The organism is Aquitalea pelogenes (genome assembly GCF_001515305.1).
Lineage (GTDB): Bacteria > Pseudomonadota > Gammaproteobacteria > Burkholderiales > Chromobacteriaceae > Aquitalea > Aquitalea pelogenes.
On the sequence record NZ_LNQV01000025.1, the window covers coordinates 1 to 56,449 of the forward strand.

Here is a 56,449-nt window from a genome sequence, read left to right on the forward strand (position 1 = left end):
CCCGAACAGGACCGTGAAACGCCTTAGCGCCGATGATAGTGTGGCATTCGCCATGTGAAAGTAGGACACTGCCAGACTCCCCCTTCGAAGCCCAGCTCACACGAGCTGGGCTTTGTGCATTTGGGCACTGGCATGCGCCCGATTATCGTCAATCTGTCAGTGACTGCTGCTTTGATTTGTGAAGACAAGCCGCGCTGTTGGACAATGGCTTCATCTTCGTGTCTGGAGTATTCATGCTATTGCGCCATCTGTCTTTCAAGTCGCTGTTGGTTGCTAGCTTGTTCGTGGTGACGCTGATTCCCTCGTTGGCACTGGTGCAAACCTGGTGGCATCTGCAGCAGTTGGCGGAACAAGTGGACCAGAATCAGCGTCAGGCCCTGCTACTGTCCGAATCCATACGCATATTTTCCAGTCAGGGTGAGCTGTTTGAGCGCTCGACACGCCAGTGGAATGTTTTGCGTGAGGAGAGCTATTCCCAGGTTGGCAAAGAGGCCTTGAGCGCACTGATGCAGTTGGCGGCCAGGCTGGAGCGGCAGGATGATGCCGGTTTGCGCAGACTCGGACGGGCATTATCGGAGTGGGGGAAGCAATCGCTGGCCTTGCTGGACGGTGGTGAACATCCTGTTTCGGCGTGGTCCGCACAGTATGAGTCGCTGTCCGGTTTGGGAGCGGCGCTGGAGTCACGTATCCGGCAGTTGGGTGAGGTACAGCGCAAGCAGTGGGACAGCAATTTGCGGGAAAAGCGTCAACAGGCTGACCGGGTGGCCATCCTGTCATTATGCCTTGCCGTGTTTTCCGGATTACTACTGGCTTGGCTGCTGGTCAGGCCCCTGCAGCAGCTGCGCGGTAAAATTGCCGCCCTTTCTCAGGGCGTGCGTGGTCAGAGCTGGTTGATGTCGGCTCCGGCCGACATCGTGCAGCTGGCTTCTGCCCTTGGTGAGCTGGATCATCGACTGGCCCGGCTGGAAGAGGATAAGGCGGATTTTTTCCGTCATGTCTCGCATGAGCTGAAAACCCCCTTGGCGGCTATTCAGGAGGCATCGTCACTGCTGCAAGACCAGATTCCCGGCCCCTTGCTGCCCTCGCAACGGGAAATCGTGGCGATCACCTTGTCCAATACCCGTTTGTTACGTCAGCGGGTGGATGCCTTGTTGCGGCATGATGCCGCCAACTGGCTGGCACAGCCTCTGGATATGCGTGTGCATGAATTGCATGCCTTGATTGAGGATGCGGCGGCAAGCATGCGTCCCTTGTTGCAGCAAAAGCGCATCACGCTGGAAATGTCGCACGATAGTTTGCAGGTGCCGGTCGATAGTGAAAAATTCCGAACCATTATTGATAATCTTCTTTCTAACGCTATTCGGTTTTCTCCTGTTGGCGGTGTTATTTCCGTTGCGACCGGCAGGGAGGCTGATCGTACATGGGTAGCGGTCATTGATCAGGGGCCAGGAATTGCGCCTGAAAATCACACACTGGTTTTCCAGCCCTTCTATAGTGGGCCTGCTCCAGCCGGCGAGGCTCCGGGTAGTGGTATCGGGCTGACCATGGTGAAAACCTTTGCCCAACTGATGGGAGGCGATGTTGAATCCTTGCCTGCTGCTAAGGGGGCGCATTTCCGTGTCTGGTGGCCATGTACTTCCTGAATGAGCATTCGCATGACGCGTAACAATATTTTTGCCTTGCTGTTGTTAAGCCAGTTGTCGGCATGTGCTGGCTGGTCAGAACACTCCTCACGCGATGCCGGTGGGGTAGTTGCCTGGAAGAGTCAGTCACGCAACTGTCAGGATGCAGAGGCTGTCCTGGGCAGCCTGCGGCGTAGTCGTGATAGTGCCTTGCCCGGGAAAGATGCTTGCGCCGGTGAGCGCCTGCGCTATGTAGCACAACAATGGCTGAATGGTGAGTCCAGGATTGAGCCATTGCGCAGCCAGCTGGACAAGGCGAATGAGCAGTTGCGGCAAGAGCCGGCAGAAGGCTTGTCGGGCTTGTCCATCTTGCTGGGCAGTCTGCTCAATGAGCGCAAGCGACATGAGGATGCCATGCAAAGAAGCAATGCCCAGCTAGCCGAGCAGCAACATCGTGCCGATGAGCTGGCGGCCAAGCTGGAAGCCTTGCGTCTGATTGAACAATCCATGGTCAACAAGGCCAGCAAAAAGAAGATACAACCATGATGCATGCCGGGCGTGTTCTGTTGGTGGATGATGATGCGGACTTGCTGCACCTGCTTGGTTTGCGTCTGGAGGCAGCAGGTTATCTGGTGGACAAGGCAGCTTCGGCCGAGGCCGCACTGAGCGCCCTGGCTGTGCGCAGAGCGGATGTGTTACTGACCGATTGGCGCTTGCCGGGCATGGATGGCATGGCCTTGTTCGAGCAGGTGAAACGGAGTTATCCGTCCCTGCCGGTGATCATCCTGACTGCTCATGGCACAGTGCCTGATGCGGTGGAGGCGGTAAGTCGCGGCGTGTTCGGTTATCTGGTGAAGCCATTTGACAGTGCCGCCTTGCTGAGCAAGGTGTCACAGGCGTTGCAGTTGTCTGCGCCTGCCTTGTCGCATGATGAGCAGGATGCCTGGCGCGCAGAGGTGGTCAGTTGCAGTCCTTTGATGGATGAGCTGTTGGCCGAGGCGCGTCTGGTTGCTGTCACGGATGCCAGTGTATTGATTCGCGGTGAAAGTGGTACCGGCAAGGAAGTGCTGGCCCGGGCATTGCATCGCGCCAGTCCACGGGCAGACAAGCCGTTTATTGCAGTCAATTGCGCGGCCATTCCGGATAACTTGCTGGAGAGCGAGTTGTTCGGTCATGAGAAAGGCGCTTTTACCGGGGCGGCAGCGCGCCACCAGGGGCTGATTGCCCAGGCCGATGGCGGCACCTTGTTTCTGGATGAAATCGGGGATATGCCGCTTGCCCTGCAGGTCAAGCTATTACGCGTGCTGCAGGAGCGCGAAGTGCGCCCGCTGGGAGCCAGCAAGCCAATCGCCGTTGATGTAAGGCTGATCTCGGCAACGCACCGTGATCTGGAATTGCTGATCAGTGATGGCCTGTTTCGCGAAGACCTGTTTTACCGTCTGAATGTCCTTACCCTGCAATTGCCTGCCCTGAGTGAACGGCGGGAGGATATTCCGCTGTTGGCGCAGCATTTCCTGAGTCAGGTGTGTGAACGTTATGGCAAGGAGGTAGCCGGATTCGCTCCCGACGCCATGGAATATCTGTGCAGCTTGCGCTGGTCTGGCAATATCCGCCAGCTGGCCAATGCCGTCGAGCAGTGCTGCGTGTTGAGTACCGCAGGCCTGATTCCGTTAAGCCTGGTGCAAAAAGCCGTATCAGACGGCATGGCCAGTATTCCTACACTGGCAGAGGCGCGGCGCCAGTTCGAACGGGAATATCTGGAGAAGCTTCTGCGGGTGACTGCAGGCAATGCCAGTGTGGCTGCACGTATCGCCGACCGTAACCGAACCGAGTTCTACCGCTTGTTGCAAAAGCATGATCTGGTGGCTGCAGCGTTCAAGGACTTTTAAACCGGTATCAGGATCGAAAACCCCTGTCGCCAAATGGCGACAGGGGTTTTTTCATGTTAATCAATGACTTGAGCATTGTTGCCATCTCGCCTTGTCGCTGATGGGCGACAGTTTGAGACAAACAAGCAGCGGAGTATGTGGCGTTTTTTTACTAAACCATTGAATTTAAATGCTTATCTAAGGTTGGCACGGCTTTTGCTATAGCAGCTGGAGTGCTCTTGTACCGAGGTGTGCGATGAAAATGAAACGTTCCGCATGGATATTTTTATTATTGCTTCCGCTGCAGGCAGTGATGGCAACTGACAGCCTGCCGATGGACCCGATTGCCGAACATGTTGCTGTTTCTCATGTATCTGATGACGAGAAAATAGCCTGGGAGCTGAATGAAGTACTGAAGCCGCTAGCCGATGGCTCGGGTTCGGTCGTGCATCCTTCGGTCAAGGCCGGAATGGTGTGGTTGAAAGGCTCCAGCCCCAGTCGCGATACCGTACGGCACTTGCTTGAGGTTGCCGCCAATGTGCCCGGGGTGCGCGAGGTTCGTTCGGAAATGTTGATACGCCCCATTTGATTTCTTGCTGCTTGATGTGAACTGCCCTTTGGCCTGCCTTCCCCCCCGAGAGGCAGGCCTTTTTTTATTCAGAAACTGACGACTTTGTCGGCTTCCAGCGTCCAGTCGGCCAGTTCCGGCATGCTGCCTATCTTCACGCCAGGTAGCAGGCGGGTCTGATCCAGTCCGCGCGCCTCGGCACAGGTGCGGCAAACATGGACGGCGACACCATGTGTCATGGCTTCGGTCAGCATGTCTGCCAGGCTTGGCCCATTGGAATTGCCCTGACCGTTTTGCGCGGTGATGACCGCATCTGATAGCAAAAACAGCTTGATGCGACTGGGTTGCCCATGGCTCGCAAGGGCCAGTGTCAAGCGTAATGCACTCAGACAGCGTTCGTTGCCATAGGGGCTGGCATTCAGGATCAGCAAAATATTCTGCACGGCAAGTCCTGTCATTGACTACAAAGTGGATTGGCCTGCCTGCGAAGTCCGGGTAGCTACTGCTGTGGCCTGGCTCGCAAGCGGTAACGTTGTGGTAATGCAACAGCATAGGGTGGGGGTGATGCAGCAAATAATAGGACAAGTCGCTTGATTTGCCTTGATCTGTTGCCGTCCACGCGGTGTCTGATGGCAAGAATATTTTATATTGTCGAACAAAGAAAAATGCAATTGTATACAATAGGCAAATCTTAACCGGTATAAACCGGGCTGCGAACAAAATCGGGAGTTTTCCATGCAATTCGAGGTGTTTGCCCTAAACCAGAGCGCCTTGCGCGATGCCATTACATCCGCATACCGTCGCGATGAACAGGAATGTGTACAGGCCTTGTTGCCGCAGGCGGCTTTGCAGCCGGCACAGGTAACCGCTACCCAGGACCTGGCGCGTCGCCTGGTCAGCCAGGTGCGGCATGAGCGTACGCGCTCCAGCGGGGTAGATGCCCTGATGCATGAGTTTTCGCTGGATAGCGCGGAAGGCATTGCCCTGATGTGCCTGGCGGAAGCCTTGCTGCGTATTCCGGACAAGGAAACGGCCGACAAGCTGATCCGCGACAAGATTTCCCGTGGTGACTGGAAAGCCCACCTGGGCAACAGCTCTTCCTTGTTCGTCAATGCCGCAGCCTGGGGCCTGGTGGTGACCGGCAAGCTGGTTTCCTCGCACAGCGAGCAAGGCCTGTCTGCTGCCATGACCCGTCTGATCGCCAAGGGCGGTGAACCGCTGATCCGCAAAGGCGTGGACATGTCCATGCGCATGCTGGGCAAGCAGTTCGTTACTGGTGAAACCATCGAACAGGCGCTGGAGAATGGCCGTGAGCGCGAAGCACGTGGCTATCGTTTCTCCTACGACATGCTGGGTGAAGCCGCCATGACCGAGGACGATGCCCAGCGCTACATGAAAGACTATGTGATGGCAATCCACGCCATCGGCAAAGAGTCTGCCGGCCGTGGTATTTACGATGGTCCGGGCATTTCGGTAAAACTGTCCGCCATTCACCCGCGTTACAGCCGCGCCAAGCGTGAACGCGTGATGACCGAGCTGTATGCCCGCCTCAAGGAACTGCTGGTTCTGGCCAAGCAATACAATATCGGCCTGAATATCGATGCCGAAGAAGCCGACCGCATGGAGCTGTCGCTGGACCTGCTGGAACAGCTGGCTTTCGACAAGGACCTGGCAGGCTGGAATGGTATTGGTCTGGTGGTGCAGGCTTACCAGAAGCGCTGCCCCTTCATTATTGATTATCTGGTGGATCTGGCACGCCGTTCTGGTCACCGCTTCATGGTGCGTCTGGTGAAGGGTGCCTATTGGGATGCCGAAATCAAGCGCGCCCAGGTGGATGGCCTGCCGGGCTACCCGGTGTATACGCGCAAGGTGTATACCGATATTTCCTATCTGGCATGTGCCAAGCGCCTGCTGGCCGCACAGGATGCCATCTACCCGCAGTTTGCCACCCACAATGCCTACAGCCTGTCCGCCATTTATCAGCTGGGTCAGGGCCTGGATTACGAATTCCAGTGCCTGCACGGCATGGGTGAAACCCTGTACGACCAGGTGGTGGGCAAGGACAATCTGGGCAAGGCCTGCCGTATTTACGCGCCGGTGGGTTCGCACGAAACCCTGCTGGCTTATCTGGTACGCCGCCTGCTGGAAAACGGTGCCAACAGCTCTTTCGTCAACCGCATCGTGGACGAAAACGTATCCATCGACGAACTGGTGACCGACCAGGTAGCGGAAGCCGCCAGCCATGCCGGTCAGCCGCATCACAAGATTGCCCTCCCGGTTTCCCTCTATGGCAGCGAGCGTCAGAATTCCAAGGGCCTGGACCTGTCCAGCGAGCATGTACTTGCCGCCCTGCAAATCGGCCTGCAAGGTTCGGAACAGCAGCAGTGGCTGGCCAGCCCGCTGCTGGGCGATGCCGATATCAGCGAAGGCGACAAGCTGCCGGTACGTAACCCGGCGACCACGCCGACATCGTCGGTGAAGTGATTGAAGCCACGCCGGAACATGTGGAACGTGCCTTGCAACTGGCCGAAGCTGCCGCCGCACGCTGGGCCAATACCCCGGTGGCAGACCGCGCTGGCTGCCTGAACCGCATGGCCGACCTGATGGAAGACCACATGCCGGCACTGATGGGCCTGGCAGTGCGCGAAGCGGGCAAGACCCTGAGCAATGCCATTGCCGAAGTGCGTGAAGCGGTGGACTTCTGCCGTTACTATGCCGCCCAGATCGTCGCCAATTTCGACAATGCCACCCACCAGCCGCTGGGCCCGGTGGTGTGCATCAGCCCGTGGAACTTCCCGCTGGCCATCTTCATTGGTGAAGTGACCGCCTCGCTGGCCGCCGGTAACCCGGTGCTGGCCAAACCGGCCGAGCAAACCAACCTGATTGCCGCCTATGCCGTGCGTCTGCTGCACGAAGCCGGCGTGCCGCGTGATGTGCTGCAACTGCTGCCGGGCCGTGGCGAAATCGTCGGTGCTGCACTGACCAGCGATCCGCGTATCCAGGGCGTGATTTTCACCGGCTCCACCGAAGTGGCACAAATCATCAACCGCACCCTGGCCAAGCGTGGCGAGGACGTGGTGCTGGTGGCCGAAACCGGCGGCCAGAACGCCATGATCGTGGACAGCTCGGCCTTGCCGGAGCAGGTGGTGACCGATGTACTGAGCTCGGCCTTCGATTCGGCCGGTCAGCGTTGTTCCGCCTTGCGCGTGCTGTACCTGCAAAGCGATATCGCCGACAAGGTGATCGCCATGATCAAGGGAGCCATGGCCGAACTGACCGTGGGTAACCCGGCCAAGCTGAGTACTGATGTCGGCCCGGTAATCGATGCCGAAGCCCAGGCCGGCCTGCTGGCACACATCGACAAGATGAAGCAGCGTGCGCGCTGGTTCTACCAGACCCCGCTGTCGGAACAATGCCAGCAAGGGACGTTTGTACCGCCGACGCTGTTTGAAATCGACAACCTGTCCGATCTCACCCGTGAAGTGTTCGGCCCGGTACTGCATGTGCTGCGCTTTGAAGCCAGCCAGCTGGACAAGGTGGTGGCCGAAATCAACAGCACCGGTTACGGCCTGACCCACGGCATTCACAGTCGCATCGACGAAACCATCAACAATATTGTCGACAAGATCAAAGTGGGCAATGTCTACGTCAACCGCAATATCGTGGGTGCGGTGGTGGGCGTGCAGCCCTTCGGCGGTGAAGGCAAGTCCGGTACCGGCCCCAAAGCCGGTGGCCCGTTCTACCTGTACCGTCTGACCCGCGCTGCATGGGCGCCCAAACTGGCCTTGCAGCCGGTGGCCGCCAATCTGTCCGGTCTGTCCAAGCTGGCCGCCGTGGCGGGCAGCATGGGCGTGAGTGGTCTGAATGCACGCATTGATGCGGCAGGTCGTGCTTCGCCGCTGCCCATCAGGTAAGCCTGCCGGGACCCACCGGCGAAAAGAACACGCTCTGCTTTGCCCCGCGCGGCAAGGTAGGGTGCGTGGCCAGCAGTGGAGCAACGCTGGCCGAACAACTGGTGGCCGTACTGGCTACCGGCAACGTGGCAGTGCTGGCGGATTCGCCGGCCAATCGCCAGTTGGCCAGCACACTGGGCAGCCATGTCGAGCTGACGCAAGACGTGCTGACTGCCTCGCTGGATGCCGTGCTGTATGAAGGGGAAGACGCAGCCCGCGTGCGCCAGCAACTGGCGCAACGTGACGGTGCGCTGATTCCGCTGATTCTGGCCGGCAAAGATGGCTACAACCTGCATCGTCTGGTGGTGGAGCGCGCAGTCAGCGTCAACACCACGGCAGCAGGTGGTAACGCCAGCCTGATGAGTATCGGCGACTGATGTCAGTCAGCCCCGGCCCGGCCCAACCCGGCTGTTGGCGGGAATGGTCACAAACCGGGGCTGTGTGACGATATCTTTGTCACGCTACTTGTCATGTGCTGTCGGCATTGGAATAATGCCGCCAGCGTTTTCACTTACAACAAGCTCGCTGCATGAGATCTGTCCGCCACAAGCGGACAGGAGAGACCGAAAGATAGAGGATTCAAGATGCAATTCACCAAGCTGACTACCGTTACCATCGCTGTCGCAGCCGCTCTGGCACTGTCTGCATGTGGCAAGAAAGACGACGCCGCCGCTCCGGCTGGCGCATCCGCTCCGGCTGCTGCCGCTGCTGGTGGCGACACCGTGAAAATCGGCTTTGCCGCTCCGCTGACCGGCCCGCAAGCCCACTATGGCGAAGAATACAAAAACGGCGTGACCCTGGCCATCGAAGATGCCAACGCCGAGAAGCCGACCATCGGTGGCAAGCCGGTGACCTTCGAACTGGACGCCCAGGATGACCAGGCCGACCCGAAAACCGCTACCCAACTGGCCCAGAAGCTGGTGGACGACAAGGTTTCCGGCATCATCGGTCACTTCAACTCCGGTTGCGCCATCCCGGCCTCCAAGATCTACTCTGACGCCGGCATCCCGATGATCGCCATGGCGACTTCCCCGGTCTTCACCGCACAAGGCTTCAAGAACACCTTCCGTTCCATGACCTCCGATACCCAGCAAGGTAGCGTGATGGGCAAGTTCGTGGTGGATACCCTGAAGGCCAAGAAAATCGTCATCGTTGACGACCGTACCGCTTACGGCCAAGGCCTGGCTGACGAATTCGAAAAAGCCGTCAAGGCTGCCGGTGGCGACGTGGCCAAGCGCGAATTCACCAACGACAAGGCAACCGATTTCGCCGCCATTCTGACCTCCATCAAGGGCGTGAATCCGGACGTGATCTTCTACGGTGGTGCTGACGCCCAGTCCGCCCCGATGGCCAAGCAGATGAAGCGTCTGGGCCTGAAGGCTCCGCTGATCTCCGGAGAAATGACCAAGACCCCGAACTTCCTGCAACTGGCAGGCAAGGAAGCCGAAGGCTCCATCGCCTCGCTGGCTGGCCTGCCGCTGGAACAAATGCCCAAGGGCAAGGAATATGCCGACAAGTACAAGGCACGTTTCAAGACCGACGTAGCCACTTACTCCCCGTACGGCTATGACGCGACCCGCGCGCTGATCCAGGCCATGAAGGATGCCAACTCCACCGATCCCAAGGCTTACCTGCCGGTACTGGCCAAGATCAAGTACTCCGGTGTGACTTCTTCCAACTGGACCTACGACGACAAGGGTGACCTGAAAGACGGCGGCATCACCGTGTACAAGGTTGAAGGCGGTCAGTGGAAAGTGATGCAAACCATCGGTGGCGGCGCTGCTGCTCCTGCTGCAGCATCCGCAGCCCAGTAATTTTCTTACTGATTTGGCTCAGAAACGGCGCAGACACTGCGCCGTTTTTTTCATGCCTGCTGCTCGACAATTTCCCGCAGAACCGGGGGCAGATGTGCATAATGAAAGCTGTATCTCTCAAGACTGATGTGATTGTGTATGAGTGAGTTGTTTGCCAGCATGCCCGCCAATCAGGCCGGGCGTGACTTTGTAGTGGGTGATGTGCATGGATGCTTCACCGAATTGCGTCAGTTACTGGAGCAAGTGGTGTTTGATGGCAGTCGCGACCGGCTGTTTTCTGTTGGCGACCTGGTGGATCGCGGCCCGGAGTCGCGCCAGGTGCTGGAGTGGCTGGCCAAGCCCTGGTTTTATGCGGTACGGGGCAATCATGAACAGATGGCACTGGAATTCGATCTGGCACAAACCGATGCCTGCGAACGCTACCTGAATAATGGCGGCGGCTGGTTCATCTGCCTGGATGAAAAAGACAAGCAAGCCTACCGCTCTGCGTTCTTGCGCCTGCCGCTGGCGATGGAAGTGGTAAGCGAGCACGGCCTGATCGGCCTGTTGCACGCCGATTGCCCGCTGGACGACTGGAACCTGTTGCGTCAGCAACTGGCATTACCCACCCCTTGGGGAGAAGAGGGCGGCAAACTGCTGCGCCAGATCACCTGGTGCCGTTTGCGGGCCAAGGGCATGGTACGCAAGCCGGTTGTCGGCGTGTACATGCTGTGTGTGGGGCATACTCCACAGCGCCAGGTCAGGCAGATCGACAATGTCTGGTATCTGGATACCGGTGGCGTATACGGCCGCCAATTGAGCATGCTGCAGCTGGATACCATGCAGACGCATAGTGTGAACGTGGCCGACAAGGGCTATGGTACTGACATGCTGGAAAGCTGAACTGCCTGTGTTATTGCTGCCGGGCAAGCTCTTTGCCGGGTAGTCGGTGCAGAAGCGTTGTTTGAGCCTGAACAATGTATTGCCTTATATGTTCATGGCATTTTTCTGCACTGCTATTATGTCGTGTGATTTTCGGGTAACTGGTCCCGCGTGCCGGGTTAGTCTCATTCCCTTGTAACAGGCTGTTTTATGTTTTCATCAATGTTGTTGCGTCATCATTCCGGGCTGCACCGCAGCCCTGCGGATTTTGCATTCCTGCGGCGTACTGGCGTTCTGTCCGGGCGGCCCGCATGAGTACCTCTCCCATTCCATCCCCCTGTCAGCAGCGTTGCCAACTGGATGCCACCGGGGAAAGCTGCAAGAGTTGCCGGCGAACATTAAAGGAAATAGCTGGTTGGCCAGGCTTCAGCGACTATGAAAAAAAAGCGGTGTGGAACCGCTTGTTGTCCTTGCCGCCGCTTGCCCAGGCCAAGCAGTGCCAGCGCTGTGGCGACACCTTCCGCTGTGGTATTGCTGATGGTGAGGAAAACTGCTGGTGTGCCAGTCTGCCCAATGTCATGCCCATGACGCAGGATGGCGGAGATTGCCTGTGCCCGGCCTGCTTGTTACAGGCCATTGCACAGGCTCCTTCCGGTCAGCAAGGGGATGCGGCCCCCAATTCCTCAGGCCGATAGCAGTTTTCCTGTCTTGAATGACTGTGCGGTGGCCACCTTGGCTACCGTCATGCCCGCCGTGGCATACGGGTGCAGTTCCTGTGCGTACAGCATGCCGCCATAGCGTGAACTCAAAACTGCCACCTTGTCCTGTAGAGGGTCGATGATTTCGGCCACGGTCTGGCCTGCTGCTACCAGTGTGCCGGGAGCCAGCAGGAAATTGACCACTCCCGGATGGGGTGCCTGCAGGTTTTCCGAGCCGGACAGCGGGGTGGCCGGGTAGGGCAGCGGTGGCAATGCCGGTGCTTCGCCCGCAATCAAGCCGCGCAGGCAGAGAAAATCCAGGATGGCGCGTGCGTCCTGCCGCGCCAGCGCCTGTGCCACCTGATGTTGTCCACGCAATTCCACGGTGACTGACAGGCAGGCCATTTCAATCGGCACATCCAGGCCGTCCTGGCGGCACAGTGCTTCCAGCTCCCACCAGGTCTGGCTGCAGGCTTCGTCAAACGGATAATCGCCGGACTCGGTAGCCAGCAATTGCGCATGGGATTGCAAGTAGCGCGCCAGTGGCTCGCACTGTGGCCACAAGGGCGTGCCGGTGTAGACATGCAAGGCCGCATTGCTGTCGCAGTGCAGGTCCAGCACGATGTCGGCATCGGCGGCCAGCAGTAACAGCTGCTTGCGCAGGCTGACCAACTCGGTAGGTTCAGCCAGTTGTTGCAGGTGTTGGCGCATGGCCTGGCGGATCAGTGCGGTATTGGCTTTGGCATCCTTGCCCAGCTGATGCTTGACTGCGGCGTACACCGCCTGGGTCAGCTGCGGGTAGTGGCGGTTGAAGTTTTGTCCGCTGGCCAGTTCGAAGCGACCAAGCTGATACCCCAGCAGCGACTGGGCGTGGCCAATCGGGTTGGCTTGCGGTACCAGAATGATTTCACCGGCAATTTTTCCTTCCTGTTCCAGTACTTGCAGTGCCTGTTTCAGTTCCCACGCGGTCAGCATGCCGGGGAGCTCGTCTGCATGCAAGGATGCCTGGATATAAGCCTTCCCGGCGCTGGAGCCCGGCTGGCCGAAGTGAAAGCTGGAGAGCTGGCGCTGCGTTCCCAGGCAACTGGATGTCAATGGATGTTGGTGATGAATCATGAGGGCTCCGATGATGCCGCCATCAAATGCCGGCTTGAAGATGGTTCAGACAACAATGTAGCGCGTTGTGCGTACGCTGTCTAAATGCCTGCCCTCCGGTGTGTGTGCGGGGCTGCCATGCTGGCTTTGGCAGCGTCGGGATGTTTGGCGATACATGATCAGAAATTTCCTATTGTTTGTTAAGAAATAACCCGGATAGTGATTGCATTGCCCTTTCTAAGCTTAGAGAGGCTCATGGTCGGTACGCTGCCAGCGCCAGTCTGAGCCTCTGAACGTGCTGGAACGCGGCGGATAATCACAAACAGGTGTCAGTGTCATGTCATATCATCAATGGATTTCAATGCGGCGGTGCATCGGCCACCGCTTGCAAGCACGCGCGGCGGATTCTGCTTCCAGCCCTTACGGACCAAACGAAGGAGCCGGCACGCCCGAGTCGGATCTGTGGGCCGAAGGGTTGCAACCGCGGGTACTGGTTGCAGAGGATAATCTGGCCAATCTTTTTCTGCTTAACAGCCAGTTGCTGCGACTGGGTTGCCAGGTGGTGGGGGTCAGTAACGGACTGGATGCGCTGGCACAATGGCAGCAGGGGCAGTTTGATTGCTTGCTGACCGATTTGAGCATGCCGCAGCTGGGAGGGTTTGACCTGGTGCAACAGCTGCGGGCCGCGGGTGAGCAGCGCCCGGCCATTGGCATATCGGCTGACCCTTCCGAACGGGATCAACAACGTGCGCAGGAAGCAGGCTTCAATATCCTGCTGCCCAAACCGGTTACCTTGCCGTTTTTGCATACCGTTCTGCTGCGCTACAGCCTGGATGTCTGCATGCAACGATTGCCGGTGTATGAAGCCAGCAGCCTGTCTGCCTTGTTTGATGGCAATCAGGATCTGATAGAGAAGTTTGTTAGCAAGCTGCTCGAAAGCAACCAGCAGGACTTTGCCGCCGCCAAGGCATGTTTTGCCGAGCGGGACTGGAACGGCCTTGCCCAGATGTTGCACAAGATCAAGGGTGCGGCGCGCCTGATTGATGCCCGGCAGGTAGTACGCTCTTGCGAGCAGCAGGAGAAAATCTGCAAGACCGGCAATGCCGAACAGCTGGAAATACTGCTGGCGGATCTGGACTTGCGCTTGCAGACGCTGGCCCGGCAATTACGCAGCTTGTCCTGAGTCAATCACAGGGCTGCATGACAGCAAAAGAGCTGCCGGTTTCCCGGCAGCTCTTTTTCATGGCGATGCATTACGCTCAGCGCCGACTGATGATGGCCTGCAGAATCCGGCGGAAGGTGGCGATTTCATCTGGCGTGAAACTGGCCAGCATGGCGGCTTGTTGTTGCTCGGCCAGGTCATGCAAGGCCTCGGCATGCAGCTTGCCTTGCTGGGTCAGCTGATAATGCTGTCCTTGCAGGCTGATCAGCTCCTTGCGTATCAGCATCTGGGCGGCTTGTTCCACTTCCCGGTCCGGCATGTTGACCTCGCCGTGCATGGATGCCATATCCAGGCCTTGTTCCATCACCAGCAGCATGCGTGCCTCGCTGGTACGCAGCCCGGTGGCCAGTTGCAATGGCTGGTAATGTTGCTGGTAAGCCCGTACTGCCTGGGTCAGCAGGTAGTAGACATTTCCATCCAGCCGCTTTTGCCATTGCCGGTCTGCCGGGCTGCTTTCTTCTTTCTTTTGCTGCAGGCCATGCGGCAATGCCATGGCATAACTGCCCTGGTGGTAGAGCAGGGGTGCCCGGCCAAAGTCGTCCAGTGCCACCACCTTGCCCAGCATGATCCAGTGATCTCCGCCATCATGTATGGCATGGCGTTCACACACGAAGCGGGCGGCGCAGTCCTCCAGCAGCGGCGCGCCACCAGCGCCCTGCGTGTGCGGTACACCGGCAAAGCGGTCGTCGCTCTGGCGGGCAAAGCGGTTGGACAGGCTGATCTGGTCGGCTGCCAGGATATTGACGGCAAAGTGACTGGCCGAGGCAAATACCGGATAGCTACCGGAGCGCTTGTCTATGCTCCAGAGAATCAGCGGTGGGTCGAGCGATACCGAGTTGAAACTGTTGGCGGTGACGCCCACTTTTTGTCCATCGCTATCGCAGGCCGTCATCACGGTGACGCCGGTGGCAAAGTTACCCAGCGCGCGGCGGAACAGGCGTGGGTCATCCACACTGGCCGGTGGTTTGCTTGTCATCCTCATCTCCTTGTTTTGCTTGTTGTGGGGTGGTGTCAGACCATGCTGGGGTCGGGTTCCAGTCCCATCAGTTCGCGGCCAAGGATCTGGGCGCAGACATCGTAGTCGGTATAAGCGTGGGCACCGGTCATGTGCGAGTCACGGAACAGGCGTTGCAGCTCGTTGCCTTCCATCCAGCTGGTGGCACCGGCGGCGCTGAACAGACGATCCACCGCTTCGATGCACATCTTGACCGCATAAGCCTGATTGGTACGCCAGTAGGCCAGTGTCAGGCGGTCCGGGTAGGTACGGCGACGGCCGTGTTCTGCATGATCCTGCCAGGTCTTTTCCAGCAAGGCGCGGGCGGCAGCCACCTGGTGGGTGGACTCTGCCAGGCGCATCAGGGCAGGCGTGGCAGTGCCGACGCTGGCACCGGTGTAGGCCCGCACGCGGTTGGCAGTTTTGTCCTTGAAGGCCTGTAACATCCGTTCGGCAATACCCAGGCTGATGGCGGCAAAGCCGCTGGCAAAATAGGGGCGGTACGGCGTGGTGAAAATATCGCTGTCCGGATACAGGCCAAAGCCGCTGGAGCGTCCTTCCATCATGTCCTTGGCCGCTTCGATACGGTGATTGGGGATGAAGGCATTGCGAATCACCAGGGTTTTGGAGCCGCTGCCCTTCATGCCCATGGCAAACCAGTTGTCGCGGATTTCATAGTCACTGCGTGGCAGCACGCCAAAGCTGTACACCAGTTCGCCCTCGGCATTCTTGCGGCGCATGCCGACAATGGCCCATTCGGCATGATCGCAACCGCTGCTCCAGCCCATTTCGCCGCTCAGGTACACGCCACCCTCGGCTTCCTCGATCTGGCTGAACGGGGCAATGCTGCTGCTGGCGGTGGCGTCCGGGTTGTTGGCCCATACTTCGTCCTGCAATTGTTGCGAGAACATGGCCAGCTGGTGGCTGTGAGTGCACAGCAGGCTGAATGCCCAGGCGGTGCCGCCACAGGCACCGGCCAGTGCGGCCACGCAGTCGGCAAATTCCGGCAGGGAGATTTCCAGCCCGCCGTATTTCTTCGGCTGGAAGGCGCGATGCATGCCAATGCCTTTGAGCAGGCGGATGTTTTGTTCCGGCACCTGGCGCATCGCTTCGGCCTTGTCTGCGTTGGCGGCGATTTCCGGCAGGATTTGCTGCAGCCGGGTCAGCAGTGTGTTCTCACTCATGAATGTCTCCTGTTGCATGTATTTTATTAACAAGTTAAGTATTCGTGCCGTGAGCAATGAAATACGGCAGCCAGCTGGCACTTGGTGTTGTTGTCGTCTGCCGCGCGTAAAAGCGCGACGTGCTGACTGCATTATGTAGGCCATATTGCAGCCGTGAAATACAAGTTTCAGGTTGATTACTGTACTTTTCATGGATTTATTCGACCCTGCACCAAAAGGCAGATGCGGCAAAAAAACAGCCACCCGGCAAGGAGTGGCTGACAAGGATGGTGCAGCTGAAAGGAGAATCTGCCCATCTGGAGCGAGTTTGGCGTCAGAAGCTGTGGCGCAGCCCCATGGCCAGTCCGTGAACCGTACTGCCGGCAGGCACACTGCCAATACTGCTGAAGCCGAAATCATAGGCGGCGCTGCCATGATTCCGGATTTGCGCATAGAGGGCTTTCAGGGTGGTGTGACGCGACAGGTCGTATTCGTAGCCCAGCTCGGCATGGCGTGCCCGCCCGCTATCGCTGGCTGTGCTGCCTTGCAGCTTGCCGGACTCGCCATACTGGCTGATCAGCCGTCCATGGTCGCCGACGCCGATAACGGCCTGGGCATACCACACATTCTGGCTGAGGCTGCTGCCCTGATAACTGGCGGCGGCCGTGGGCGTGAGCTTGCCATCGGTGTGGTCAAGCAGCAGGCCGATACGGCTGACTTCGCCAAAACGATAATAGCCACCTGCGCGCAGGTTCCACACCTGGCGGAACTGGGTTGTGCTGCTGGCAGCATCATCCACACCGGTGTCGATGCGCTCGTAAGCGGAGGTCAGCAGCCATGGGCCACCGCGATAGCTCAGCCCGAGGTCAAACACGCTGGCGGTATGACTGGCACCGGCGGCGCGTGTTTCCACCGCGTCATAGCCTACGGTTGCCGTCAGCCCCTGCCAGCTGGGGCTGGTGTACTGCACGGCATTCTTGCGGCGGGTGTCGAAGGGGCTGGTGCGCACCAGGGTGTTGCCATTGCCGTCGGCCGGGGTGGCGCTGCCATAGCTCTTCAGCAGGCCGTCAGCAGACAGGATATTGCCCAGCTTGCCCAGCAGCGCGCCGGACATGCCAATGCCGGTATTGCCCTGATTGACATCCAGCATGCCGGCCACCACGCGGGTAGGCGGGCTGATCAGGCCGGCCTGCACATTGCCGGCAGGCGTGGCGAGGCCGACAAAGCTGTCACGGGTACCAAAAGTGGCATAGGACGGCGCGCTGTCCAGCCACAGATTGCTCTCCAGCTGCCAGTAGGCGCTCAGTCCCTTGCCCAGTTCTTCACGGCCCTTGAAGCCGATCAGCGAGCTGTCCGAACTGATGCGGCGCACGCTGTTGCCGGGCTGACCATTGGCAGCACCACGGGTACCGACCGATTCGATGGTTTCGTCCAGCGTGCCGTACAAGGTGACGTCGGCGTGGGCCAGTAGCGGCAGCAGGAACAGGGCTGCCCAAAAATGTTTGCCTTGCATGATATGGCTCCGGTTTGGGCCTGCGTTGCCGATTGTCAGGCGCAGGCCGTCGCGGTGTGCGGCCTTGATGCCGGACACCGTGCAGGTAAATAGGGAAGGGTTAATGGTTCAGTGGCGGGCCGGCTTTTGCAGCGGAATCAGCAGAAACACCAGGGCACCTATCAATAAGGCGGCTACCGCATACAACAGGCCGCTGGTGAAGCTGTGCGACATGTCCTTCAGCCAGCCCACCACGAAGGAGCTGAGCGCCGAACCGATATTGCCGGTGGCGTTGATCAGGGCAATGCCCACCGCCTTGGCCTTGGTCGACAGCGTGGTGTCCGGGGTGGTCCAGAAAATGGTCATGGCGGTAAAGGAACCGGCCGATGCCATCACGATGCCGGCCAGCCGCACCACCGGGTCGCCGGCATAGGCGGTCAGCAGCCAGCCTGCAGCGGCAAACAGCATGGGCAGCACGGTGTGCCATTTGCGCTCCTGGGTGCGGTCGGAACGCGCACCCCACCACAGCATCAGCAAAATGGTGCCCAGCTGCGGAATGGCGGCCAGGATGCCGATGGTGACATTGCTGCTGCCGGCATTGAAGCTTTTGACGATTTGCGGCACCCAGATATTCACCATGCTCAGGGTGTTGACCAGGCAGAAATAGGCGAAGGCGAATTTCAGCACCGTGGGTTGCAGCAGCTCGTGCATTACGCCGGAATGTTGCTGGGCCGGCTGGTGTGCTTCGGCATCGAGCATGCCTTGCAAGCAACGCTTTTCTTCCGGGCTGAGCCATTTTGCCTTGGCCGGCGAGTCATCCAGATAAAACCACACCACCACGCCCAGCACGGCTGAGGGCAGGCCTTCCACCAGAAACAGCCACTGCCAGCCAGCCAGTTGCCAGATGCCGTCCATTTCCAGCAGATAGCCGGATACCACCGAGCCCAGCGCTGCCGTTACCGGCATGGCAATCATGAACAGGGCATTGGCGCGGGCGCGGTAGACGCGTGGAAACCACAAGGTAAGGTAGACCAGCATGCCGGGCAGGAAGCCGGCTTCGGTAATGCCCACCAGTGCGCGCAGGATGTACAGGCTGGTGGCGTCATGGGCAAACATGGTGGCGGTGGAGGCAAAGCCCCAGGCCACCATGATGCCGGCCATCCAGCGCCGCGCACCGATACGGCTGAGCATCATGTTGCTGGGGATGCCGCACAACACGTAGGTGATGTAAAAAATGGTGGCGGCAAAGCCGAACATGGTGGCCGTCAGGTTCAGGCTTTTGGCCATGGTGAGGCCGGCAAAGCCGATGTTGATGCGGTCCAGAAAGGAAAATACGAACAGGATGAACAGAAACCAGATCAGGCGTCCGGAGACTTTGCGGATTACCCGCTGTTCTTGCTGTGTGTCGTGCTTGTGCGCCTGATCCATCAGGTCGGGCGCGGTGTGGCAGGCCGTGGCTTTATCCAGACTCATGCACTTCTCCTCATTTATCGTGCCGGGAGCGTTCCGGCGTGTTGTCCTTTGTCGTGGTGCCTGCTCTTGCTGGCAGATCACCTTGTTGCCTTGCTGCGGTGTGCGATGTGGCTGTGCGGTCCTTCCGGTTGTGGTTAATTGAATATATTAATTATCTGGTGGCTGGACACAGTGCCAGCGGACAGCCCGGCGGGCTGCCCGGTTTTGTTTCAGTACACGCCACTGGCACCGGCTTGCTGGCCACCGGACTTGAAGCGGCCGGCCAGTGCTTCGGCACTGCGCGCCAGCACGGTGCTGTCCACGCCCACGGCGACAAACTGCGCGCCAAGCTCGATATAGTGACGGGCCAGTTTTTCATCAGCCATCAGGATGCCGGCCGCCTTGCCCTGGGCGCGGATGCGGGCGATGGCCTGTTCGATGGCGGCTTGCACTTCCGGGTGGGCAGGCTGGCCCAGATAGCCCATGTCGGCGGATAAATCTGCCGGGCCGATGAACACGCCATCCACGCCGGGTGTGGCGGCAATGGCATCCAGATTGTTAAGGCCCTGACGGGTTTCGATCTGCACCAGTACGCACAGCTCTTGTTCAGCCTGCTTGAGGTAGCCCTCGATGCGGTTCCAGCGCGAGGCGCGGGCAATGGCGCTGCCTACCCCGCGGATGCCATGCGGTGGATAGCGGGTGGAGGCTACCGCCAGTGCCGCTTCTTCGGCGGTCTGTACCATAGGCAGCAGCAGGGTTTGCGCGCCAATGTCCAGAATCTGCTTGATGCGCACCGGGTCGTTCCACACCGGGCGCACCACCGGGTGGCTGGGGTAGGGGGCGATGGCCTGCAACTGGCCCAGCATGTCGGTAAGTGTGTTGGGCGCGTGTTCGCCGTCGATCAGCAGCCAGTCGAAACCGGCACCGGCCAGCAGCTCGGCGCTGTAGGGGCTGGCCAGGCTCAGCCACAGGCCGATCTGCACTTCGCCGTTTTTCAGCGCAGCCTTGAAGCGGTTGGATGGGTTCTGCATGGAATTTTCCTTAAAAAGCAAGAGCAGCTAACAAAATAGCGCAGCGCCCCTGATGCAAGGCGCGCCGACGCAGACAGTACAAGGAGTACGGCCAGGAGGCGCAACGCAGCAGCAGGGTTTTTGTTCGCTGATCTAAACAAAGCGGCAGCTGATGGCACCCAGCGGCCCATAGTCCACATGGAAGGTATCGCCAGCCCGCGCCGGCACCGGGCGGGTGAAGGAGCCACCCAGAATCACCTGGCCGGGCTTGAGGCTGACATCAAACGGCGCCAGCTTGTTGGCCAGCCAGGCCACGCCATTGGCCGGGTGATTCAGTACTGCGGCAGCTACGCCGGATTCCTCGATCACCCCGTTGCGGTACATCAGCGCAGATACCCAGCGCAGGTCCAGCTCGGACGGCTTTACCGGGCGGCCGCCCATCACCACGCCGGCATTGGCGGCGTTGTCGGAAATGGTGTCGAACACCTTGCGCGGGCGACCGGATGCCGGGTCGATGGACTGGCTGCGTGCGTCGATGATTTCCAGTGCCGGAATGACAAAGTCGGTGGCCTGATACACATCGAACAGGGTGATGTCCGGGCCTTTCAGCTCCTTGCCCAGGATGAAGGCCAGCTCCACTTCCACCCGCGGCACAATGAAGCGGCTGGTGGGAATGTCGCTGCCATCATTGAAGAACATGTCGTCCAGCAGGGTGCCGTAGTCCGGTTCGTTGATCTGCGAGGACATCTGCATGGCACGCGAAGTCAGACCGATCTTGTGGCCCTTGATCGTCCTGCCTTCTGCCAGTTTCATCTCCACCCAGCAGCGCTGGATGGCATAGGCGTCTTCAATAGTGATGTCCGGGTAGTCCAGCGAAATCTGGCGGATCTGCTCGCGTTGCTGTTCGGCCTGATGCAGGCGGCGGGCGGTAGTGTGGATGATGTCTTGCGTCAGCATGTGGTCTCCTCAGTTGGCGATGCCGCCAAAGCACAGGTATTTGGTTTCCATGAATTCTTCCAGCCCCAGCCGTCCACCTTCACGGCCCAGCCCGGACTGCTTGATGCCGCCAAACGGGGCGACAGCGGTGGAAATGGCCCCTTCGTTGATGCCCACCATCCCCGCTTCGATGGCTTCGGCCACCCGCCAGCAACGGCCGACATCACGGCTGTAGAAGTAGGCGGCGAGGCCCGACTCGCCGCTATTGGCCAGACGGATGGCCTCGGCTTCGTCGTGAAAGCGGATCAGCGGAGCCAGCGGACCGAAGGTTTCTTCCTGTGCCACCAGCATCTGTTCGGTGACATCAGCCAGCACGGTGGGCTGGAAGAAGTTGCCGCCGCGTGCATGCGGCGCACCGCCGCTGAGCACCCTTGCGCCCAGGCTGACGGCGTTGGCTATATGGCGCTGCACCTTGGCCACCGCGGCCTGGCTGATCAGCGGGCCTTGCTGCATGCCGGGCTCACTGGCCGGGCCAACCTGTAACGCGGCCACGGCAGCGGCGAGTCTGGCGGCAAAGGCATCGTAGATGCCGTCCTGCACCAGCAGGCGGTTGGCGCAGACACAGGTTTGGCCGCTGTTGCGGAATTTGGCAAACAGCGCGCCCTGCACGGCGGCATCCAGATCGGCATCGTCAAACACGATGAAAGGGGCATTACCGCCCAGCTCCAGCCCCAGTTTTTTCACCGTGTCGGCGCACTGGCGCATCAGCAATTTGCCGACAGCGGTGGAGCCGGTGAAGCTCAGCGCCCGCACCAGCGGGCTGCCGGTCAGTTCAGCGCCGATGGCCACCGCATCGGTACCTGTGACGACATTGAATACGCCGGGCGGCAGGCCAGCCTGCTCGGCCAGTACCGCCAGTGCCAGCGCGGACAAGGGCGTTTCGGCGGCCGGTTTCAGCACCACGGTACAGCCGGCGGCCAGCGCCGGGGCCACCTTGCGGGTAATCATGGCGTGCGGGAAATTCCACGGCGTAATGGCCGCCACCACGCCCACGCCCTGGCGCACGGTGAGCAGGCGCTTGTCGGCAAAGGGGCTGGGAATCACTTCGCCGTAAACCCGTTTCCCCTCCTCGGCAAACCATTCGATATAGCTGGCACCGTAGGCAATTTCGCCGGTGCTCTCGGCTGGCGGTTTGCCTTGCTCCTGGCTGATCAGCGCCGCCAGCTCCTGCTGGTGTTGCAGGATCAGCGCATGCCAGCGCAGCAGCACGGTGGCGCGCTGCTGTGCGCTCAGTGCGCGCCAGGCGGGCAGGGCAGCATGGGCGGCCTTAATGGCCGTGCAGGTTTCTGCTGCGCCCAGATCGGCCACCTGGGCCAGCAGTGTGCCGTTGGCCGGGTTGTGCACGGCAAACTGTTGCGCGCCGGATAGCCATTGGCCGTTGATATAAGCCTGTTCACGCAGCAGGGGCGCGGATGGGCGGGATTGGGAGTTCATGTCGGTTTCCGGGAAAAACGGATCAATTGCAGACTCAGCCAGGCGGCGACACCGCAGGCCATCACCAGCAGGCACATGGCGCGCGGGCTGCCGTCAAACAGGCTGGCCACCAGTGCGCTGGCCAGCATGCCGCAGCCAAACTGGCCGGATACCGCCAGCGCCATCACCGCACCGGCCCGGTCGGCATGCAATTGCAAGAGCCGCGCCATGGCATTGGGGCCGATGCTGCCGGTCATTCCCACGCTGAACAGCAGTGGCAGCACGGTCAGCCACAGGCTGTGCGCGCCCAGCAGCCACAACGCCAGCCCGGCCAGCGCCACCACACCGCATTCCCATTGCAGCAGGCTGTCGATGGCATGCCGTCGCAGCAGGTAGCGGTTGAGCTGGCTGAACAGCACGATGGCGACGATATTCAGCCCGAACAGATAGCCGTAATGCTGCGCGGCCACGCCGAAGTACTGGATGTACACAAAGGGCGAGCCGGTGATGTAGGCGAACATCGCGCCAAAGCTCAGGCCCAGCGCCAGGCTGTAGCCCATGGTGGGCAGGTGTTGCAGCAGGTGGCCATAGGCACGGAAGGCTTTGCCCAGCGTGATGTCGCTGCGGCCACTGGGCGGGTGGCTTTCCGGCAGACGCAGTGCCACCACGGCCAGCGATGCCGCGCCAATCAGCGCCAGCAACAGAAACAGGCTGCGCCAACCGGCCAGTAGCAACAGCCAGCCACCCAGCAGCGGTGCCAGCAAGGGGGCGATCATGGTGATCTGCTGCATCAGCGTCAGCACATGGCTGGCCTCCGTCAGCGGAAAGGCATCGCGCACGATGGCGCGCGCCATCACCGTGGCCGCGCCGCCGCCCATGGCCTGCAGCACGCGCAGGGCAATCAGCTGTTCTGCCGTTTGCGCCGCAGCGCAAGCCAGGCTGGCCAGCACATACAGGCTGAGGCCGGTCAGCAATACCGGGCGGCGGCCATAGCGGTCGGACAGCGGGCCGTACAGCAGCATGCCGCCGCAAAAGCCGGCCAGAAAGCTGCCTATGGTCAGCTGGATGCGTGCCACCGGCGCGGCCAGATCCGCCGCAATAGCGGGCAGGGCGGGCAGATACATGTCGATGGACAGCGGGCCGAAGGCCACCAGTACTCCCAGCAGCACGATCAGCCGCACCTGTTGCTGTGCCTGACTTGCGGTATGCATGGCGGTTTATCTGAAGCGCTGATGGACGTTGTTGTGCTTGTAGCTGAGTCTGGCGTCCAGCTCGCTCAGTTCAAAAGTGAGGGCCAGGTAGCGGGCATCGAACAGCGGGGCAAAGTGCTGCTTGATCAGCGCAAACAGGCCCTCGGCGGTGCGCTCGCGTTCTTCAAACGTGCGGCCGTGGCCGATTTTCAGGCTCATGTGAACAAAGGCGTAGTCGGCCTCGCCATCGGCCATGCGCCAGGTGTCCAGCCAGATGGCGCGGCTGCGGATGCCCGCCACCGGATACAGACCGGTGCCAATCAGGTAGGCATGGGCTTTTTCGAACAGGCCGGGCAAGTCGGCCTGCTCGCGGATATTGTCGGTACATTCGACGATGAAATGCGGCATGGAATTCTCCGGGGAAAACTGCCAGCCTGCCGGGGCAGGGCTGGCCGTGTTGGGCAAGCAATCAGACGGGAAGTACCACGTTGATCTGGCCGGTGCCGGAGCTGCCAAAGTAAGGCGTGATCACCTCGGCCTTGCCCTGGTATTCGTCCCAGCCCAGCGCGCCCAGCAGCATGGCGGTGTCGTGCATGAAGCCTTCGCCATGACACTTTTCCGCATACTCCGGCAGCATGGCGCAGAAGGTTTTCCAGTCGCCGCGCTGCCACATGGCCACCACTTCGTGGTCGAAGGTTTCGAGGAAGGGGCTCCATACCTTGTGCAGGTATTGCTCGGCCACACCGTTCTGGGCAAAGCGGTGCGACAGTGAACCGCTGGCCAGGAAGGCCACCTTGCCGTCGTACTGTTCTTCCACCGCATGACGCATGGCCATGCCCAGCCGGGCGCTGTCGGCCAGGTTGTGCACCGTGCACATGGCGGACACCGACACCACCTTGAAATGCTGGTCGGCATTCATGTAGCGCATCGGCACCAGCGTGCCGTACTCCAGTGCCAGCGTGGTGGCATCGTGGGCACGGGTGTGTACCCCGGCCTTGGTGGCGGCATCGGCCAGCAACTGGCCCAGTGCCGGATTGCCCGGATAGGCATAGGGCAGGTTCTTGATGAAGTGCGGCAGTTCGTTGGAGGTGTAGACACCTTCAAACGCCGGGGCGCAATTGACGTGGTAGCCGGAGTTCACCAGCCAGTGGGTATCGAACACCACGATGGTGTCCACCCCCAGTTCGCGGCAGCGGCGGCCGATTTCCTTGTGGCCGTCGATGGCGGCCTGACGGCAGCCTTGGTGCTGGCCGGGTAGTTCGGAAAGATACATCGACGGCACATGCGTGATCTTGGCCGCCAGGGCGAGTTGTCCCATGGAGTGTCTCCTTTGTAGTCGTGAGGGCAGTGGGCATTGATGTGTGCCACAGCCAAGAGGCCGGGCGTTCTGTGGCGCCCTGACCATCTGTTGTTTTAAGAGCGGCTAACAAAACAGCGCAGCGGCACTGCGCTTACAGGCCCCAGCGCGGGATGTGATGCCCACCCATCGAAATGCAGACGTTCTTGATTTCGGCAAACACCTCGAAGCTGTATTCGCCCCCCTCGCGCCCGGTGCCGGAGGCTTTCACACCGCCAAAGGGCTGGCGCAGGTCGCGCACGTTCTGGCTGTTGATGAACACCATGCCGGCTTCGATGCCACGGGCCAGACGGTGGGCCTTGCCGATGTCCTGGGTCCAGATATAGGACGCCAGGCCGTATTCCACATCGTTGGCCAGGCGCAGCGCATCGGCTTCGTCGTCAAACGGCATCAGGCACACCACCGGGCCGAAGATTTCTTCCTGCGCAATGCGCATGCGGTTGTCCACATCGGCAAACACCGTGGGCTGGATGAAGTTGCCACGTGCCAGATGGGCGGGCAGGCCGGCCGGGCGTTCCAGACCACCGGCCACCAGCCGGGCGCCTTCTTCCATGCCGATGCGGATATAGCCGGTGACCTTGTCGTAGTGCTGCGGGGTGATCATGGAGCCAACCTGGGTTTTCGGGTCTTGCGGATCGCCGACGATCAGGCGCTTGGCGCGCGCGGCGAATTCCTCGACAAACTTGTCGTACACCGGGCGCTGGATGAAAATGCGGCTGCCCGCAGTGCAGCGTTCGCCATTGAGCGAGAAGATGGTGAACAGCGCGGCGTCCAGTGCGCGGTCCAGATCGGCATCGGCAAAAATCAGCACCGGCGACTTGCCGCCCAGCTCCATGGAAAACTTCTTCAGCCCGGCATTCTGCATGATGCGCTTGCCGGTGGCGGTGCCGCCGGTAAACGACACCGCGCGTACATCCGGATGGCGCACCAGCGCATCCCCCGCGGTGGCGCCATAGCCCTGCACCACATTGAACACGCCGGGCGGCACACCGGCTTCCAGCGCCAGACGGCCCAGCTCGTTTGCCGTGAGCGGCGACAGCTCGGACATCTTCAGCACGGCAGTATTGCCCAGTGCCAGGCAGGGCGCGGTTTTCCAGGTGGCGGTCATGAAGGGCACATTCCACGGCGACACCAGACCGCACACGCCCACCGGCTGGTACAGCGTGTAATTGAGCATGCTGTCGTCCACCGGGTAGCTGTGGCCGTTCATGCGGGTACACACTTCGGCGAAGAAGTCGAAGTTGTGCGAGGCACGCGGAATCAGCACGTTTTTGGTCTGGTGAATCGGCAGGCCGGTGTCCAGTGTTTCCAGCTCGGCCAGCATGGGCACGTTCTGGTCGATCAGCTCGCCCAGACGGCGCATGATCCTGGCGCGTTCCTTGGCCGGGGTGCCGGCCCACTTGGGAAAGGCTTCCTTGGCGGCGGCCACGGCGGCGTTGATTTCGTCGGCACCGCCGGAGGCGACTTCGGTAATAACCTCCCCGGTGGCCGGGTTGACGGTTTCAAAGACTTCCTTGCTCTCGACCTCACGGCCGTTGATCCAGTGCTTGATCATCTTGTGTTCTCCTGTGCAGGCGCGCCGTCTACCGGGCTGCGCCGGGTAATCGTTCAGCCGATTATTGACAACCCCCTCTCGCTTTCTAAGCAGAAAGCGAGGCGCCCTTCTTCAATTGGCAGGGCAAGGCCAAAGGGATTGGGAATAGATGGAAAGGCTGCGGAATCAATCAGTTTGTTGAAAGGCCCGGCTTTGCCGGGGCCAGTGCAATCTCATCAAATCACTTTGTCAGCAGCCTGTCGGCGTACTGCGCCTCGCTGACAATGTGGTTGACCAGGCGGCCCACGCCTTCCACCTCGACAATCACCTCATCGCCCGGCACCACATCAGCCAGTCCTTCCGGCGTGCCGGTGGCGATCATGTCGCCGGGGGACAGAGTCATGAAGCTGCTGAGGTAGGCAATCAGATAAGGAATGTCGAACACCATGTCGCTGGTGTTGCCCTGCTGGCGCAACTCGCCATTCACCCAGGTGCGCAGGGTGAGGCTGGCCGGGTTGGCCACGTCGTCGCGGTCCACCCACCACGGGCCGATCGGAGTGAGGGTGTCGCGGTTTTTCACCCGCAGGTTGGGCCGGTAGTAGTTTTCCAGGTAGTCACGCACGGCGTAGTCATTGCACACGCTGTAGCCGGCCACGTAGTCCATCGCCTGTTCGCGGCTGACGTTCTTAGCGGTCTTGCCGATGATCACCACCAGCTCGCATTCGTAATGCATGTACGTGATGTTGTCCGGGCGTACCGATACCTGCCGGTGGCCGGTGAGGGTGGCCGGTGACTTGAGGAACACCAATGGTTCGGTCGGGGCCTTGAAGGCCAGTTCGGCGGCGTGGTCGGCATAATTCAGCCCCAGCGCGAACACCGTGCCTTCTGCCGGCGGCAGCCATTCGACCGCCTCTTCGGCAAAGCGGCGGCCATCGGCCAGCTGTACCGAGTGGTCGTCATTCACCAGAACTGCGTGGATGTCTGCCTCACCGGGCAGGCGGATGCGGGCGTGTTTCATTGGGCGCTCTCCTCGGCGATCAGGCGGTTTTCCAGGCGGCCGATGCCGTCGATTTCCACCGCCACGGTGTCGCCGGGGCGGATTTCCAGCTGGCGCAGCGGAGTGGCGGGGATGATCACGTCGCCCGGCTGCAAGGTCATGAACTGGCTGAGGGCGGCAATCAGCTGCGGCACGGAGCGCAACCAGTCGCGGCTGTGATGGGTTTCGGCCAGCTCGCCATTCAGGTAACTGCGGATTTCCACGTTCAGCGGGTCGATGGCAGCGGCATCCACCTGCCACGGGCCCATCGGGCAGAAACCGTCGCGGCACTTGGCCTTGACGGCCGGGCGGTAGAAGCTGGTTTCTTCCAGGCTGATTTCATTCACCACGGTGTAGCCAGCCACGACAGCAAGTGCCTGTTCGACTGCCACCTTGTTGGCCACCTTGCCAAGCACCACACCCAGTGCACCACCGGCAAACACCTTGCCCGCCTGGGTCGGCAGGGCGATGACGCTGCCGTGGCCGGCGTGGGTATTGCGCGGTTTGATGAACAGCACCGGCGTGGCCGGGGCTTTCTGGTAGGGCGGCTGCTGGAATTCGGCTTCCAGCTGTTCCAGCAGGCTGCGGTGGTTCAGCGCCACGCCATACACGGTGCCGCTGGCCGGAGCCAGCCATTGCGGGGAGTCTGCCAGTGGATTGCCGTTGTCCAGCAGCAGCTTGCCATCGGCCAGCGCGGTCACGCGGCGGGCTTGCTGGTTCAGCACGATGCGGCCTTGCTTCATCGGTCTCTTCCTTGTTGTGGTGGTGGACAGCGGGGCTGACCATTTATTTAATATGTTAACTTTATACGGGCCTGCTTCCGTCTTTGTCAACGCGCTTTATCTGCTGCAAGCGCTGTTGCTGCCCACTATGCCATGTGGCATGCCGCATTTTCTAAGGAATTAACTGTACTTTTCATGGAATTCCTGCGGGTGCTGGTTTATTCGTTTTCGCTGGAATACTGCTTGGAAATGCGAGAAAACCAATCAATACAAAGGGCAGGGGCTGGCTGTGGCTTGCAGCTGGAAAATGCTTGCTGTACAAAAGATGGAAATCAGTCGGCATGTGGCATTTTGCGCACATGACAGGATGGAGCCGCCATGAAGCAGGAAAGCCGTACCCCGATTCCCAATATCGACATCGGCAAGGTGTATGACAGCCGCTATGGCGAGTCGGATATCAATGTGGAAGCCTTTGGCAAGCTGGCGGAGTTTTTTGGCCGCAATATGCCGGTGCACCGGCACGACCGCTTTTTCCAGCTGCATTATCTGGCCAGTGGGCAGATACGGCTGTATCTGGAAGATCAGCACTATGTGGCGCAGGCTCCGCTGTTTTTCTTTACCCCGCCCACCGTGCCGCATGCCTTCATCACCGAGGCCGATGCCGACGGCTATGTGCTGACCGTGCGGCAGGAGCTGGCACGCCAGTTATTGCACACCCTGCCGCCGACCCAGCGCGAGGCAGGGCTGATGCAGCCGTTTTGCGTTGAACTGGGCGATGGGGCGGCCACACAGCAGCTGCCTCAGCTGCTGGCCTTGCTGGCCGAGGAGTATGGCCATGACGCAGTAGGGCGCGAGGCCGCGCTGCACGGACTGGTGCAGCTGGTACTGGTGACGGCCTTGCGCCTGAGTGCACAGGGCGAGCACAGCCGGCAATGCCGCCGCGAGGACTTGCAGGTTTTCCATCGCTTCAATGCCTTGATCGAAGCGCATTTTCGCGAGCACTGGCCGTTGTGGCGCTATGGCGAGGAAATGGGGGTGACCGAGTCGCGGCTGAATGATATTTGCCGGCGCATGGCGGATTTGCCGTCCAAGCGGCTGGTGCATGACCGGCTGTTGCAGGAAGCCAAGCGCTTGTTGATGTATTCCGCCGGTTCGGTGAACGAAATTGCCTATCACCTTGGCTTCAAGGACCCGGCGTATTTTTCCCGCTTCTTCCTGCGTGAAACCGGCAGCAAGCCCAGTGCCTACCGCCAGCAGCATGGAGGGTAGGCAAGACAGTCAGTCTGGCGTGTCTTACTGCAGCAGGCTGCGCTGGCGGGTTTCCGATGGCAGCTCGCAAAACAGCTTGCGGTAGTCGCGGGCAAAATGTCCTAGGTGGTAAAAGCCCCAGTGCCCGGCGGCATCGCGCACGCCAAGCCCGGCATGTTCCGGCGACAGCAGCATGCGCCGCACTGCATTGAGCCGGATGGAGCGCAGGTAATCCACCGGCGTGGTGCCGGCAATCAGCTGAAAGCTGTTTTGCAGGGTGCGTCGGCTGATGCGCAGCTGCTGGCACAGGTCCAGCACGGTCACCGGTTCGTCGCTGCTGGCCAGCACGATGGCCTGACTGCGCCGCACGATGTCACAGTGGGTGGCATGGGTAAGGTTGATGGCGCGCTCCGGCACACTGCCGTGCAGCAGGTCCAGCAGCAGGCTGATCAGCTGGTGTTGCACCAGCTTCTGGCTGCCGGCAAAGCGCATCAGGTCCGGGTTTTCCACTGCTTCTTCAAACACGCTCAGCAACAAGTGGCGGGTGTGGGCCAGTTGTTCGGGCGGAATCTGGATTACCGGCTGCCATTGGCGTTTGCTGTTCAGCTGCTGGTAAAACTCCGGTGCCAGTGCGGCCAGGTCTTCATTACGTACCGACAGCTGGATGGAGTCCACCTCGGCAGGTGCATGCATGATGAATTCTTCATTGCTGCGCAGGGCGGTAATGGCATGACAGCCTACCGCGCGGCCTTGCAGGGTGAGGGGCAGCGGGGCGTGGATGGGAATGGCAAAGTGCACCATGTCGGCTGGCGCGCGGCCATATTGCACCACGCGCTGGTTGAAAGCTTCGCGGAACACTTCCAGATGGCCGGTGTTCAGGCGGGACAGCGAGCTGTAAAAGCGCCCGCCGCTGATCTGGTCGTATACCTGTTGCCAGCCGGGCAAGTGCGCGGCATGGCACTGGGCATCATTGAAATGGCGAACCTCAGCCAGCATGGTGGACCTCCTGATGCATTTCTCCGGTGGCAGCCTGTGGCCCGTCACCTTCTGTTTCTGACGATGTAGATGTCAATCCGGTGCGATGGCGTGTGCTATCGCCCGGCCTCTGCGGGCCATCTTTTCTGTCTGGGCAAGGCAGTGCCATGTCTGCACCGGACGTCCTGTCTTGCCAGGCCAAGTCCAGACTATATTGGGTCATTTGCCGAAGCGCTGCAAAAAATACTTAATATATTATCTATTTGCCTGTCACCATTGCCTGGCAAGGCCTTTCCCAGCCTTGCCAGACCGTGGTTCTGCCGTGTTGTCTGCTGTTTCTTCATTGCAACAAAGAAGTCCGGGAAGTGCCACTTTTGCGCCTGGCTGCCCAGCCGGGCAGGCCATGCAGGATTTGCCGATTTGGGATAAGCCCGCCAAAAACTGACGCGTATATTGATCTGCAACAAATCGCGTTGCCGCGGTTGCTGCTTGTCAGCGAATGGTGGCGACAAGGCAAATCAGGCGGCCTGCCTGCTGGCAAGGCCGCCCTGCAAGGAGTGGAGAGAAAATGGATCACAATCGGGTGGATGTTCTGGAGTCGGTGAATGCCTTCCTGCTGCGCGAGCACGGCTTGCTGCTGGACGGCAAGATGGTGGCCGCCAAGTCCGGCCAACGCAGCGAGGTGCGTAATCCGGCAACAGGACAGGTGATTGCCAGTGTGGCCGATGGCAACGAGCAGGATGTGGATGCGGTGGTGGAAAGCGCACACCGCGCCTTCACCGCCGGGGTGTGGTCCGGCCTGCGCCCGGCCGATCGCGAGCGCATTCTGCTGAAGCTGGCCGATGTACTGGAAGCGCATGCCGAAGAGCTGGCCCAACTGGAAACACTGAACCAGGGCAAGTCCATCCATATCTCGCGGGCCATCGAAGTGGGCGCGTCCATCGAGTTTGTCCGCTACATGGCCGGCTGGGCCACCAAGCTGGGTGGCGAAACTATGGACGTGTCGATTCCGGTGCCGCCCGGCACCCGCTACACCGCCTACACCCGCCGCCAGCCGGTGGGCGTGGTGGCCGGCATCGTGCCGTGGAATTTCCCCTTGATGATTGCCATCTGGAAGATGGTGCCGGCCCTGGCCGCCGGTTGTACCGTGGTGCTCAAGCCTTCCACCGAAACTCCGCTCACCGCGCTGCGTCTGGGTGAGCTGGCACTTGAAGCCGGCATTCCGCCCGGCGTGGTGAATGTGCTGACCGGGCGTGGCTCCCGTGCCGGGCAGGCGCTGGCCGGTCACCCACTGGTGAGCAAGGTGTCGTTTACCGGTTCCACCGAAATCGGCAAGACCATCGGCCATACCGCCATCGACAACATGACCCGCTTCTCGCTGGAGTTGGGCGGCAAGAATCCGATGATCATGCTGGGTGATGTGGATGTGGACAAGGCCATCCAGGGCGCGCTGATGGGGGGCTTCCTCAATCAGGGCCAGGTTTGTGCCGCCGCTTCCCGCCTGTATATCCAGCGCAGCAAATTCAAGCAGATTGTCGAAGGCCTGGCCGCTGCTGCCAACAGCATGACGCTGGGTTGCGGCATGGACCTGAACGCCCAGGTCAACCCGCTGGTGTCAGCCCGCCAGCAGCAGTCGGTGTGCCGGCTGATCGACACCGCCCGCAGCGAAGGTGCCAGCATTCTGGCCGGCGGCGGCGCGGCCGATCTGCCCGGTTACTTCGTCAAGCCCACCATCATTGTCAATGCCGCACAGCACAGCACCATTGTGCGCGAGGAAGCATTCGGCCCGGTGCTGGTGGCGCTGCCCTTCGACCATCCCGACGAGGCCATTGCCATGGCCAATGACTCGCGCTATGGCCTGGCTGCCAGCCTGTGGACCAACGACCTGTCCGCCGCCATGAACCTGGTGCCGCGCATCGATGCCGGCACGGTGTGGGTCAACAGCCATATTCCGCTCGACCCCAGCCTGCCGTTTGGCGGCTTCAAGCAATCCGGCATCGGCCGCGAATTTGGTCGTGGTGCGGTGGAAAACTTTACCGAGACCAAGTCGGTCTGCATCGCGCACTGAGTGACTGACAGGCCCCCCGATCCTGCGTTGCGCCGCCTTGCTGTACTCCTTGTATTGGCTGCGGCGGCGCGGTGTGACTCAGGTACTTAACCAGGTTTGCTGGCCGCCATCGGCCGCACATATGTCTGCAAAGGAGTAACCCATGTCTTACGACAAGTCCCGTTTCTGGCACCCCATGCTGCACCCCAATGAAATGAAACAGCGCCAGCCCATCCGCATCGTGCGTGGCGATGGCTGTCATGTATTCGACGACCAGGGCCGCAAGCTGGTGGATGGCGTCGCCGGTTTGTGGAACGTCAACGTCGGCCACAACCGCCCGGAAATCAAGCAGGCCATCGTGGAGCAACTGGACGAGCTGGAATACTTCCAGCTGTTCGACGGCATCTCCCACCCGCGGGCCGAGGAGCTGTCCGCCACCCTCATCGACATGCTGAAGCAGGAAGACATGGCGCGGGTCAGCTTCAGTTCCGGCGGTTCGGATGCGGTGGAAACCGCGCTCAAGCTGGCCCGCCAGTACTGGCGCGTCAGCGGTCAGCCGGACCGCACCAAGTTCATCTCGCTCAAGCAGGGCTATCACGGCGTGCATTTCGGCGGCGCTTCGGTCAACGGCAATACCGTGTTCCGTCGCAGCTACGAACCGCTGCTGCCCGGCTGCTTCCATGTGGAAACGCCGTGGCTGTACCGCAACCCGTTTACCGAAGATCCGGAAGAACTGGCGCAAATCTGTGCACAGATGCTGGAGCGGGAAATCCTGTTCCAGAGCCCGGACACCGTGGCCGCCTTCATTGCCGAACCCATCCAGGGTGCCGGTGGCGTCATCGTACCGCCCGCCAGCTACTGGCCGCTGATCCGCGCCGTGTGCGACAAGTACGGCGTGCTGCTGATTGCCGATGAAATCGTCACCGGTTTTGGCCGTTCCGGTTCCATGTTCGGCAGCCGCCTGTGGGGCGTGAAGCCGGACATCATGTGCCTGGCCAAGGGCATTTCCTCCGGCTATGTGCCGCTGGGTGCCACCGTGGTGAACCAGCGCGTGGCCGATGCCTTTGCCAAGAACCAGGATTTCGGCGGCGTCATCATGCATGGCTACACCTATGCCGGTCACCCGGTTGCCTGCGCGGCGGCCATTGCCAACCTCAAGATCGTGCGCGAGGAGAACCTGCCGGCCCAGGCCGCCGCCCAGGGTGAATACCTGCTGGCCAGACTCAAGCCGTTTGCCGACAAATATGCGGCGGTGGGCGAGGTGCGTGGCAAGGGCCTGATGATTGCGCTGGATCTGGTGCAGGACAAGCACAGCCGCGAGCCTATCGACCCGATGGGCGGCTATGCCAACAAGGTGGCCGAAATCGCGCGCGAAAACGGCGTGCTGGTGCGCCCGGTCGGCACCAAGATCATCCTGTCGCCGCCGCTGGTCATCGGTCAGGCAGAATGCGATGCCATTGTCAGTGCGCTGGCTGCCGGTTTCGAGGCTGCCTGAACCACGTGACGGGAGGGAGCAGGCCAAGCGCCTGCTTCCGCCCATTGCCAGGACATCACCATGACCCATCTGCTGGCTGAGGCACCGGTGGCAAAGCCGTTGCAACGTTGTCTGGACGTACTGCAGGATGTATTGCCGCACAGTGCCACTGCCTTTTACCGGGTAGACCGGCAGCAGCAGCCGCATGATTTCGTCTTGCGTCACATGCCGCAAGAGGTGCATCAGCGCTATGTGGCGCGTTACATGGGGCACGACCCGCTGCATCCGGCCAGGCTGGCCCGCCAGCCGCTGGATGTGGTGACGCTGGGCCGCGCCTTGCCGGACGAGCTACGTGCCACATCGCGCTATGCACCGTTTCTGGCCAGCAACCGGCTGGTGGATGTGGCGGAAATCCTGCTGCGGCGGCAGGGGCGGGTGGTTGCCGCTTTCTCCCTGTTGCGGCAAGGGCGGATGCCCGGTTTTGGCGACGACGAACTGCGTGTGCTGCATGGCTTGCATGGCCTGCTGGACATGGCGCTGGACAGCACGCTGAGCCAGCCTTGCCCGGACCCCGCCATCGTGCTGACCGAGCGCGAGCGGGCAGTGGCCATGCTGTTGTCTACCGGTGCCTGCAACAAGACCATTGCCCGCGAGCTGAACATGGGGCTCGCCACGGTCAAAACCCATTTATTGCACCTGTTTCGCAAGTTTGATGTGAGTAGTCGTACCGCGCTGGCGCATGCGCTGTTTGTCCGGCAACAAGCCGAACAGCACTTGCGGCAGTGACGGTTTCGTCCGGGACAGCCATAAAAAGAAGCGCGCCCGGTTATCAGCATGATGGGGAAGGTGTACTGATGCGCCACAGACAGGTAGCAAGCCTGCTGCAGTGCCTCCCTGCCATGGTTAGCGAGTCTTCAGGAGGAAAACAGCATGTCGATAAAGAAGAAACTGACCCGGCACCTGCAGCAAGGGGTGGTGGGTTTTCCGGTGGCGCTGGCCAGTTCGGTCGGCGTGGTGATGGCCAGCCCGGTCATCCTTACCGTTACCAGCGGTTTTGGCATGGCGGGCAGCACCTTTGCCCTGGCCATGCTGATTGCCTTTATCATGATGCAGGCGCAGGCCACCACCTTTGCCGAAGCGGCCTCGATGATGCCGACGTCCGGTGCTGTCTACGATTACATATCCTGCGGGCTGGGGCGCTTCTGGGCGATTACCGGCACCATTTCCGCTTATCTGCTGGTGCATGTGTTTGCCGGCACGGCGGAAACCATCCTGTCCGGCATCATGGCGCTGGTGAACTTTGAACACCTCAACACCATGCTGGAGCACAGTGGTACTTCCTGGATGGTGGGGGTGGGTCTGGTGGTGCTGTTCGGCATCCTCAATGCGCTGGGCGTCACCATTTTCGGCAAGGCAGAAATTATCCTCACCTTCGTGATGTGGGCCACGCTTACCGTGTTCGGCATCATCGGCCTCATCAAGGCCCCGGCCGTGTCGCTGCAAGGCTGGTTCGGCAGCCCGCTGGACCTGAGCGACGCCAGTGGCGTGCTCAGCCTGATCGGCATGGCCATGTTCATGTTTGTCGGTTTCGAGCTGGTGACCCCGCTGGCCCCGGAGCTGAGAAACGCCGGCCGCAATATTCCGCGTGCCGCCAAGCTGGGCCTGACCGGCGTGGCCGTCACCATGGCCATCTACGGTGCGGCCATGGTGCATCAGGTGGCCAATGTGGCGATGGACCCGAAAAATCCCGCCGGCCCGCATTTGCTGGATACCCCGATGGCGATTCCGGCCTTTGCCGATCAGGTGATGGGCCCCTTCGGCAAGATCTGGCTGGGTATCGGCCTGCTGTTTGCCGGTGCGGCCACCATCAATACCCTGATTGCCGCACTGCCGCGCATCCTGTACGGCATGGCGGTGGATGGTGCGCTGCCCAAGGCGTTTACCTATCTGCACCCGCGTTTCAAGACGCCGCTGGTGGGCATTCTGGTGGCGGTGCTCATTCCCTGCGTCCATGCCTGGTTCATTCAGGGTGATCTGGACCGCATCATGCCGCTGGTGCTGGCGGCGGTATGTGCCTGGGGTGTGGCTTATCTGCTGGTGAATCTGGCCATTGTCCGTCTGCGCTTCACCCGGCCGGATTTCCCGCGGGCCTATCGCTCGCCCTGGTTCCCGCTGCCGCAGATCGTGTCTTCGGTGGGCATCCTGATTGCCATCTGGTACATCACTCCGCCGGGCATGCACCCGCGGGACATCTATCTGCCCTTTGGCATCATGCTGGGTCTGACTGCGCTGTATGCACTGGTGTGGACCGTGTTTGTCCAGAAGGTGAACCCCTTCCGTGCCGTGGCCATAGAAGACATTCTGGCCGAGGAGTTCGGCAAGGTGGGCGGCCATGCTTCGCTGATCGACGAGGAGCTCAAGCGTGTTGCCTCTGGTGCTTGAGCGGCTGTGGCAGCCGCGCCAGCCACGTGCTTACCGGCCGGGGGCAACCCTGGCCAGGCTGGCGCAGGACCTGAACGGGCTGGAAGTGGTCGGTGCGGAAGAGGGCTGTCCGGCTTACCGCTTGCCTGCTGCGGACTGGTCTTTCCGGGTGGAGGAGCGGGTGGAAAGCCAGTTCCTGTTGCATACCGTCAGTTGCTGCTTTGTACTGGCACTGCCGGGCAGTGCGCCATCCGGTCCGTCCCGGCTGCAACTGCAGCACCGCGGTAACTGGCAGCGCAGTGGTTTTGCCTGTCTGCGCCGCGAAGGGGATGGCGCAGCGCTGGCGGCCTTGATGGCCTTGTTGCAGCAGGACCGCGACTTGCACACCGCGCTGATGCCGCTGGATTTCAAGCGTTGTGAACTGATTGCGGATGAGCAGGGCTGGCGGCTGGAAATAGAACATTTTGCCGCCAGTGAAGTGGTGGGCAGTTTCCCGCCTTTTCGCCGCTATATCCGTCTGTTGTCCACACAAAAGCTGGCCCTGCTGGCGGTGATGGCGGCGGTGCGGCGAGTGGTGGCCGGCGCGGGCTGATTTTTACGCGGTAAAACAGTACACAGTATGCCCCGGCATTACGCCGGGGCCTGTTGCATTCAGTCTCTGGTGTCAGCGGTCCGCTTCGGTCAGCAGCGCCTTGTCCTCGCTCAGCGCCACGGGGGCTGGCAGTTGCTCCAGTTCATTCAGCAGGCTGATCAGCAGTTCCAGTTTTTCCTCGCCAAAATGCGCTTCTATCTGCCGATAGCAGGCGTTGGACAGTGGCGCGACTTCACGTGTCAGTTGGCGGCCTTCCTTGGACAAGGACACGATCAGGCGGCGGCTATCCACCTTGTCGCGGCTGCGGTGAATCAGGCCGGCCTTTTCCATGCGCACCAGAATGCCGGTGAGGCTGGGGGACAGGATGCAGGCCAGGTCGGCAATCACCCCGGCTTCCATTTCGCCGCGGTCATCCAGCAGGCGCAGAATGCGCCATTGCTGTTCGGTCAGCCCCACACTGTTGAGCAAGGGGCGAAAATAAGCCATGACGGCTTCACGGGCGCGCAGCAAGTGCTGCGGCAGACGGTGCTGGTGTTGTGCGCTGGAAGTTGGCATGCGATTCAGGATGGCGGATCAATGTGATTAATATCTTAACATTCTGAGCGCCTGTTCCCAAGTCGCCATCTGCCATTTGCCCGGCACCATGTGGGCCACATGCAGACGCGGCTCCTCCATCTGGTGGATGGGGGAAGATGGCTGGCCTGCCTACACTGTGCTTTCCCGTTCTTATTTCAGGAAGGAAAGCAGATGGCAGCTCAAGCCAAAACCGTGGTGATTACCGGTGCCGGCAGTGGCATAGGCGCAGCCTGCGCCGCATTGCTGGCAGCTGACGGCGTGCAGCTGGTGTTGATTGGCCGTCGTGCGGCACCCGTGCAGCAGCTGGCCGCGCAATACGGTGCGCTGGCACTGGCGGGTGATGCAGCGGACAGCACGCTTTGGCCGGACTGGCTGGCGCATATCCGTCAACGCTTTGGCGCCATTGATGGCCTGCTGTGTTGCGCCGGTGGCCTGGGCATGGGCAGTGCGCTGCAAACGGATGACGCCGCGTGGCAGGCCGCCATGCGTGCCAATCTGGATACCGCTTTTGTTGCCGCACGGGCATGTCTGCCGGATTTGATCGCCAGCCGGGGTGCCATGGTGCTGCTGGCTTCGATAGCCTCACTGGCCGCCGGGCCGGAGGTGTGTGGCTATACCACCGCCAAGCATGCGCTGATTGGCCTCACCCGTTCGCTGCGCGTGATTACGGCCCGCACGGGGTAAGGGTGAACGCGGTCTGCCCCGGCTGGGTGAAAACGCCGATGGCGGATGAAGAAATGCAGCCGTTGATGCAACAGTATGGCGACAGTCTGGATGAGGCCTATGCCCGGGTGACGGCGGATGTTCCCTTGCGACGGGTTGCCGCACCGGAGGAAATCGCCAGCATCTGTCGCTTCCTGCTGTCGGAGCAGGCCAGCATCATCACTGGCGCGGCCATTGTGGCTGATGGCGGCTCCAGCATTGTCGATGTGCCTACCCTGGCTTTCAACACACTGTCCTGAGTACAGTTGCAATTGGATTCAATGAACAACACCGCCTATATGGCGGTGTTGTCGTTTGCTGTGCCACCAATCGATTCAGTGCAGCGCCGCCGTGCTTTCCGGCAAGGTGGCACCGCCGTCCACGATGATGGTTTGCCCGGTGATGTAGGCTGCGGCATCCGAGGCCAGAAACAGCATGGTGGCGGCAATGTCCATCGGCTCGCCCAGTCGCCCCAGTGGAATGTTGCGGGCGATGGCGGCATTCAGCTTGTCATCGCCCAGATTATCCATGGCCGGGGTGCGGATCATGCCCGGCTCCACGCCGTTGACGGTGATGCCATCGCCCGCCAGTTCCAGCGCGGCCGCACGGATGAAGCCATTGACCCCTGCCTTGGAAGCGGCATAGTGCGCCAGCCCCGGATAGGCAACCCGCGGGCCGGTCACCGAGGAAGTCACCAGCATGCGCCCGCCACCTTGCGCGCGCATGGCGGGCAGGGCGGCCTGACTCAGCCAGAACAGCGCCTGCAGATTCACCGCCAGCGTTCGTTGCAGCAGGGGTGGGGTGATGTCGGTAAACGCAGTGAGCGGGAAATAGGCTGCGTTGTGGATCAGCACATCCAGCCGGCCATATTCTGCCAGCACCTGCGCCACCAGTGCGGTGGCCTGTTCCGGCTCGGCCAGATCGCACTGGCAGGCGCTGGCCTTCAAGCCCTGCGCCCGCAAGCTGGCGGACATGGACTGGGCTGTTTCTCCCTGCATATCCGCCACCACCACCGTAGCCGCGTGGCGGGCAAACAGCTGGCTGATGGCGGCACCTATGCCTTGTGCGCCGCCGGTCACCAAGACCACTTTGCCGGCAAATCGAAGTTCAGCATGGCTGTGCTCCGGCTTACAGTGCGTGGCTGGTGTGGTTGAGAATCTGCGTGATGGCACCCACCGGGAAGTTGGACAGCGCGCTAAAGTCGTTGCCCTGGTAGCCGAAGATCTTGCCATCGGTTTTCAGCTGTTGCAGGTCGATCAGCACCACGCCCAGCGTGGGGACAATCTTTTCCCGCCACACAAACAGATAAAGCTGCTCTGCCAGCTTGAAGTAATGGCAGCGGTCCACATCGGCCAGCCCTTGCTCCACCCCTTGCAGGCACTGCCAGGTATAGAAGTGGCTGTTCAGATAAATGTGTTCGTAGCATTCGGTGGGGCTGTAACGGTACTGGTTGCGCAGGCCGATCAACTCGTCGGTGCTGTGGTGCAGCGCGCTGTGTGCTGTCACCGGCTGGTCGATGCAGCCATGGGCAAAGCGGCAGTCCACGGCGGTCAGCGCCTCACCGGCCAATACTCGGCTGAAGGCGGAACGGGCGACATCTTCCGCCTGTGGCAGCACACCGGCCACGGCAGTGAACAGGCCATGTGCCAGATCCAGTACCAGGCTGAGTGAATGCCCGTGCTGCCCTTCCGGCAGGAAATCCAGCAACACGATATCGGGACGCAGGCTGCTGGCGCGGTAGCGGCCCTGGCCGCTGAAGCCTGCGGCCTCTCCGTCGGTCAATGCCGTCAGCTGGCAGTCTGCGGTATTCACTTGCAAGTGGGCACGGCTGCCATCGGCAAAATGCAGTTGCAGCTGACGGCCCTGCAGCAGCGGGCTGAAAGGCAGGATGTGGCTGTCCGGGGCAAAGCCATCGGCCAGATCACCGACCGGGATGAAAACGGGTTGATTGCTCATGCTGCGCTCCTGATGAGGGTGGGTGTGGGCGCAGTGTGCAGTGGGCTTGGGCAGGCAACCATCCACCGTATGGTGGAGCCATGCATGCAAACAGGGCGCTGTCCCGGCAGGAGAGCGCCCTGTAATGCTTATCCCGTCAGTAAACCAAAGCTGAGGAGATGTGCGATGAAAGCTGCGGAATCAGGCGTCCGGCACGTTCATCGAGTTGATGCTGAAGCCGGCGTCCACATAGGTGATTTCGCCGGTGATGCCGGAGGACAGGTCCGACAGCAGGAAGGCAGCGGTGTTGCCCACTTCTTCGGTGGTCACATTGCGGCGCAGACAGGATTGGCCGGCAGCAATGGACAGCAGCTTGGAGAAGCCGGAAATGCCGGCAGCAGCCAGGGTCTTGATCGGGCCGGCGGACAGGCCGTTCACACGGATGCCGTCCTTGCCCAGGCTGGCAGCCATGAAGCGTACCGATGCTTCCAGGCTGGCCTTGGCCAGACCCATCACATTGTAGTTGGGGATGGCACGTACCGCGCCCAGGTAGGACAGGGTCAGCAGGGCGCCGTTACGGCCTTGCATCATCGGGCGGGCAGCCTTGGCCAGTGCCGGGAAGCTGTAGGACGACACATCATGTGCAGTCTGGAATGCTTCGCGGCTCAGTGCGTCCAGGAAGTCGCCTTCCAGCGATTCGCGCGGGGCGAAGGCAATGGCGTGTACCAGGCCGTCCAGGCCGTCCCACTGTTTGCCCAGGTCGACAAACAGCTGGTTGATTTCATCGTCGCTTTGTACATCGCAGCGGAACACCAGTTCGCTGCCAAAATCCTTGGCCATTTCACGTACACGATCTTCCAGCTTGTCCACCACATAGGTGAATGCCAGCTCGGCACCTTCGCGGTGGCAGGCTTGAGCGATGCCGTAAGCGATGGAGCGGTTGGAGATCATGCCGGTAATCAGAATTTTTTTGCCTTGCAGAAAGCCCATTTGGAGTCCTTCTTGGTAGAAACAGGGGGGCATTATACCCAAGCCTGCGCTACGCTGTCGTGGGGATTGTCCTACAGCCTGCCTTCATGACACGGGCAGGTGCTCGGAAAAAGGTTTATATCGTGGTAACAAGCGGTAAATCGGAATCAGACTGCATTCCGTCACCATGCTGAAACAGGCTATTCTAGCCACGATGAATCTTAAAATCCTGTCACTGCGGCAGCTGATGCACGGCACCGGCCTGTCCGGACAGGGATAAAAGCCACAATGATAAGCTAGTCATGATCAATTCGTAAGCCGTACAACAAGATGAAACACTTACATTGCTTGGGGGTGATGCTGCTGCTGTGGGCGTGCAGCAGCATGGCTGCGCCGTCTCAGGCGCTGGGCTATGTGCCGAAATATGCGGCAGGCTTTACACATTTTGACTACGTCAATCCGTCTGCGCCCAAGGGCGGGCGGCTGGTGTTGCCGGCACAAGGCAGTTTTGACACGCTCAACCCTTTCTCGCTCAAGGGCGACAAGGCCGATGGGATAGAGGCCCTGACGCTGGATACCCTGGGGGTGAACAGCGAGGACGAACCTTACAGCTGCTATGGCTTGCTGGCGGACGACATGCAGCTGGCACCAGACAAGCTGTCCGTGCGTTTTCATCTGAATGCACAGGCCCGTTTTGCCAACGGTCAGCCGGTGCAGGCCGCCGATGTGGTGGCTTCCTTCAATACCCTCACCCGCGACCGCAGCGCTGCTCCCCTGTACCGGCTGTACTGGGCGGATGTGAAGCAAGCACTGGCGCTGGATGCCAACACCGTGCGTTTTGATTTCAAGCGCAAGAATTCCGAACTGCACATGATTCTGTGCCAGTTGCCGGTGTTTTCCAGGCAGTGGATTCCCGCTGGCAAGACGCTGGCCGACATGGTACTGGTGCCGCCTGTCGGTTCCGGCCCTTATGTGCTGAGCCAATACCAGCTGGGCAAGAACATCCGTTTTCAGCGCAATCCGCACTATTGGGCGGCCAATTTGCCGGTACGGCGTGGCATGTTCAATTTTGACGAAGTCGGCTACCGCTATTACCAGGATGAAACCGCCCGGCTGGAGGCCTTCAAGGCCGGCGAGTTTGATGTTTCGGCCGAAAACATGGCCAAGCAGTGGGCGCGTGGCTATATCGGCCCCAAGTTCGACGATGGCCGCATCGTCAAGAAAGTGCTGCCGCATCAGCGCTCTGCCGGCATGCAGGGCTTTGTGTTCAATCTGCGGCGGCCACAGTTTGCCGACAAACGCCTGCGCCAGGCCATCAGTCTGGCTTTTGACTTCGAATGGGCCAATCGCAACCTGTTTTATGGCCAGTACCGCCGCAGCAACAGTTTTTTCACCAATAGCGAGCTGGCTGCCAGCGGCCTGCCCGGGCCGGATGAGCTGAAGCTGCTGGAACCGCTGCGCGAGAAGCTGGACCCGGCAGTATTCGGCCTGCCGGTGGAACCTCCCTTCACTGACGGACGTTATGGCATCCGCCGCAATCTGCGCGAGGCGCGTCAGCTGCTGTTCGAGGCAGGCTGGCGCTATGAGGGTGGCAAGCTGGTGGATCACATGGGCCGCCCGTTGCGCATCGAATTTCTGACCTATTCCAAGGTATACGACCGGGTGGCCAGCGGCTGGCAGCAGAATCTGGCCAAGCTGGGCATCACCCTGACCGTGCGGGTGGTGGACCCGGCCATCTACCAGCGGCGGCTGAATGATTTTGACTACGACATGACCGTGGTGGTGTACGGCGCCAGCAACAGCCCGGGTAACGAACAGCTGGACTTCCACAGCTGCCAGGCGGCACAGACACCCGGCTCGCAAAACTGGGCCGGGCTGTGCGACCCGGCAGTGGAGGCCTTGCTGCCGCAATTCCAGCACTTTGCCAGCCGGCAGCAGCTGCTTGCCGCCAGCCATGCACTGGACCGCGTGCTGCGTGCCGGCTATTACCTGGTGCCCAACTGGAATCTGCCGTATCACCGCATGGCCTGGTGGAACCGCTTTGGCCAACCGGCCAGGCTGCCGCTGTATTACAGCCCGACCACGTGGGCCATCGAAACCTGGTGGGAGAAAAAATAAGCATGTGGCGCTATATCCTGAAACGGCTGTTGCTGATGATTCCCACGCTGATCGGCGTGCTGGCGCTCACCTTTGCCATCATCCAGTTTGTGCCGGGCGGTCCGGTGGAGCAGATGGTGCAGCAACTGAGCCATGGTGGTGTGGCCGGTGAAACCACGGCCACCAGCAGCGTGTTCAAGAGTCGTGGTGGCTTGCAGCCGGAAGAGTTGCATGCACTGCAAAAGCTGTATGGCTTTGATCAGCCGCCCTTGCAGCGTTTCGGCCACATGCTGGCCGGTTTTGCTCGTTTCGATCTGGGCGAGAGCTTTTTCCATCACCAGTCGGTGGCGCAGCTGATTCTGTCCAAGCTGCCGGTGTCGATGAGCATCGGCCTGTGGACCTTCTTCATCACCTATCTGCTGTGCATTCCGCTGGGCATTGCCAAGGCGGTGCGTGACGGCAGCCTGTTCGATCTGGCCAGCAGCACCGTCATCCTGCTGGGTTATGCCATTCCGGGCTTCGTGTTGGGGGTGGCCCTGCTGGTGTTGTTTGGCGGTGGCAGCTTCTGGCAGCTGTTTCCGCTGCGCGGGCTGGTGAGCGACAACTGGGACAGCCTGAGCCTTATCGACAAGGTGCTGGATTATCTGTGGCACATCGTGTTGCCGGTGACGGCCTCGGTGGTGGGCAATCTGGCGGTGATGACCATGCTCACCAAGAATGTGTTTCTGGAGGAAATCCGCCGTCAGTATGTGTACACCGCGCGCGCCAAGGGCTTGTCGGAGCGGGCCATCCTGTACCGCCATGTGTTCCGCAATGCGCTGATTCCGCTGATTACCGGTTTCCCGGCCGCCTTCATCGGTGCTTTTTTCACTGGCAGCCTGCTGATTGAAACCCTGTTTTCGCTGGACGGACTGGGTCTGTTGTCCTACGAGTCCGTGATGCGGCGCGATTACCCGGTGGTGATGGGCAGCCTGTATGTGTTCACCCTGCTGGGGCTGGTGGCCAAGCTCTTGTCCGATCTGAGCTATGTGCTGGTGGACCCGCGCGTCAGTTTTGACGGAGGGGAGCGATGAGCCACGCACCCAGCCTGACACCGACCCAGCGCGCCTGGCGACGTTTTTGCCAGCATAAGCGCGGCTTTTACAGCCTGTGGTTGTTCTTGCTGTTTTTTGTCCTGTCGCTGGGGGCGGAGCTGCTGTCCAACGACCGGCCGCTGGTGGTGCGTTATCACGACCAGCTGTATTTCCCGGTGCTGTTCGATTATCAGGAAACCGCCTTTGGTGGCGATTTCGATACCGCAACCGATTATCTGGACCCCTTCATCCAGGACCAGTTTGCCCGGCCGGGCAATTTCGCCATTTATGCGCCCAACCCCTACAGCTACAACACGGTGAACTACTTTGCCGACAATCCCAATCCGGCCGCGCCGTCCAACGACAATGTGCTGGGTACGGATGACCGCGGGCGTGATGTGCTGGCACGGCTGATCTACGGTTTCAGGGTGTCGGTGCTGTTTGCGCTGGCGCTTACCGTGTCCGGCACCCTGCTGGGGGTATTGTTTGGCGCACTGCAAGGCTTTTTCGGTGGCAAGTTCGACCTGCTGCTGCAGCGTGTGCTGGAAATCTGGGGCAGCCTGCCGGAACTCTATTTGCTGATTATCCTGGCGTCCTTGTTCAACCCCAGTCTGTGGCTGCTGTTGCTGTTGCTCACGCTGTTTGGCTGGATGGGCCTGGCCGATTACGTGCGGGCAGAATTCCTGCGCAACCGGCAGATGGACTACGTGCTGGCCGCGCGCGCCAGCGGGCTGAACAGCTGGCAGATCATGTGGCGACACGTGCTGCCCAACAGCCTTACACCGGTGCTGGCCTTCCTGCCATTCCGGGTGAGCGGGGCGATTCTGGCGCTCACCAGCCTGGATTTTCTCGGCCTTGGCGTGCCATCTTCCACGCCCAGCCTGGGCGAGCTGCTGGCTCAGGGCAAGGATAATCTGGATGCCTGGTGGATTGCGCTGCCCACCTTTGTGGTGCTGACCGTCACCCTGTTATTGCTGATATTCATTGGCGAAGGCCTGCGTGCCGCGCTGGATACCCGGAAAGGCTGAGATGGAAACCCTGTTGACCGTTGCCGCGCTCAATGCCCACTTTGGCCGGCAGCAAGTCCTGTCCTCGGTCGGCTTCAGTGTGGCCGCTGGTGAAAAAGTGGCGCTGGTGGGTGAATCCGGCTCCGGCAAGACCGTCACCGCCCAGGCACTGTTGCAGCTGAACCCGGATGTGCGGCTCGCAGGCTCCATCCGCCTGGCCGGAGAAGAACTGCTGGGCGTGGGCGAGAAGCGCCTGCGGCAAATCCGTGGCCGCGACATCGCCATGATTTTTCAGGAACCCATGCATGCGCTCAACCCGCTGTTCACCATTGGCTGGCAAATTGGCGAAACCCTGACCCTGCATCTGGGACTGAATGCCCGTGAAGCGCGGGCCGAGGCCATTCGCCTGTTGCTGCGTACCGGTATCCAGGATGCCGCCGAGAAAATCGACAGCTATCCTTTCCAGCTGTCCGGTGGTCAGCGCCAGCGCGCGATGATTGCCATGGCGCTGGCCTGCCAGCCACGTCTGTTGATTGCCGATGAACCCACCACCGCGCTGGATGTGACGGTGCAGGCGCAAATCCTGCAATTGCTGGATGAATTGCAGCAGGAAATGGGCATGGCGGTGCTGTTCATCACCCACGACCTCAATCTGGTACGGCGCTTTGCCGACAAGGTCATCGTGATGCGTGGCGGACTGGTGGTGGAAAGCGGCAAGGTGGCGCAGGTGTTCAGCCATCCGGCCCATCCTTACACCGCCGAGCTGCTGGCCAGTCGCCCCGACAAGCTGGAGGACGATGCCGCGCCCGCAGCTGACACTCGGCCCCGGCTGCAAGCCAGCGCCATCAAGGTGAGCTATCCGGTGGCCGGTGGCTGGTTGCGCAAGCGTAATCGCGTCGTATTGCAGGATGTCTCGCTGCAGGTGCCGCCGGGGCAGACGCTGGGCATTGTCGGTGAGTCCGGCTCCGGCAAGACATCGCTGGGCCTTGCCCTGCTGCGCCTGCTGCCCTGCGAGGGGGAAATCCGGCTGGATGATCTGGCATTGCATGCCTTGCATGGCGGCAAGCTGCGCCGTGCCCGCAAGGATTTCCAGGTGGTGTTCCAGGACCCGTTTTCCTCGCTGTCGCCACGCATGACGGTGGGGCAGATCGTCGCGGAGGGCCTGGCCTTGCACCAGCCGGGCTTAAGTGCCGCGCAGGTACGCCAGCAGGTGGTCGCCACCCTGACCGAGGTTGGCCTGCATCACGAAATGATGGAACGCTATCCGCACGAGTTTTCCGGCGGGCAGCGCCAGCGCATTGCCATTGCCCGCGCGCTGATCCTCAAGCCGCGACTGATCCTGCTGGACGAGCCTACCAGTGCACTGGATGCCACCTTGCAAAAGCAGGTGCTGCAACTGTTGCGCAGCCTGCAGCGCAAGTACGGCCTGAGCTATCTGTTCATCAGTCACGACCTGGCGGTCATCCGTGCCATCGCCCATCAGGTGCTGGTGCTGCAGGCGGGCAAGGTGGTGGAGCAGGGCCCTACCGCCCGGGTATTTGCCAGCCCGCAGCAGCCCTATACCCGCCAATTGCTGGCGGCAGCCTTGCCGACGACTTGAAAATGGCGGGGTCCGCTCCCATTGTCAGTTGACCAGCCGGATTTTTGCACGCATTTCCTGATGTGCCGCACGCTGCGCCCGGCCGGGCGACAGTGGGCGGATTCTCCCGCTGCCGCCACCAGACGGCGGTTGCTCCACGCTCAGTCAATTGTTACCATCAACGGCTATCGATACTGCAAACCACCCCGAATACTAGAGGAAGCCATGAGCGATCTTATCCTGCACGTAACCGACGACTCCTTTGAACAAGACGTCCTGAAGGCCGATGTGCCGGTTCTGGTCGACTACTGGGCTGAATGGTGCGGTCCTTGCAAGATGATCGCCCCCATCCTGGACGAAGTGGCCAAGGAATACGCCGGTCGCCTGAAAGTTGCCAAGCTGAACATCGACCAGAACGAACTGACCCCACCGAAATTCGGCATCCGCGGCATCCCGACCCTGATGATCTTCAAGGACGGCCAGGTTGCCGCCACCAAGGTAGGTGCACTGGCCAAGAGCCAGCTGGCCGCCTTCATTGACAGTCACATCTAAAGCGTCTATCCTCAGCTGAATTTCTTCAAGCAGGCGGCACATCAGCCGCCTGTCTCTTGTCTGCACCCACACCTCACAAACAGCGTTCTGCTCAATCTTTACGAGTCGACCAACGGCCGCTATGCATTTATCTGACCTCAAACACCTTCATGTATCCCAGCTCGTGGAAATGGCTATTTCCAACGAGATCGAGGGCGCGAACCGCCTGCGCAAACAAGACCTCATCTTTGCGCTTCTGAAAAACCAGGCCAAAAAAGGCGAAAGCATCTTCGGCGAGGGCACCCTGGAAGTGCTGCCGGACGGCTTCGGATTCTTGCGCAGCCCGGATACCTCGTATCTGGCCGGCCCGGATGACATCTACGTCAGCCCGTCGCAGATCCGCCGTTTCAATCTGCATACCGGTGACTCGATCGAAGGCGAAATCCGTACCCCCAAGGACGGCGAGCGCTATTTCGCACTGGTGAAGGTGGACAAGGTCAACGGCGAGCCGCCGGAGAATTCCAAGCACAAGATCCTGTTTGAAAACCTCACGCCGCTGTTCCCGACCGAACAGTTCAAGCTGGAGCGCGATATCCGCGCCGAGGAAAACATCACCGGCCGCATCATCGACCTGATTTCGCCCATCGGCAAAGGCCAGCGCGCCCTGCTGGTGGCACCGCCGAAATCCGGTAAAACCGTGATGCTGCAACACATTGCCCACGCCATCACTGCCAATCACCCGGAAGCGGTGATGATTGTGCTGCTGATTGACGAGCGTCCGGAAGAAGTGACCGAAATGCAACGCTCGGTGAAGGGCGAGGTTGTCTCCTCCACCTTCGACGAGCCGGCCACCCGCCACGTGCAGGTTGCCGAAATGGTGATCGAAAAGGCCAAGCGTCTGGTCGAGCACAAGAAGGACGTGGTCATCCTGCTGGACTCCATCACCCGTCTGGCACGCGCCTACAACACCGTGGTACCGGCTTCGGGCAAGGTGCTGACCGGTGGTGTGGATGCCAACGCCCTGCAGCGCCCCAAGCGCTTCTTCGGTGCCGCGCGTAATGTGGAAGAGGGCGGCAGCCTGACCATCATCGCCACCGCGCTGATCGATACCGGCAGCCGTATGGACGATGTGATCTACGAAGAATTCAAGGGTACCGGCAACTGCGAAATCCATCTGGAACGTCGCATGGCGGAAAAACGCATTTTCCCGGCACTGAACATCAACCGCTCCGGCACCCGTCGTGAAGAGCTGCTGGTGCCGCAAGACCAGCTGCAACGCATCTGGGTGCTGCGCAAACTGCTGTACCCGATGGATGACATCGAGGCGATGGAATTCCTGCAGGACAAGATCAAGGCCACCAAGTCCAACCTGGCCTTCTTCGACTCCATGCGTCGCTAAACCTGACGCGGTTTTCCCGCCTGGGAAATGATGAATGACCCCGACGCCGGACCTGAGCAGGTCTGGCGTTTTTCATGGTATTGCTTGCAGATGGAATTCAGTAGCCGTTTTTTCCAGATGGAGTTGTTCTCCGCCATCGGCACCGTTGCTTTTGCCTTTTCCGGTTATCTGATCGGCGTGCGCAAGCAGCTGGATTTGCTGGGCATCGTGGTGGTGGCCCTGCTGACCGCCATCGGTGGCGGCATTTTGCGTGATGTACTGGTGGCAAGGGTGCCGCTGGTGTTCTTCAATTACAGCAGCCTCGCCATCATCGCCGCCACCCTGTTGTTGTCGGTCTTGCTGCGTTTGCACCGGCGGCAAAGCCGCACGCTGGACCGCCTGTTCATCATTGCCGATTCGCTCGGCCTGGTTGCCTTCAGCATTACCGGGGCACAGGTTGGCCTGATGTACGACCTGAACGCCTTTGGCGTGGTGTTGCTGGGTTTCATTACCGCGGTGGGTGGCGGTGTGGTGCGTGACATGATGGTGAATGACATTCCCTTCATCCTGCACAAGGATTTTTACGGCACGGTGTCCATACTGGTAGCTGGTGGCTTGTTTGTGCTGGACCAGTTGACGTGGGTCACCAGCTGGATGTTGCAGTTGCTGTTTGTGCTTGGCCTGGCCATTCGCCTGTTTGCACACTGGAGCGAACTGGCCCTGCCCAAGATTGGCCCGCAATCAAAACAAGGATGACAGCCATGTGGCCGGCTGAAATGGTGGAGGCCCAGGCCTGGATACGCCAGCGTCTGGCAGGGTTCGAGTTTGATGGACGTGCCGGGGACATTCCCTGGCGTGTGGCCGGGGCGAAACAGCGTCCGGCGGCGGTGCTGGTTCCCCTTGTGTGGCATGACAGCGGTCCTACCGTGTTGCTCACGCGGCGGACGGAGTCGCTGTCCACCCATGCCGGGCAGGTGAGTTTTCCCGGCGGCAAGGTGGATGCCGAGGACAGCTCGGTGATTGCTGCGGCCTTGCGTGAAGCACAGGAGGAAATTGGCCTGGCGGCCGATGGCGTGACGGTGCTGGGTACGCTGCCGCAGTACGTCACCATTACCGATTTTGTCGTGACGCCAGTGGTGGCCATGCTGCAACCGCCCTTGCAGTTGCGACCGGAGCCGGGTGAAGTGGCGGAGGTGTTCGAGGTGCCACTGGCGCTGGCGCTGGATGGACGTCAGTACGAGCGGCACAGCTACGAACGTGACGGCGTGCGTGGTCAGTATCTGGCCATGCAGTGGCAGCACTACACCATCTGGGGCGCTACCGCCGCCATGCTGCGCCTGCTGGCGCAGGCACTGGGCCAGCACGGTGAAGCAGGCCAGCGCTGATGCTGCTGACCCGACAATCGCTCATTCCGGGTTGCCGTCGCTGAGCATCAGGTCGCGACCGGCCATCTTGGCCTCGTACAGCAGCTTGTCGGCACGGCTGAGCATGCCCGACGGGCTGTCTCCCGGTCGCCAGTCGGTAATGCCGCCACTGAAGGTGACTTTTTCATCGGTGAACGGGAATACCGTGCCGGCCAATACCTGCTGCACCCGCGCCATCACTTTTTCTGCATCGCGCAAGCGGGTGCAGGGGAAAATCACCAGGAATTCTTCGCCACCAATGCGGGCACACACGTCCATGCTGCGCGTGCAGTCGATCAGCGCATTGGCTACCGCCAGCAGCACATTGTCACCGGCCTGATGGCCAAAGCGGTCATTGAACTGCTTGAAATGGTCGATATCGAATACCGCCACTGACATCGGCTGGCTGTAGCGTTCGCAACGTTGCAGCTCTTCCCGCAAGGTCTGGTCGGCATGACGGCGGTTGCACAGCCGGGTGAGCGGGTCGGTGATGGCCATTTCGTTGAGCAGGCGGTTCTTTTCTTCCAGCTCGTTTTCCAGTGCCTTGCGCTGGGAAATGTCATACAGGGCTATCAGCGCGGCCGGAATCTGCTGATGTGGCATCAGTTCCACCGACACAATCGCCCAGAAACTGCTTTGGTCTTCGCGTTGCAGCTCGGTTTCCCGGTTGGCTACCGCTTCGCCATTGTGCAGCCATTCATTGACCGGCTCCAGATGCAAGGGCAGATCCAGCAGTGCGGGCTGGCCATCATGACGCAGCGGGGCAGGGGGAATCTGCAGCATGTCGCGCGCCGGGGCATTGGCACGCAGGATGCGCATGGTTTGTGTCGCGACCAGAATCAGGGCCACCGGTGCGGTATCCAGCGTGAGCCTTGCCAGTTCCTCGCTTTCGCGGATGCGGGCGGCACTGGCGGACAATAAGCGGTTCTGCCGTATGCTGGCCAGATGACTGCGCAGCGTGATCAGGGTCAGCGCGGCGGTGAACAGCCAGGCCAGTATCGCCAGCGTTGCCTTGTCATGGTAAGCGCGGGTGAAGTCTCGCTCGGCGATGCCTACCACCACGCGGAAAGGGAAGCCTTCCATCAGGCGCGAGCTGTACAGGCGGACTTCCTGATCCAGAATCGAACTGGCACGGAACTGCAGGTAATTGTCGTGGCGTTCCAGCACATCGGTGCTTTGCAGTTCGTTCAGCGGCTGCTCGGAATGCGCGTTCTGCGCCGGCCAGCTGGCTTGCAGCACCTGGCGCTGGTCCAGCACCAGGATTTCGCCAAAACGGCCTACCGGCAGTTTGGCAACTTCGGTCTGGAAGAAGTGACGGTCCAGAATGCCCACCACCATGCCCACCGCCTCATCGTCCTGGTTCAGCAGCTTTTGCACCAGCACAATGCCATCCTGGCCATGATCCTGTCGGGTGGAGGTAAAGCTGCCATCCTGATTGCCATTGCGGTGATACCAGCGGCAATAGTCGGTTTTCAGCTGCGAGGCGGCATTGTTGTGCTGCGTGGAGTACAGCACGTAACAGGCGCTATCCAGGATGTCGATCTGCTTGAGTTGCGGCATCTGGCGCAGCTTGCCCTGCAGCAGCAGGTCGATGCGCTGTTCCTGTTCTGCACTGAGCATGTGTTTGTTCAGCAGCATCTGCACCAGATTGCTGTCGCTGGCGCTTTTCAGGATCAGGTTGGTTTCGCGCAGGCCGGATGACAGGCGCTCTTCCAGCAGCTGTGACAAGCCCGCGGCCTGGTTGCGCGCTTCGCTTTCCCCTTGCTGCCGCGTGCCTGCCAGGTCGAGAACGACCACCAGCAGGGTGCTGAGCAGAAAGATGGCAGCCAGCCATTTGGCTAGTCTGCCCTTGTCGTGGAAGAGCGTGCGCAAGTGTGCGGTTCCCCTGTAATGAAATGGAGCCTGCAAGCGGCAGGCTGTCTTATTTGGTATATCCCTTAAAACGACAAAAGGACAATGTCGGACTGCGGTCCGTGCATTGTCCCTTGCAGCCGGGCTAGACGGCGAAGCGCATGGACAGGTCGATGGCCTGGATGTCCTTGGTCAGCTTGCCGATGGAAATGCGGTCGACACCGGTTTCGGCAATGGCACGGACGGTGTCCATGTCCACACCGCCGGAGGCTTCCAGCAAGGCCTTGCCCGCGCTCAATTCCACCGCGCGACGCATGTCATCCAGCGACATATTGTCCAGCAGGACAAGCTTGGCACCGGCGTCCAGCGCCTGTTGCAGCTCGTCCAGGTTTTCCACTTCAATCTGCAAGGAAACGCCGGGCGGAATGATGCGGAAGGCCTGTTCCAGTGCCTGGGCAATGCCACCGGCCGCCATGATGTGGTTTTCCTTGATCAGGATGCCATCGTACAAACCGATGCGCTGATTGTCGCCCCCGCCCACGGTCACCGCGTACTTCTGCGCCAGGCGCAGGCCAGGCAAGGTCTTGCGGGTGTCCAGGATGCGGGCACGGGTACCGGCCACCACATCCACATAACGGCGGGTCTGGGTGGCAACGGCAGACAGGGTTTGCAGGAAATTCAGGGCGGAACGTTCAGCGGTAAGCAGCGCACGTGCCGGGCCGCTGATTTCGCACAGTACGGTACCGGCCGCCACCTTGCGGCCTTCGCGTACCTGCCACAGCACGCTGCAACGCTCGTCTACCTGGCGAAAGCATTCCTCGAACCAGGCTTTGCCGCAAATCACGGCATCTTCACGCAGCAACACGGTAGCGCTGCTTTCCGCGGTCCGGTCAATCAGCTGGGCGGTCCAGTCGGCCTGACCAATATCCTCGGCCAGCGCTATGCTGACTTGTTGGGCAATAAGATGGTTGGCTGGCTGTTTGCTCATGACGGAACTCAGGCGTAAAAAAGCGTTATTGTACCCAGCCATGGCCTGACTGTGGTGCTTATCGTGGTGGTGGTATCATGCGCAGCACACTGTCAGGCTGGAGAATTCATGGATTTGCCTGCTGTACTGTTTCCCACCTGGCTGCTTTATGCCGCCATGGTTGCCGCCGGCATGGTGCTGGGCTTTGCCGCCAGCCGCGTTAAATGGCGCACGCTGGATGCCAGTACCAGCAATGCCTGGCTGGGCGCGGTGGTGGTTTTGCTGGGCTTGTGGCTGATGCGTGGCGGGCTCAAGCCGGGCCTGTCCTTCCACATGCTGGGAGCAACAGTGCTGACCTTGCTGATGGGCCCCTGGCTGGCCATGCTGAGCCTCGCCGTTTTGTTGCTGGCGCTGGCGGCGGGTGGCCATGGCGACTGGCTGGCGCTTGGGCTGGACTGGCTGTGCGATGCGGCGGTGCCGGTTGCGGTGACGGCAGGCCTGTTGCAGCTGGCACGCCACAAGCTGCCGGCCCAGTTGTTTGTCTATGTGTTCATCAATGCATTCATCGCAGGCGGACTCAGCCTGTTTTGCAGTGCATTGGCCGGCATGCTGCTGTTGGGCAGCCAGGCGGTCTATGCCTGGGATTATCTGCTGGAAGAAGCCTTGCCGTTTTACTTTCTGCTGTCCTGGTCCGAGGCTTTTACCACTGGGCTGACCATGGCCGTGCTGGTGGTGTACCGCCCGCACTGGGTCAGCACTTTTGATGATGCCGCCTATCTGGGGCGGGATTCGCGCTGGTGATGTCGGCGTAATGCCTGAGATGTTGAGCTATTACAAGGAGTTGTCATGCCGTTTGCACTGTGGAGTATCTTGCTGGCTTCTTTTTTGCCTTTGTTGTGGACGGCGCTGGCCAAGGCCGGGGCACCCTATGACAACCATCAGCCGCGTGTAGTGCTGGCGGCGGCTACCGGTTGGCGCCAGCGTGCCAACTGGGCACAGCAAAATGCCTGGGAAGCCTTTCCCAGCTATGCCGCAGCCATGTTGCTGGCCTGGATGATGAAGGTGCCAGCGGACCGGCTGGACTTGCTGGCCGTGGTATACGTGCTGCTGCGCCTGGGCCATGGCTTGTGTTACCTCAGCGACAAGGCCACGCTGCGTTCGCTGTGCTGGCTCGGTGGTTATGCTGTGGTGGTGCTGCTGTTTGTCAGCGCTGCCGGGCTGTTCTGAATGTTTCAGTCCAGCAGGCGGTGAGCCTGTACCGCCTGTCGCACCGCGTCAAAACCGACGGTGTGGCAGGCCTGCCAGCCTGCTCGCGTGGCGCTGTGCACGCATTCGATGTTGTCATCAAAAAAGATGATGTCGGCAGCATCCGCCTGCAGCGCTTGCTGCACATGGTGGTAAACAGCCAAGTCCGGCTTGCGCAAGCCCAGGTGGTGTGAGGCAAAGCAGGTTTCGAACAACGGCAGGATGTCGAACTGGCGCTCGATCTTGCCCCAGTGCAGCGCATTGTTATTGCTGAGCACGGCCAGCCGGTAGTGCGCGCCCAGTTGTTGCAGCAGCTCTCGCACGCCGGGGTAGGGGCCTTGCAGCCAGTCGTCCAGTGCTTGCAGCATGGCCGCAGTGCCCAGTCCCAGTTGCAGCCGTTCATCCATCAGCCGGGCAAACTCCTCCGGTGTCACCCGGCCGGTATCCAGCAGCGCCACCTCCGGCGTATGCATCCAGAACTGCCTGGCCTGTTCACGTTCCAGACGCCCTTGCGACACGGCCATCAGGGGATCGATGCCGTTCCAGTCCACCAGCACACCACCCAGATCGAAAACCAGTACCGGCTGCTTGCCGTGTCGTGTCGCTTGCATGTCTGTTTCCTTCATCAAAGCCGGGTGTTACAAGACCAGCGGTTCGGCTTCCAGTTCCACACCGTAACGCTGGCGCACCGTGTCCTGCACATGACGTGCCAGTGCCCACATCTGGCTGCCGCTGGCGGTGCCGTGATTCACCAGTACCAGCGCCTGGCGATCATGCACGGCGGCATCGCCCTGACGGTAGCCTTTCAGGCCTGCCTGATCAATCAGCCAGCCTGCTGCCAGTTTCACCATGCCAGGCCCGGCCGGGTAGTGCGGCAGGGCGGGAAAGCGCTGCAACAGTGCATCGGCCTGCGCCTGACCGATTACCGGGTTCTTGAAGAAGCTGCCGGCATTACCCAGCTCGGCCGGGTTGGGCAGCTTGCTGGCGCGGATGGCCATCACCACGTCGCTGACATCCAGCGGCGTGGGCTGGTTGATGCCACGTTTGTCCAGCTCCTGCTGGATGTCGCCATAGGCCGTTTTCAGTTGCGGCTGGCGTGACAGCTGAAAGCGCACGGCAGTCACCAGCAGGCGACCGGCGGCTTCGTGTTTGAAAACGCTGTCGCGATAGGCAAAGCGGCAGTCGGTATTCTCCAGTACCACAGGCGTGCCATTGGCTTGCAGATCGGCACACACCACCTGGGCAATGCGGTCTTTCACTTCCACGCCATAGGCACCGATATTCTGCACCGGGCAGGCGCCCACCGTGCCGGGAATCAGGCTGAGGTTTTCCAGTCCGTACCAGCCTTGTTGCAGGCAGTAGCGCACAAAGTCATGCCAGTTTTCCCCGGCGGCGGCTTCCACCAGCAGGCTGTCGCCCTTGTCTTCCACTACGCGGATGCCACGCAGGGCCAGTTTGACTACCAGGCCGGGGTAGTCTTGGGTCAGCAGAAGATTGCTGCCGCCACCCAGCCACAGTACCGGGCCTTGCTGGTAGTGCTTGTCGGCCAGCAGGGCAGGCAGCCGGGCCAGGTCGTCCAGCTGGCAGAAATGGGCGGCGCTGACATCCATGCCAAAGGTGTTATGGGGTTTGAGCGAAACTTGCGATTGAATGCACAACGTCATCATCAGCTTTCTTGCAGGGTGTTGTGGCGCAGCAGGCGCAGGCGGCTTTCCCGCGCCAGGTAGCTCACCAGCATCAGGGCGGCAATGCTCAGACTGATGACCAGTGCCAGCCAGAAACCGTAAATGCCCATCGGGGAAACCAGCCAGTCGGTGAGGCCCAGCGTGATGCCAAGCCCCAGTCCTATGCCCCAGAAGGCGGTAATGTGGATCACCATGGGAATCGTGGTCAGCTTGTAGCCGCGCAGTGCGCCGGAGGCAATGGTCTGGGCGGCATCGGTCAGCTGGAACACCGCCGCAAACAACAGCAGGCTGGAACCCATGGCAATGACGTTCGGGTCGGGCGAATAAATGGCCATGATGTCACTGCGCAGCCACAGCACCAGCAACATGGTGCACAGCGCGGTGGCCAGCCCCACCAGCAGGCCGACTCCGGCGACAAAACGGGCCTGATGGTAGTCGCCAGCACCGGCGCGCTGGCCGACTCTGACCGTGAGGGCGGTGGAAATGCTTTGCGGCAGCATGTAGATGATGCTGGAAAAATTGAGCACCGACTGGTGGCTGGCCACCACCGTCATGCCCAGCTTGGCAATCAGCAGGGCGATAAAGGAAAACAGGCTGACCTCGACAAAGAAGGACAGGCCGATGGGCAGGCCCA

General features: G+C 60.7%; 49 protein-coding genes and 2 pseudogenes (1 of these 51 cut by a window edge). 26 read left to right on the plus strand and 25 right to left on the minus strand.

What is annotated here, in order from left to right; genetic code table 11:
• Positions 1-233: 233 nt before the first annotated feature.
• From AWT75_RS21300 to AWT75_RS11925, 4 genes are all read left to right on the plus strand, one after another.
• Complete coding sequence (locus AWT75_RS21300) at positions 234-1,643, plus strand: sensor histidine kinase (protein WP_153013314.1); 1,410 nt, start codon at positions 234-236, stop codon at positions 1,641-1,643.
• Between the two features lie 12 nt (positions 1,644-1,655).
• Positions 1,656-2,168 (plus strand): hypothetical protein, encoded by a 513-nt coding sequence (locus AWT75_RS11915; RefSeq protein WP_153013315.1) that lies wholly within the window; start codon positions 1,656-1,658, stop codon positions 2,166-2,168.
• Positions 2,165-3,511, plus strand: coding sequence for a sigma 54-interacting transcriptional regulator (locus AWT75_RS11920; RefSeq protein ID WP_045847032.1), 1,347 nt, complete (start codon positions 2,165-2,167; stop codon positions 3,509-3,511). Before AWT75_RS11915 ends, AWT75_RS11920 begins: the two co-directional genes overlap by 4 nt.
• A gap of 241 nt (positions 3,512-3,752) precedes the next feature.
• The gene (locus AWT75_RS11925; RefSeq protein WP_153013316.1) at positions 3,753-4,079 is read left to right on the plus strand and encodes a BON domain-containing protein; all 327 of its coding nucleotides are present in this window, start codon (positions 3,753-3,755) and stop codon (positions 4,077-4,079) included.
• A gap of 68 nt (positions 4,080-4,147) precedes the next feature.
• Here the strand turns inward: AWT75_RS11925 and AWT75_RS11930 are convergent, their stop codons facing one another.
• The gene (locus tag AWT75_RS11930) at positions 4,148-4,501 is read right to left on the minus strand and encodes a DsrE/DsrF/TusD sulfur relay family protein (protein WP_062789344.1); all 354 of its coding nucleotides are present in this window, start codon (positions 4,499-4,501) and stop codon (positions 4,148-4,150) included.
• A 292-nt stretch (positions 4,502-4,793) separates the two neighbouring features.
• On the opposite strand from AWT75_RS11930, the pseudogene putA reads away from it, so the two are divergent.
• The 4 genes and pseudogenes from putA to AWT75_RS23510 all read left to right on the plus strand — a co-directional run bounded on the left by putA (position 4,794) and on the right by AWT75_RS23510 (position 11,381).
• A pseudogene (putA, locus tag AWT75_RS11935) lies at positions 4,794-8,388 on the plus strand (trifunctional transcriptional regulator/proline dehydrogenase/L-glutamate gamma-semialdehyde dehydrogenase).
• 207 nt (positions 8,389-8,595) lie between these two features.
• Entirely contained in the window at positions 8,596-9,825 is a 1,230-nt protein-coding gene (locus AWT75_RS11940; RefSeq protein ID WP_062789309.1) for a branched-chain amino acid ABC transporter substrate-binding protein, read from the plus strand.
• 138 nt (positions 9,826-9,963) lie between these two features.
• The gene (locus AWT75_RS11945; RefSeq protein ID WP_062789310.1) at positions 9,964-10,707 is read left to right on the plus strand and encodes a metallophosphoesterase; all 744 of its coding nucleotides are present in this window, start codon (positions 9,964-9,966) and stop codon (positions 10,705-10,707) included.
• A gap of 290 nt (positions 10,708-10,997) precedes the next feature.
• The gene (locus tag AWT75_RS23510) at positions 10,998-11,381 is read left to right on the plus strand and encodes a cysteine-rich CWC family protein (RefSeq protein WP_062789311.1); all 384 of its coding nucleotides are present in this window, start codon (positions 10,998-11,000) and stop codon (positions 11,379-11,381) included.
• On the opposite strand, the gene AWT75_RS11955 is transcribed toward AWT75_RS23510, so the two are convergent.
• Positions 11,370-12,500, minus strand: a complete 1,131-nt coding sequence (locus AWT75_RS11955) for a succinylglutamate desuccinylase/aspartoacylase family protein (RefSeq protein WP_062789312.1) — start codon at positions 12,498-12,500, stop codon at positions 11,370-11,372. The genes AWT75_RS23510 and AWT75_RS11955 overlap by 12 nt on opposite strands.
• Positions 12,501-12,840: 340 nt before the next feature.
• On the opposite strand from AWT75_RS11955, the gene AWT75_RS11960 reads away from it, so the two are divergent.
• Positions 12,841-13,662, plus strand: coding sequence for an Hpt domain-containing response regulator (locus AWT75_RS11960; protein WP_062789313.1), 822 nt, complete (start codon positions 12,841-12,843; stop codon positions 13,660-13,662).
• 76 nt (positions 13,663-13,738) lie between these two features.
• Here the strand turns inward: AWT75_RS11960 and AWT75_RS11965 are convergent, their stop codons facing one another.
• The 13 genes from AWT75_RS11965 to AWT75_RS12025 form a co-directional block, all read right to left on the minus strand.
• The gene (locus AWT75_RS11965; protein WP_131355165.1) at positions 13,739-14,677 is read right to left on the minus strand and encodes a p-hydroxyphenylacetate 3-hydroxylase reductase component; all 939 of its coding nucleotides are present in this window, start codon (positions 14,675-14,677) and stop codon (positions 13,739-13,741) included.
• 35 nt (positions 14,678-14,712) lie between these two features.
• Entirely contained in the window at positions 14,713-15,879 is a 1,167-nt protein-coding gene (locus tag AWT75_RS11970; RefSeq protein WP_062789315.1) for a p-hydroxyphenylacetate 3-hydroxylase oxygenase component, read from the minus strand.
• 313 nt (positions 15,880-16,192) lie between these two features.
• On the minus strand, positions 16,193-17,371 hold the full coding sequence (locus AWT75_RS11975; protein WP_153013317.1) for a porin: 1,179 nt from the start codon (positions 17,369-17,371) through the stop codon (positions 16,193-16,195).
• A gap of 108 nt (positions 17,372-17,479) precedes the next feature.
• Entirely contained in the window at positions 17,480-18,823 is a 1,344-nt protein-coding gene (hpaX, locus tag AWT75_RS11980) for a 4-hydroxyphenylacetate permease (RefSeq protein ID WP_082696080.1), read from the minus strand.
• 209 nt (positions 18,824-19,032) lie between these two features.
• Positions 19,033-19,833, minus strand: a complete 801-nt coding sequence (gene hpaI, locus AWT75_RS11985; protein ID WP_062789317.1) for a 4-hydroxy-2-oxoheptanedioate aldolase — start codon at positions 19,831-19,833, stop codon at positions 19,033-19,035.
• Positions 19,834-19,965: 132 nt separating this feature from the next.
• Positions 19,966-20,769 (minus strand): 2-oxo-hept-4-ene-1,7-dioate hydratase, encoded by an 804-nt coding sequence (gene hpaH / locus AWT75_RS11990; protein ID WP_045847043.1) that lies wholly within the window; start codon positions 20,767-20,769, stop codon positions 19,966-19,968.
• A 9-nt stretch (positions 20,770-20,778) separates the two neighbouring features.
• The gene (locus tag AWT75_RS11995) at positions 20,779-22,242 is read right to left on the minus strand and encodes an NAD-dependent succinate-semialdehyde dehydrogenase (RefSeq protein ID WP_062789318.1); all 1,464 of its coding nucleotides are present in this window, start codon (positions 22,240-22,242) and stop codon (positions 20,779-20,781) included.
• Positions 22,239-23,432, minus strand: a complete 1,194-nt coding sequence (locus AWT75_RS12000; protein WP_062789319.1) for a Bcr/CflA family multidrug efflux MFS transporter — start codon at positions 23,430-23,432, stop codon at positions 22,239-22,241. The genes AWT75_RS11995 and AWT75_RS12000 overlap by 4 nt, the downstream gene beginning before the upstream one ends.
• A gap of 6 nt (positions 23,433-23,438) precedes the next feature.
• Positions 23,439-23,819 (minus strand): 5-carboxymethyl-2-hydroxymuconate Delta-isomerase, encoded by a 381-nt coding sequence (locus AWT75_RS12005; protein ID WP_045847046.1) that lies wholly within the window; start codon positions 23,817-23,819, stop codon positions 23,439-23,441.
• A gap of 61 nt (positions 23,820-23,880) precedes the next feature.
• Positions 23,881-24,729, minus strand: coding sequence for a 3,4-dihydroxyphenylacetate 2,3-dioxygenase (gene hpaD / locus AWT75_RS12010; protein ID WP_062789320.1), 849 nt, complete (start codon positions 24,727-24,729; stop codon positions 23,881-23,883).
• A 133-nt stretch (positions 24,730-24,862) separates the two neighbouring features.
• Entirely contained in the window at positions 24,863-26,323 is a 1,461-nt protein-coding gene (hpaE, locus tag AWT75_RS12015) for a 5-carboxymethyl-2-hydroxymuconate semialdehyde dehydrogenase (RefSeq protein WP_062789321.1), read from the minus strand.
• Positions 26,324-26,543: 220 nt separating this feature from the next.
• Complete coding sequence (locus tag AWT75_RS12020; RefSeq protein ID WP_062789322.1) at positions 26,544-27,320, minus strand: fumarylacetoacetate hydrolase family protein; 777 nt, start codon at positions 27,318-27,320, stop codon at positions 26,544-26,546.
• Positions 27,317-28,081, minus strand: coding sequence for a fumarylacetoacetate hydrolase family protein (locus AWT75_RS12025; RefSeq protein ID WP_082696081.1), 765 nt, complete (start codon positions 28,079-28,081; stop codon positions 27,317-27,319). Before AWT75_RS12025 ends, AWT75_RS12020 begins: the two co-directional genes overlap by 4 nt.
• A 357-nt stretch (positions 28,082-28,438) precedes the next feature.
• On the opposite strand from AWT75_RS12025, the gene hpaA reads away from it, so the two are divergent.
• On the plus strand, positions 28,439-29,329 hold the full coding sequence (gene hpaA / locus AWT75_RS12030; RefSeq protein ID WP_062789323.1) for a 4-hydroxyphenylacetate catabolism regulatory protein HpaA: 891 nt from the start codon (positions 28,439-28,441) through the stop codon (positions 29,327-29,329).
• 24 nt (positions 29,330-29,353) lie between these two features.
• Here hpaA and AWT75_RS12035 read toward each other — a convergent pair whose 3' ends face one another.
• Positions 29,354-30,304 carry a helix-turn-helix domain-containing protein gene (locus tag AWT75_RS12035; protein WP_052694064.1) on the minus strand — a complete coding sequence of 317 codons (951 nt, stop codon included), beginning with the start codon at positions 30,302-30,304 and terminating at the stop codon, positions 29,354-29,356.
• Between the two features lie 547 nt (positions 30,305-30,851).
• Between AWT75_RS12035 and AWT75_RS12040 the strand changes: the two genes are divergently transcribed.
• The 5 genes from AWT75_RS12040 to AWT75_RS12060 all read left to right on the plus strand — a co-directional run bounded on the left by AWT75_RS12040 (position 30,852) and on the right by AWT75_RS12060 (position 36,817).
• The gene (locus tag AWT75_RS12040) at positions 30,852-32,351 is read left to right on the plus strand and encodes an aldehyde dehydrogenase family protein (protein ID WP_062789324.1); all 1,500 of its coding nucleotides are present in this window, start codon (positions 30,852-30,854) and stop codon (positions 32,349-32,351) included.
• Positions 32,352-32,493: 142 nt separating this feature from the next.
• The gene (locus tag AWT75_RS12045) at positions 32,494-33,825 is read left to right on the plus strand and encodes an aspartate aminotransferase family protein (RefSeq protein ID WP_045847053.1); all 1,332 of its coding nucleotides are present in this window, start codon (positions 32,494-32,496) and stop codon (positions 33,823-33,825) included.
• A 60-nt stretch (positions 33,826-33,885) separates the two neighbouring features.
• Positions 33,886-34,590, plus strand: coding sequence for a helix-turn-helix transcriptional regulator (locus AWT75_RS12050; protein WP_062789325.1), 705 nt, complete (start codon positions 33,886-33,888; stop codon positions 34,588-34,590).
• Positions 34,591-34,734: 144 nt separating this feature from the next.
• Positions 34,735-36,246 carry an APC family permease gene (locus AWT75_RS12055; RefSeq protein ID WP_062789326.1) on the plus strand — a complete coding sequence of 504 codons (1,512 nt, stop codon included), beginning with the start codon at positions 34,735-34,737 and terminating at the stop codon, positions 36,244-36,246.
• The gene (locus AWT75_RS12060; protein WP_062789327.1) at positions 36,227-36,817 is read left to right on the plus strand and encodes a DUF3156 family protein; all 591 of its coding nucleotides are present in this window, start codon (positions 36,227-36,229) and stop codon (positions 36,815-36,817) included. The genes AWT75_RS12055 and AWT75_RS12060 overlap by 20 nt, the downstream gene beginning before the upstream one ends.
• Before the next feature lie 72 nt (positions 36,818-36,889).
• Here the strand turns inward: AWT75_RS12060 and hpaR are convergent, their stop codons facing one another.
• The gene (gene hpaR / locus AWT75_RS12065; protein ID WP_062789328.1) at positions 36,890-37,372 is read right to left on the minus strand and encodes a homoprotocatechuate degradation operon regulator HpaR; all 483 of its coding nucleotides are present in this window, start codon (positions 37,370-37,372) and stop codon (positions 36,890-36,892) included.
• Between the two features lie 192 nt (positions 37,373-37,564).
• On the opposite strand from hpaR, the pseudogene AWT75_RS12070 reads away from it, so the two are divergent.
• A pseudogene (locus AWT75_RS12070) lies at positions 37,565-38,355 on the plus strand (SDR family NAD(P)-dependent oxidoreductase).
• Between the two features lie 75 nt (positions 38,356-38,430).
• Here AWT75_RS12070 and AWT75_RS12075 read toward each other — a convergent pair.
• The 3 genes from AWT75_RS12075 to fabI form a co-directional block, all read right to left on the minus strand.
• On the minus strand, positions 38,431-39,174 hold the full coding sequence (locus AWT75_RS12075; RefSeq protein ID WP_239689568.1) for an SDR family oxidoreductase: 744 nt from the start codon (positions 39,172-39,174) through the stop codon (positions 38,431-38,433).
• Between the two features lie 49 nt (positions 39,175-39,223).
• Entirely contained in the window at positions 39,224-40,051 is an 828-nt protein-coding gene (locus AWT75_RS12080) for a MoaF C-terminal domain-containing protein (protein WP_062789330.1), read from the minus strand.
• Positions 40,052-40,231: 180 nt separating this feature from the next.
• Positions 40,232-41,020: an enoyl-ACP reductase FabI gene (gene fabI, locus AWT75_RS12085; RefSeq protein WP_045847060.1), complete on the minus strand. Its 789-nt coding sequence runs from the start codon at positions 41,018-41,020 to the stop codon at positions 40,232-40,234.
• A 309-nt stretch (positions 41,021-41,329) separates the two neighbouring features.
• Here fabI and AWT75_RS12090 point away from each other — a divergent pair, with 309 nt between their 5' ends.
• The 8 genes from AWT75_RS12090 (at position 41,330) to AWT75_RS12125 (ending at position 50,049) form a co-directional block, all read left to right on the plus strand.
• A complete protein-coding gene (locus AWT75_RS12090) occupies positions 41,330-43,117 on the plus strand; it encodes an extracellular solute-binding protein (protein WP_062789331.1) in 1,788 nt (595 codons plus the stop codon).
• 2 nt (positions 43,118-43,119) lie between these two features.
• Positions 43,120-44,169: a microcin C ABC transporter permease YejB gene (locus AWT75_RS12095; RefSeq protein WP_062789332.1), complete on the plus strand. Its 1,050-nt coding sequence runs from the start codon at positions 43,120-43,122 to the stop codon at positions 44,167-44,169.
• On the plus strand, positions 44,166-45,197 hold the full coding sequence (locus AWT75_RS12100) for an ABC transporter permease (protein ID WP_045847063.1): 1,032 nt from the start codon (positions 44,166-44,168) through the stop codon (positions 45,195-45,197). Before AWT75_RS12095 ends, AWT75_RS12100 begins: the two co-directional genes overlap by 4 nt.
• A 1-nt stretch (position 45,198) precedes the next feature.
• Complete coding sequence (locus AWT75_RS12105) at positions 45,199-46,776, plus strand: ABC transporter ATP-binding protein (protein WP_062789333.1); 1,578 nt, start codon at positions 45,199-45,201, stop codon at positions 46,774-46,776.
• 204 nt (positions 46,777-46,980) lie between these two features.
• Positions 46,981-47,307, plus strand: coding sequence for a thioredoxin TrxA (gene trxA, locus AWT75_RS12110; RefSeq protein ID WP_045847065.1), 327 nt, complete (start codon positions 46,981-46,983; stop codon positions 47,305-47,307).
• 121 nt (positions 47,308-47,428) lie between these two features.
• Positions 47,429-48,685, plus strand: a complete 1,257-nt coding sequence (gene rho, locus AWT75_RS12115; protein WP_045847066.1) for a transcription termination factor Rho — start codon at positions 47,429-47,431, stop codon at positions 48,683-48,685.
• A 90-nt stretch (positions 48,686-48,775) separates the two neighbouring features.
• Positions 48,776-49,420: a trimeric intracellular cation channel family protein gene (locus AWT75_RS12120; protein ID WP_045847067.1), complete on the plus strand. Its 645-nt coding sequence runs from the start codon at positions 48,776-48,778 to the stop codon at positions 49,418-49,420.
• A 5-nt stretch (positions 49,421-49,425) separates the two neighbouring features.
• The gene (locus AWT75_RS12125; RefSeq protein WP_062789346.1) at positions 49,426-50,049 is read left to right on the plus strand and encodes a CoA pyrophosphatase; all 624 of its coding nucleotides are present in this window, start codon (positions 49,426-49,428) and stop codon (positions 50,047-50,049) included.
• A gap of 21 nt (positions 50,050-50,070) precedes the next feature.
• Here the strand turns inward: AWT75_RS12125 and AWT75_RS12130 are convergent, their stop codons facing one another.
• Together AWT75_RS12130 and nadC are read right to left on the minus strand one after the other, a co-directional pair.
• Entirely contained in the window at positions 50,071-51,939 is a 1,869-nt protein-coding gene (locus AWT75_RS12130; RefSeq protein ID WP_062789334.1) for a sensor domain-containing diguanylate cyclase, read from the minus strand.
• A gap of 124 nt (positions 51,940-52,063) precedes the next feature.
• Positions 52,064-52,906 carry a carboxylating nicotinate-nucleotide diphosphorylase gene (nadC, locus tag AWT75_RS12135; RefSeq protein WP_045847068.1) on the minus strand — a complete coding sequence of 281 codons (843 nt, stop codon included), beginning with the start codon at positions 52,904-52,906 and terminating at the stop codon, positions 52,064-52,066.
• Positions 52,907-53,014: 108 nt separating this feature from the next.
• On the opposite strand from nadC, the gene AWT75_RS12140 reads away from it, so the two are divergent.
• Positions 53,015-53,686 (plus strand): energy-coupling factor ABC transporter permease, encoded by a 672-nt coding sequence (locus tag AWT75_RS12140; protein ID WP_062789335.1) that lies wholly within the window; start codon positions 53,015-53,017, stop codon positions 53,684-53,686.
• Positions 53,687-53,731: 45 nt separating this feature from the next.
• Entirely contained in the window at positions 53,732-54,112 is a 381-nt protein-coding gene (locus AWT75_RS12145; RefSeq protein ID WP_062789336.1) for an MAPEG family protein, read from the plus strand.
• A gap of 5 nt (positions 54,113-54,117) precedes the next feature.
• Here AWT75_RS12145 and AWT75_RS12150 read toward each other — a convergent pair whose 3' ends face one another.
• The 3 genes in view from AWT75_RS12150 to AWT75_RS12160 are tightly spaced (at most 27 nt apart) and all read right to left on the minus strand, a layout consistent with a single transcriptional unit that may run on beyond the window.
• Positions 54,118-54,741, minus strand: coding sequence for an HAD family hydrolase (locus AWT75_RS12150; RefSeq protein WP_161937747.1), 624 nt, complete (start codon positions 54,739-54,741; stop codon positions 54,118-54,120).
• 27 nt (positions 54,742-54,768) lie between these two features.
• Complete coding sequence (gene murB, locus AWT75_RS12155; RefSeq protein WP_062789347.1) at positions 54,769-55,794, minus strand: UDP-N-acetylmuramate dehydrogenase; 1,026 nt, start codon at positions 55,792-55,794, stop codon at positions 54,769-54,771.
• A gap of 2 nt (positions 55,795-55,796) precedes the next feature.
• Positions 55,797-56,449 carry the end of an MATE family efflux transporter gene (locus tag AWT75_RS12160; protein WP_062789338.1) on the minus strand. Its footprint extends 748 nt past the window's final position, so 653 of the gene's 1,401 nt are visible here — the last part of the coding sequence; its start codon lies beyond the right edge, outside the window; it ends in the stop codon at positions 55,797-55,799.

What these genes read in the sequence shown, in the direction of transcription:
- AWT75_RS12095 (WP_062789332.1), top strand. Translation starts at nt 43,120, where the DNA reads ATGTGGCGCTATATCCTGAAACGGCTGTTGCTGATGATTCCCACGCTG.
- AWT75_RS12050 (WP_062789325.1), top strand. Translation starts at nt 33,886, where the DNA reads ATGACCCATCTGCTGGCTGAGGCACCGGTGGCAAAGCCGTTGCAACGT.
- AWT75_RS11945 (WP_062789310.1), top strand. Translation starts at nt 9,964, where the DNA reads ATGAGTGAGTTGTTTGCCAGCATGCCCGCCAATCAGGCCGGGCGTGAC.
- AWT75_RS12020 (WP_062789322.1), bottom strand. Translation starts at nt 27,320, where the DNA reads ATGAAACACGCCCGCATCCGCCTGCCCGGTGAGGCAGACATCCACGCA.
- AWT75_RS12045 (WP_045847053.1), top strand. Translation starts at nt 32,494, where the DNA reads ATGTCTTACGACAAGTCCCGTTTCTGGCACCCCATGCTGCACCCCAAT.
- AWT75_RS12025 (WP_082696081.1), bottom strand. Translation starts at nt 28,081, where the DNA reads ATGAAGCAAGGCCGCATCGTGCTGAACCAGCAAGCCCGCCGCGTGACC.
- AWT75_RS12125 (WP_062789346.1), top strand. Translation starts at nt 49,426, where the DNA reads ATGTGGCCGGCTGAAATGGTGGAGGCCCAGGCCTGGATACGCCAGCGT.
- AWT75_RS12035 (WP_052694064.1), bottom strand. Translation starts at nt 30,304, where the DNA reads ATGCTGGCTGAGGTTCGCCATTTCAATGATGCCCAGTGCCATGCCGCG.
- AWT75_RS12100 (WP_045847063.1), top strand. Translation starts at nt 44,166, where the DNA reads ATGAGCCACGCACCCAGCCTGACACCGACCCAGCGCGCCTGGCGACGT.
- AWT75_RS12005 (WP_045847046.1), bottom strand. Translation starts at nt 23,819, where the DNA reads ATGCCGCATTTCATCGTCGAATGTACCGACAATATCCGCGAGCAGGCC.
- AWT75_RS11925 (WP_153013316.1), top strand. Translation starts at nt 3,753, where the DNA reads ATGAAACGTTCCGCATGGATATTTTTATTATTGCTTCCGCTGCAGGCA.
- AWT75_RS11920 (WP_045847032.1), top strand. Translation starts at nt 2,165, where the DNA reads ATGATGCATGCCGGGCGTGTTCTGTTGGTGGATGATGATGCGGACTTG.
- fabI (WP_045847060.1), bottom strand. Translation starts at nt 41,020, where the DNA reads ATGGGCTTTCTGCAAGGCAAAAAAATTCTGATTACCGGCATGATCTCC.
- AWT75_RS12055 (WP_062789326.1), top strand. Translation starts at nt 34,735, where the DNA reads ATGTCGATAAAGAAGAAACTGACCCGGCACCTGCAGCAAGGGGTGGTG.
- AWT75_RS21300 (WP_153013314.1), top strand. Translation starts at nt 234, where the DNA reads ATGCTATTGCGCCATCTGTCTTTCAAGTCGCTGTTGGTTGCTAGCTTG.
- AWT75_RS12150 (WP_161937747.1), bottom strand. Translation starts at nt 54,741, where the DNA reads ATGCAAGCGACACGACACGGCAAGCAGCCGGTACTGGTTTTCGATCTG.
- AWT75_RS11970 (WP_062789315.1), bottom strand. Translation starts at nt 15,879, where the DNA reads ATGAGTGAGAACACACTGCTGACCCGGCTGCAGCAAATCCTGCCGGAA.
- murB (WP_062789347.1), bottom strand. Translation starts at nt 55,794, where the DNA reads ATGACGTTGTGCATTCAATCGCAAGTTTCGCTCAAACCCCATAACACC.
- AWT75_RS12105 (WP_062789333.1), top strand. Translation starts at nt 45,199, where the DNA reads ATGGAAACCCTGTTGACCGTTGCCGCGCTCAATGCCCACTTTGGCCGG.
- hpaA (WP_062789323.1), top strand. Translation starts at nt 28,439, where the DNA reads ATGAAGCAGGAAAGCCGTACCCCGATTCCCAATATCGACATCGGCAAG.
- AWT75_RS11975 (WP_153013317.1), bottom strand. Translation starts at nt 17,371, where the DNA reads ATGCAAGGCAAACATTTTTGGGCAGCCCTGTTCCTGCTGCCGCTACTG.
- nadC (WP_045847068.1), bottom strand. Translation starts at nt 52,906, where the DNA reads ATGAGCAAACAGCCAGCCAACCATCTTATTGCCCAACAAGTCAGCATA.
- hpaX (WP_082696080.1), bottom strand. Translation starts at nt 18,823, where the DNA reads ATGAGTCTGGATAAAGCCACGGCCTGCCACACCGCGCCCGACCTGATG.
- AWT75_RS11915 (WP_153013315.1), top strand. Translation starts at nt 1,656, where the DNA reads ATGACGCGTAACAATATTTTTGCCTTGCTGTTGTTAAGCCAGTTGTCG.
- AWT75_RS12120 (WP_045847067.1), top strand. Translation starts at nt 48,776, where the DNA reads ATGGAATTCAGTAGCCGTTTTTTCCAGATGGAGTTGTTCTCCGCCATC.
- hpaD (WP_062789320.1), bottom strand. Translation starts at nt 24,729, where the DNA reads ATGGGACAACTCGCCCTGGCGGCCAAGATCACGCATGTGCCGTCGATG.
- AWT75_RS23510 (WP_062789311.1), top strand. Translation starts at nt 10,998, where the DNA reads ATGAGTACCTCTCCCATTCCATCCCCCTGTCAGCAGCGTTGCCAACTG.
- hpaH (WP_045847043.1), bottom strand. Translation starts at nt 20,769, where the DNA reads ATGCTGACGCAAGACATCATCCACACTACCGCCCGCCGCCTGCATCAG.
- AWT75_RS11960 (WP_062789313.1), top strand. Translation starts at nt 12,841, where the DNA reads ATGCGGCGGTGCATCGGCCACCGCTTGCAAGCACGCGCGGCGGATTCT.
- rho (WP_045847066.1), top strand. Translation starts at nt 47,429, where the DNA reads ATGCATTTATCTGACCTCAAACACCTTCATGTATCCCAGCTCGTGGAA.
- AWT75_RS11940 (WP_062789309.1), top strand. Translation starts at nt 8,596, where the DNA reads ATGCAATTCACCAAGCTGACTACCGTTACCATCGCTGTCGCAGCCGCT.
- AWT75_RS12000 (WP_062789319.1), bottom strand. Translation starts at nt 23,432, where the DNA reads ATGCATACCGCAAGTCAGGCACAGCAACAGGTGCGGCTGATCGTGCTG.
- hpaI (WP_062789317.1), bottom strand. Translation starts at nt 19,833, where the DNA reads ATGCAGAACCCATCCAACCGCTTCAAGGCTGCGCTGAAAAACGGCGAA.
- hpaR (WP_062789328.1), bottom strand. Translation starts at nt 37,372, where the DNA reads ATGCCAACTTCCAGCGCACAACACCAGCACCGTCTGCCGCAGCACTTG.
- AWT75_RS11965 (WP_131355165.1), bottom strand. Translation starts at nt 14,677, where the DNA reads ATGACAAGCAAACCACCGGCCAGTGTGGATGACCCACGCCTGTTCCGC.
- AWT75_RS11995 (WP_062789318.1), bottom strand. Translation starts at nt 22,242, where the DNA reads ATGAACTCCCAATCCCGCCCATCCGCGCCCCTGCTGCGTGAACAGGCT.
- AWT75_RS12140 (WP_062789335.1), top strand. Translation starts at nt 53,015, where the DNA reads ATGGATTTGCCTGCTGTACTGTTTCCCACCTGGCTGCTTTATGCCGCC.
- AWT75_RS11955 (WP_062789312.1), bottom strand. Translation starts at nt 12,500, where the DNA reads ATGATTCATCACCAACATCCATTGACATCCAGTTGCCTGGGAACGCAG.
- hpaE (WP_062789321.1), bottom strand. Translation starts at nt 26,323, where the DNA reads ATGATCAAGCACTGGATCAACGGCCGTGAGGTCGAGAGCAAGGAAGTC.
- AWT75_RS12080 (WP_062789330.1), bottom strand. Translation starts at nt 40,051, where the DNA reads ATGAGCAATCAACCCGTTTTCATCCCGGTCGGTGATCTGGCCGATGGC.
- AWT75_RS12040 (WP_062789324.1), top strand. Translation starts at nt 30,852, where the DNA reads ATGGATCACAATCGGGTGGATGTTCTGGAGTCGGTGAATGCCTTCCTG.
- AWT75_RS12090 (WP_062789331.1), top strand. Translation starts at nt 41,330, where the DNA reads ATGAAACACTTACATTGCTTGGGGGTGATGCTGCTGCTGTGGGCGTGC.
- trxA (WP_045847065.1), top strand. Translation starts at nt 46,981, where the DNA reads ATGAGCGATCTTATCCTGCACGTAACCGACGACTCCTTTGAACAAGAC.
- AWT75_RS12145 (WP_062789336.1), top strand. Translation starts at nt 53,732, where the DNA reads ATGCCGTTTGCACTGTGGAGTATCTTGCTGGCTTCTTTTTTGCCTTTG.